General features: G+C 60.5%; 48 protein-coding genes, 1 tRNA gene and 1 riboswitch (1 of these 50 running past the window's edge). Of the genes, 21 read left to right on the plus strand and 28 right to left on the minus strand.

Annotated elements, in window-relative coordinates:
- Positions 1 to 490: 490 nt before the first annotated feature.
- The 10 genes from BCS36_RS00005 to BCS36_RS00050 all read right to left on the minus strand — a co-directional run bounded on the left by BCS36_RS00005 (position 491) and on the right by BCS36_RS00050 (position 12,618).
- Positions 491 to 567 (minus strand) — tRNA-Arg (locus tag BCS36_RS00005).
- A 184-nt stretch (positions 568 to 751) separates the two neighbouring features.
- Positions 752 to 1,018 carry a 30S ribosomal protein S20 gene (gene rpsT / locus BCS36_RS00010; protein ID WP_291300884.1) on the minus strand — a complete coding sequence of 89 codons (267 nt, stop codon included), beginning with the start codon at positions 1,016 to 1,018 and terminating at the stop codon, positions 752 to 754.
- 230 nt (positions 1,019 to 1,248) lie between these two features.
- Positions 1,249 to 3,333 (minus strand): glycine--tRNA ligase subunit beta, encoded by a 2,085-nt coding sequence (gene glyS, locus BCS36_RS00015; RefSeq protein ID WP_291300963.1) that lies wholly within the window; start codon positions 3,331 to 3,333, stop codon positions 1,249 to 1,251.
- Between the two features lie 4 nt (positions 3,334 to 3,337).
- Positions 3,338 to 4,216, minus strand: a complete 879-nt coding sequence (glyQ, locus tag BCS36_RS00020; RefSeq protein WP_291300885.1) for a glycine--tRNA ligase subunit alpha — start codon at positions 4,214 to 4,216, stop codon at positions 3,338 to 3,340.
- Between the two features lie 240 nt (positions 4,217 to 4,456).
- Complete coding sequence (locus BCS36_RS00025; protein ID WP_291300886.1) at positions 4,457 to 5,209, minus strand: DNA repair protein RecO; 753 nt, start codon at positions 5,207 to 5,209, stop codon at positions 4,457 to 4,459.
- Positions 5,206 to 6,174, minus strand: a complete 969-nt coding sequence (locus BCS36_RS00030; RefSeq protein WP_291300887.1) for a helix-turn-helix domain-containing protein — start codon at positions 6,172 to 6,174, stop codon at positions 5,206 to 5,208. The genes BCS36_RS00025 and BCS36_RS00030 overlap by 4 nt, the downstream gene beginning before the upstream one ends.
- A gap of 137 nt (positions 6,175 to 6,311) precedes the next feature.
- Positions 6,312 to 7,250, minus strand: coding sequence for a SurA N-terminal domain-containing protein (locus BCS36_RS00035; RefSeq protein ID WP_291300888.1), 939 nt, complete (start codon positions 7,248 to 7,250; stop codon positions 6,312 to 6,314).
- 92 nt (positions 7,251 to 7,342) lie between these two features.
- Positions 7,343 to 8,605 carry a peptidylprolyl isomerase gene (locus BCS36_RS00040; protein WP_291300889.1) on the minus strand — a complete coding sequence of 421 codons (1,263 nt, stop codon included), beginning with the start codon at positions 8,603 to 8,605 and terminating at the stop codon, positions 7,343 to 7,345.
- A gap of 65 nt (positions 8,606 to 8,670) precedes the next feature.
- A complete protein-coding gene (gene mfd, locus BCS36_RS00045; RefSeq protein ID WP_291300890.1) occupies positions 8,671 to 12,126 on the minus strand; it encodes a transcription-repair coupling factor in 3,456 nt (1,151 codons plus the stop codon).
- A 171-nt stretch (positions 12,127 to 12,297) separates the two neighbouring features.
- Positions 12,298 to 12,618, minus strand: coding sequence for an IscA/HesB family protein (locus BCS36_RS00050; RefSeq protein ID WP_291300891.1), 321 nt, complete (start codon positions 12,616 to 12,618; stop codon positions 12,298 to 12,300).
- A gap of 534 nt (positions 12,619 to 13,152) precedes the next feature.
- Between BCS36_RS00050 and pyrR the strand changes: the two genes are divergently transcribed.
- The 5 genes from pyrR (at position 13,153) to BCS36_RS00075 (ending at position 16,914) form a co-directional block, all read left to right on the plus strand.
- On the plus strand, positions 13,153 to 13,692 hold the full coding sequence (pyrR, locus tag BCS36_RS00055) for a bifunctional pyr operon transcriptional regulator/uracil phosphoribosyltransferase PyrR (protein WP_291300892.1): 540 nt from the start codon (positions 13,153 to 13,155) through the stop codon (positions 13,690 to 13,692).
- 317 nt (positions 13,693 to 14,009) lie between these two features.
- Positions 14,010 to 15,104 (plus strand): YedE family putative selenium transporter, encoded by a 1,095-nt coding sequence (gene yedE, locus BCS36_RS00060; RefSeq protein ID WP_291300893.1) that lies wholly within the window; start codon positions 14,010 to 14,012, stop codon positions 15,102 to 15,104.
- Positions 15,104 to 15,322, plus strand: a complete 219-nt coding sequence (locus BCS36_RS00065; protein WP_291300894.1) for a sulfurtransferase TusA family protein — start codon at positions 15,104 to 15,106, stop codon at positions 15,320 to 15,322. The genes yedE and BCS36_RS00065 overlap by 1 nt, the downstream gene beginning before the upstream one ends.
- Before the next feature lie 72 nt (positions 15,323 to 15,394).
- Positions 15,395 to 16,039, plus strand: a complete 645-nt coding sequence (locus BCS36_RS00070) for a DUF3343 domain-containing protein (RefSeq protein ID WP_291300895.1) — start codon at positions 15,395 to 15,397, stop codon at positions 16,037 to 16,039.
- Positions 16,027 to 16,914 carry an NAD(P)H-hydrate dehydratase gene (locus BCS36_RS00075; RefSeq protein WP_291300896.1) on the plus strand — a complete coding sequence of 296 codons (888 nt, stop codon included), beginning with the start codon at positions 16,027 to 16,029 and terminating at the stop codon, positions 16,912 to 16,914. The genes BCS36_RS00070 and BCS36_RS00075 overlap by 13 nt, the downstream gene beginning before the upstream one ends.
- Before the next feature lie 103 nt (positions 16,915 to 17,017).
- Here the strand turns inward: BCS36_RS00075 and BCS36_RS00080 are convergent, their stop codons facing one another.
- A complete protein-coding gene (locus tag BCS36_RS00080) occupies positions 17,018 to 17,710 on the minus strand; it encodes a metallophosphoesterase family protein (RefSeq protein WP_291300897.1) in 693 nt (230 codons plus the stop codon).
- 72 nt (positions 17,711 to 17,782) lie between these two features.
- Between BCS36_RS00080 and BCS36_RS00085 the strand changes: the two genes are divergently transcribed.
- The 6 genes from BCS36_RS00085 to cobI all read left to right on the plus strand — a co-directional run bounded on the left by BCS36_RS00085 (position 17,783) and on the right by cobI (position 23,868).
- On the plus strand, positions 17,783 to 18,457 hold the full coding sequence (locus tag BCS36_RS00085) for a 5-formyltetrahydrofolate cyclo-ligase (RefSeq protein ID WP_291300898.1): 675 nt from the start codon (positions 17,783 to 17,785) through the stop codon (positions 18,455 to 18,457).
- On the plus strand, positions 18,448 to 19,206 hold the full coding sequence (locus tag BCS36_RS00090) for a polyphenol oxidase family protein (protein ID WP_291300899.1): 759 nt from the start codon (positions 18,448 to 18,450) through the stop codon (positions 19,204 to 19,206). Before BCS36_RS00085 ends, BCS36_RS00090 begins: the two co-directional genes overlap by 10 nt.
- A 146-nt stretch (positions 19,207 to 19,352) precedes the next feature.
- Positions 19,353 to 19,532, plus strand: a riboswitch (cobalamin riboswitch).
- A 226-nt stretch (positions 19,533 to 19,758) separates the two neighbouring features.
- A complete protein-coding gene (locus BCS36_RS00095) occupies positions 19,759 to 20,913 on the plus strand; it encodes an iron ABC transporter permease (protein WP_291300900.1) in 1,155 nt (384 codons plus the stop codon).
- The gene (locus tag BCS36_RS00100) at positions 20,910 to 22,040 is read left to right on the plus strand and encodes an ABC transporter ATP-binding protein (protein WP_291300901.1); all 1,131 of its coding nucleotides are present in this window, start codon (positions 20,910 to 20,912) and stop codon (positions 22,038 to 22,040) included. The genes BCS36_RS00095 and BCS36_RS00100 overlap by 4 nt, the downstream gene beginning before the upstream one ends.
- Positions 22,041 to 22,179: 139 nt before the next feature.
- A complete protein-coding gene (locus BCS36_RS00105; protein ID WP_291300964.1) occupies positions 22,180 to 23,088 on the plus strand; it encodes an ABC transporter substrate-binding protein in 909 nt (302 codons plus the stop codon).
- A 66-nt stretch (positions 23,089 to 23,154) separates the two neighbouring features.
- Complete coding sequence (cobI, locus tag BCS36_RS00110) at positions 23,155 to 23,868, plus strand: precorrin-2 C(20)-methyltransferase (protein ID WP_291300902.1); 714 nt, start codon at positions 23,155 to 23,157, stop codon at positions 23,866 to 23,868.
- Positions 23,869 to 24,284: 416 nt separating this feature from the next.
- Here the strand turns inward: cobI and hypE are convergent, their stop codons facing one another.
- The 9 genes from hypE to nadC all read right to left on the minus strand — a co-directional run bounded on the left by hypE (position 24,285) and on the right by nadC (position 35,383).
- On the minus strand, positions 24,285 to 25,289 hold the full coding sequence (hypE, locus tag BCS36_RS00115) for a hydrogenase expression/formation protein HypE (protein ID WP_291300903.1): 1,005 nt from the start codon (positions 25,287 to 25,289) through the stop codon (positions 24,285 to 24,287).
- Positions 25,289 to 26,380 (minus strand): hydrogenase formation protein HypD, encoded by a 1,092-nt coding sequence (gene hypD, locus BCS36_RS00120; RefSeq protein ID WP_291300904.1) that lies wholly within the window; start codon positions 26,378 to 26,380, stop codon positions 25,289 to 25,291. The genes hypE and hypD overlap by 1 nt, the downstream gene beginning before the upstream one ends.
- Before the next feature lie 375 nt (positions 26,381 to 26,755).
- Positions 26,756 to 27,811: an N-acetyl-gamma-glutamyl-phosphate reductase gene (gene argC / locus BCS36_RS00125; protein WP_291300905.1), complete on the minus strand. Its 1,056-nt coding sequence runs from the start codon at positions 27,809 to 27,811 to the stop codon at positions 26,756 to 26,758.
- A 129-nt stretch (positions 27,812 to 27,940) separates the two neighbouring features.
- Entirely contained in the window at positions 27,941 to 28,264 is a 324-nt protein-coding gene (locus BCS36_RS00130; protein WP_291300965.1) for a DUF1844 domain-containing protein, read from the minus strand.
- 385 nt (positions 28,265 to 28,649) lie between these two features.
- Positions 28,650 to 29,837: an alanine--glyoxylate aminotransferase family protein gene (locus BCS36_RS00135; RefSeq protein WP_291300906.1), complete on the minus strand. Its 1,188-nt coding sequence runs from the start codon at positions 29,835 to 29,837 to the stop codon at positions 28,650 to 28,652.
- A 312-nt stretch (positions 29,838 to 30,149) separates the two neighbouring features.
- Positions 30,150 to 31,691: a hypothetical protein gene (locus BCS36_RS00140; RefSeq protein ID WP_291300907.1), complete on the minus strand. Its 1,542-nt coding sequence runs from the start codon at positions 31,689 to 31,691 to the stop codon at positions 30,150 to 30,152.
- 77 nt (positions 31,692 to 31,768) lie between these two features.
- Positions 31,769 to 33,412, minus strand: a complete 1,644-nt coding sequence (gene nadB / locus BCS36_RS00145) for an L-aspartate oxidase (protein ID WP_291300908.1) — start codon at positions 33,410 to 33,412, stop codon at positions 31,769 to 31,771.
- A 10-nt stretch (positions 33,413 to 33,422) separates the two neighbouring features.
- The gene (nadA, locus tag BCS36_RS00150) at positions 33,423 to 34,475 is read right to left on the minus strand and encodes a quinolinate synthase NadA (protein ID WP_291300909.1); all 1,053 of its coding nucleotides are present in this window, start codon (positions 34,473 to 34,475) and stop codon (positions 33,423 to 33,425) included.
- A gap of 35 nt (positions 34,476 to 34,510) precedes the next feature.
- The gene (gene nadC / locus BCS36_RS00155; protein WP_291300910.1) at positions 34,511 to 35,383 is read right to left on the minus strand and encodes a carboxylating nicotinate-nucleotide diphosphorylase; all 873 of its coding nucleotides are present in this window, start codon (positions 35,381 to 35,383) and stop codon (positions 34,511 to 34,513) included.
- A gap of 562 nt (positions 35,384 to 35,945) precedes the next feature.
- On the opposite strand from nadC, the gene mgtE reads away from it, so the two are divergent.
- From mgtE to BCS36_RS00200, 9 genes are all read left to right on the plus strand, one after another.
- Complete coding sequence (gene mgtE, locus BCS36_RS00160; RefSeq protein WP_291300966.1) at positions 35,946 to 37,277, plus strand: magnesium transporter; 1,332 nt, start codon at positions 35,946 to 35,948, stop codon at positions 37,275 to 37,277.
- A 234-nt stretch (positions 37,278 to 37,511) separates the two neighbouring features.
- Entirely contained in the window at positions 37,512 to 38,198 is a 687-nt protein-coding gene (locus tag BCS36_RS00165; RefSeq protein WP_291300911.1) for a response regulator transcription factor, read from the plus strand.
- A gap of 573 nt (positions 38,199 to 38,771) precedes the next feature.
- A complete protein-coding gene (locus BCS36_RS00170; protein ID WP_291300912.1) occupies positions 38,772 to 39,932 on the plus strand; it encodes a sulfite exporter TauE/SafE family protein in 1,161 nt (386 codons plus the stop codon).
- Between the two features lie 35 nt (positions 39,933 to 39,967).
- Positions 39,968 to 40,399 carry a DUF1634 domain-containing protein gene (locus BCS36_RS00175; protein ID WP_291300913.1) on the plus strand — a complete coding sequence of 144 codons (432 nt, stop codon included), beginning with the start codon at positions 39,968 to 39,970 and terminating at the stop codon, positions 40,397 to 40,399.
- Positions 40,400 to 40,480: 81 nt separating this feature from the next.
- Entirely contained in the window at positions 40,481 to 42,244 is a 1,764-nt protein-coding gene (locus BCS36_RS00180) for a sensor histidine kinase (RefSeq protein WP_291300914.1), read from the plus strand.
- A gap of 2 nt (positions 42,245 to 42,246) precedes the next feature.
- Positions 42,247 to 42,645: a response regulator gene (locus tag BCS36_RS00185; protein ID WP_291300915.1), complete on the plus strand. Its 399-nt coding sequence runs from the start codon at positions 42,247 to 42,249 to the stop codon at positions 42,643 to 42,645.
- Positions 42,642 to 43,328, plus strand: coding sequence for a sensor histidine kinase (locus BCS36_RS00190; protein WP_291300916.1), 687 nt, complete (start codon positions 42,642 to 42,644; stop codon positions 43,326 to 43,328). The genes BCS36_RS00185 and BCS36_RS00190 overlap by 4 nt, the downstream gene beginning before the upstream one ends.
- 39 nt (positions 43,329 to 43,367) lie before the next feature.
- Positions 43,368 to 43,841 carry a response regulator gene (locus tag BCS36_RS00195; RefSeq protein ID WP_291300917.1) on the plus strand — a complete coding sequence of 158 codons (474 nt, stop codon included), beginning with the start codon at positions 43,368 to 43,370 and terminating at the stop codon, positions 43,839 to 43,841.
- A gap of 43 nt (positions 43,842 to 43,884) precedes the next feature.
- A complete protein-coding gene (locus BCS36_RS00200; RefSeq protein WP_291300918.1) occupies positions 43,885 to 45,171 on the plus strand; it encodes a hybrid sensor histidine kinase/response regulator in 1,287 nt (428 codons plus the stop codon).
- Between the two features lie 558 nt (positions 45,172 to 45,729).
- On the opposite strand, the gene BCS36_RS00205 is transcribed toward BCS36_RS00200, so the two are convergent.
- The 3 genes from BCS36_RS00205 to BCS36_RS00215 form a co-directional block, all read right to left on the minus strand.
- The gene (locus BCS36_RS00205) at positions 45,730 to 46,134 is read right to left on the minus strand and encodes a lysozyme inhibitor LprI family protein (RefSeq protein ID WP_291300919.1); all 405 of its coding nucleotides are present in this window, start codon (positions 46,132 to 46,134) and stop codon (positions 45,730 to 45,732) included.
- A 423-nt stretch (positions 46,135 to 46,557) separates the two neighbouring features.
- Positions 46,558 to 47,247, minus strand: coding sequence for a helix-turn-helix transcriptional regulator (locus BCS36_RS00210; protein ID WP_291300920.1), 690 nt, complete (start codon positions 47,245 to 47,247; stop codon positions 46,558 to 46,560).
- A gap of 275 nt (positions 47,248 to 47,522) precedes the next feature.
- Positions 47,523 to 48,533 carry an FUSC family protein gene (locus BCS36_RS00215; RefSeq protein ID WP_291300921.1) on the minus strand — a complete coding sequence of 337 codons (1,011 nt, stop codon included), beginning with the start codon at positions 48,531 to 48,533 and terminating at the stop codon, positions 47,523 to 47,525.
- Positions 48,534 to 49,003: 470 nt separating this feature from the next.
- Between BCS36_RS00215 and BCS36_RS00220 the strand changes: the two genes are divergently transcribed.
- Positions 49,004 to 51,094 (plus strand): methyl-accepting chemotaxis protein, encoded by a 2,091-nt coding sequence (locus BCS36_RS00220; RefSeq protein WP_291300922.1) that lies wholly within the window; start codon positions 49,004 to 49,006, stop codon positions 51,092 to 51,094.
- Between the two features lie 531 nt (positions 51,095 to 51,625).
- Here BCS36_RS00220 and BCS36_RS00225 read toward each other — a convergent pair.
- The 5 genes from BCS36_RS00225 to BCS36_RS00245 form a co-directional block, all read right to left on the minus strand.
- Positions 51,626 to 52,489, minus strand: a complete 864-nt coding sequence (locus tag BCS36_RS00225; protein ID WP_291300923.1) for a glycine betaine ABC transporter substrate-binding protein — start codon at positions 52,487 to 52,489, stop codon at positions 51,626 to 51,628.
- 267 nt (positions 52,490 to 52,756) lie between these two features.
- Positions 52,757 to 53,599, minus strand: a complete 843-nt coding sequence (locus BCS36_RS00230) for a proline/glycine betaine ABC transporter permease (protein WP_291300924.1) — start codon at positions 53,597 to 53,599, stop codon at positions 52,757 to 52,759.
- Positions 53,589 to 54,794 carry a glycine betaine/L-proline ABC transporter ATP-binding protein gene (locus BCS36_RS00235; protein ID WP_291300925.1) on the minus strand — a complete coding sequence of 402 codons (1,206 nt, stop codon included), beginning with the start codon at positions 54,792 to 54,794 and terminating at the stop codon, positions 53,589 to 53,591. The genes BCS36_RS00230 and BCS36_RS00235 overlap by 11 nt, the downstream gene beginning before the upstream one ends.
- Before the next feature lie 740 nt (positions 54,795 to 55,534).
- Entirely contained in the window at positions 55,535 to 56,800 is a 1,266-nt protein-coding gene (locus BCS36_RS00240; RefSeq protein WP_291300926.1) for a molybdopterin molybdotransferase MoeA, read from the minus strand.
- Between the two features lies 1 nt (position 56,801).
- Positions 56,802 to 57,671, minus strand: partial view of a formate dehydrogenase accessory sulfurtransferase FdhD gene (locus BCS36_RS00245; RefSeq protein ID WP_291300927.1) — the 3' portion only. The gene runs 9 nt beyond the window's last position; only the last 870 of its 879 coding nucleotides appear in the window; its start codon lies beyond the right edge, outside the window; its stop codon occupies positions 56,802 to 56,804.

A 57,671-nucleotide genomic window follows, 5' to 3' on the forward strand; every position in this document is an offset into this window, starting at 1 on the left:
CTTCGCAAAGAAGAAAACGACGGGAAAAATTGATACACTGGCACTAACAACCTGAACCGAAGATGACAAAAAATTTGAATTGAATAGCAGCTACGCGCCATGCATGATCTATAGCGAACGCAGTTAAGAAAATTGGACCGCCAGGCGGGTTGAACGCGGGCATTGAGAGCCTCATGGCAGAGCAGACGCTACTACTCTTCCACAAACTCAAAGATCGGGTGTGCGCCCAGGCAACGCATCAATTAAAGCGCTCATTACGACTTAGTAGATATTATCACAATTTTTGCGACAATCATTCCTTAACCTCTGGTGTGAAGTCAGCAACGTTGATAAATGATAAAAAAGGAGGGCAATCGATTCGCCTTTGCTTGAGCCTAGCAAGTTCACGAAGTTTACCCTCGTATCACTGAAAAGTGGGGAGAGAATGGGGAGAGATATTGACAAAACAAAAAAGCCCTTACGGTTAATAACCGTAAGGGCTTGATTTTTATGGTGCGCCCGAAGAGATTCGAACTCCTGACCTACAGGTTCGTAGCCTGTTGCTCTATCCAGCTGAGCTACGAGCGCGCAACGAAGGGGAATCTATATTAAGTCGCAGTGGCCGTCAAGCGTTTTTTCAAAATATTTTTTGAAAATCTACGAACTTAGTTGAAATTTTCAAAAAGCGTGCACGCAATTGCGGGCACCGTTGGCACTTGCGCGCCGTCAAAACACAATAAACTGTTGGCAGAAAAATCTGCCCTCAAAGGCACTAGGCTTCGATGCCGTTAACGGCGCGAGCCAGGCGCGAAATCTTGCGCGCGGCCTTCTTCCAGTGCATGGCGCCCTTGCTGGCAGCCTTGGAAAGCACGGAAGTGGCGGCCACCAGAGCTTCATTGGCCTGAGCCTTGTCGGTGGCCGTGATGGCGGAGCGCACCTGTTTGATGGCGTTCTTCACGCGGGTACGGGCGGCGCGGTTACGACCGGCCCTCTGCAAGCTCTGCCTGTGACGCTTGATGGCTGACTTATGGTTGGCCACGGTATCCTCCACTATGTTGGGCTTGCGCTGGCAAGCCATGAGTCTGAATTCTGATGCGCTATCGCGAAGACGGGTTGTTAGCACAGCCCCGTATGGCTGTCAAGCTCTGTGCCGGATTTCCGGCGGCTTTCTTTCTTTTTGTCAACCATTCCGGTTGTTCTGATCCGGTTGTTCCGATCCCGCCAATGAGCGGGCCGGAACAACCGGAAACGGAACATACCCAAACAGTGCTATATTTGCAAGGCCGCAAAATCGGCCAGGCGTGCAAAGCGCCCCCCAAGGGCCTGCAACATGGCCAGACGGTTGCGCCGCAGGGTCGGGTCATCGCACATGACCATAACGCCGTCAAAAAACGCGTCCACAGCCGGGCGCACTTCGCTGAGGCAGGCCAGAGCCGCCGCGTGATCCTGCGCAGTCCACATCTGGTCAAGCCTTGGCAGCAGTTGATCCAGAGTGGAGGCCAGGGCCTTTTCCGCATCTTCCTGCAAGAGTTCCGCAGCCCACTGAGCCGGGATTTCCTCCGCCTGACCCTGTTTGCGCAGGATGTTGGCCACGCGCTTGAAGGTCTGGGCAGCCTCGGCAAAGCCAGCCTCGCGGCTGAAGGCCGCCAGAGCGCTCAGGCGCGCGCCGCATTCCGTCACCTGTGCGGAACCCGCGCCAAGCACGGCGTCAACCAGCAGGGTGTCCTGCCCCTGACTCATGAAATAGTTGCGCAGCCGGGCGGCGAAAAATTCCATCAGTTTGTCGAGCGCTTCGGCCGGGGGCAATTTCCACTGCCTGTCGCCATACAATTCCTGCGCTTTGGCGAAAACCTGGCGCATGTCGAGCGGCAGGCCGAAATCCAGCACAATGCGTATGATGCCCAACGCGCAACGGCGAAGGCCATTGGGGTCCGCCGCGCCGGTGGGTATCATGCCAAGGCCGAAGCAGCCAGCGAGGGTGTCGGCCTTGTCGGCCAGAGACAAAAGCGCTCCACCCATGCTGCCCGGCAGGGGAGAATCCGGCCCGGCGGGGAGGTACTGTTCGGCAACGGCCTGGGCCACGGTGGCGTTTTCGCCTTTGCGTCCGGCGTAGATGCCGCCCATGATGCCCTGAAGCGTATCAAATTCGCCCACAAGCCCGCTGACGAGGTCAGCCTTGGAGAGCCGCCCGGCGCGCGCGGCGTCAGAAGCAAGGTCAGGAGCGCACCTTTCAGCCAGCCATTGGCACAGCGCTTCAAGACGGCGTGTCTTGTCGCCCATGCTGCCAAGGCCGCCGATGAAGATGACCGTATCAAGCTTTTGCAGCCAGTGGTCAAAGGTTTCGCGCAGGTCGGCACGCCAGAAGAAACGGGCGTCGTCGAGGCGGGCGCGCAGCACTCGTTCCCACCCGCGTTTGACAATATCCATATCTTCTGGGGTGATGTTGAGAACCGTCAGAAAATGCGGCAGCAACTGGCCCTGGGCGTCTTCAATGCCAAAGCTCTTCTGGTGACTTTCCATACTGGTCAGCAGCACCTCGCGCGGAACCTCAAGGTAGGCCGGATCAAAATCCGCCAGCAGGGGCACGGGATGCTCGGCAAGCCCCTGCACCTCGTCAAGGAGGCTGTCTTTCCACAGGACCTTGCCCTTGGCGGCCACGGCCTGCGCATTGCCGCCCTCGATAATGATTTTGCGGCGTTGCGCGGGATCAAGGGTGATGGCGCACGGCCCGGCAAGGGTTTTCAGAAAATCGTCGGCATGGGCCACGGCAAAGGGGCCGGGGCCGTGGATGCGGTGGCCGCAGGTTTCGCGCCCGGAGGTCACGGGGCCAGCCTCAAAGGGAATGACCTCGTCGTCCAGCAGGGCCAGTATCCAGCGCAGGGGGCGGGCGTAGGCAAAGGAGTAATTGCCCCAGCGCATGCGCTTGGCAAAGGGCAGGGCCGTAATGACGGCCGGGCATATGGCCGCCAGCAGGCCGCTGGCGTGAGCGCCGCCGGTGTGCTTGCGCACGGCGACATAGACGCCTTTTTCGGTTTCCTGCTGAAAAACGTCGTCCAGGGTGCAGCCGTTGGTGCGCACAAAGCCTTCAAGGGCCTTGGTGGCCTTGCCGTCGGCGTCATAGGCCACGCGAACGGGCGGGCCAGCCACGATGTCTTCGCGTTCAACCTGCACGGGATTGAGATTTTCAATCATGACCACGGCGCGGCGCGGCGTGCTCATGACGCGCAGATCGCCATATTCCAGACCGGCGTCATCAAGGGCTGCGGCAAATCGTGCGGAGAGTTCCGCTTCTTCGGGGGCCAGAAAACGGGAGGGCAGTTCTTCGCTGCCAATTTCAAGCACAAAGGTGGCCACGGCTTTACCTCGCATCCTTTTTGAGCATGGGATAGCCCAGTTCTTCGCGCTGAGCCGCGTACAGGCGGGCCACGCCCGCCGCCAGGGCGCGCACCCGGCCAATGTAGCCGGTGCGTTCAGTGATGGATATGGCCCCGCGCGCATCCAGCAGGTTGAAGGTATGCGAACACTTCAGGCAGTAATCGTAGGCGGGCCAGGGCAGGCCCAGCTCCAGCATGGCCTTGCACTGGCCTTCAAAATCACTGAAATGGCGCAGCAGCATTTGCGCGTCACTGGCTTCAAAATTGTGGCGCGACTGTTCCACTTCGTTCTGGTGGTAGATGTGGCCGTAGGTCACATTCTTGTTCCAGGCCAGATCATAAACGGATTCCACACCCTGAAGGTACATGGTCAGGCGTTCAAGACCGTAGGTCAGTTCAACGCTCACGGGCGAAAGGTCAATGCCGCCCACCTGCTGGAAGTAGGTGAACTGGCTTACTTCCATGCCGTTGAGCCATACTTCCCAGCCGAGCCCCCAGGCGCCGAGAGTGGGGGATTCCCAGTCGTCTTCCACAAAGCGGATGTCGTGCTGGGCGGGATTGATGCCAAGGGCATTGAGGCTTTGCAGATAGAGGTCCTGCACGTTGTCCGGCGAGGGCTTCATGATGACCTGAAACTGGAAATAGCGCTGCAGACGGTTGGGATTTTCGCCATAGCGCCCGTCCGTGGGACGCCGTGAAGGCTCCACATAGGCCACGCTCCAGGGTTCGGGACCGATAACCCGCAAAAAGGTATGGGGGTTAAAGGTGCCTGCCCCGCATTCCACACCGGAGGGCTGCTCAATGACGCAGCCCTGCCTGGCCCAGTAATCTTGTAGGGTGAGTATCACGTCCTGAAAATACATGTGCTGTCCTTTAGGAAACGCTGATTGAAACGGATTACGGCTCGTTGCCATGATAGGCGCAAGTGTGCGCGCCCCCGAAACCTTAAAAGTCTGCCACAGTGCGCAGAGCAGCGGAATTGAAGGCAGAAAGCCGCCAGTCAATGTTTCCCTGTTATGCAGTGCCCCCATGGTCTGGCAAAAAAATTTGCTTGAACCAGACCCATAAAACCGCAAAACCACAAGCCAGGCGAACCGTCCTTGTCATACGCGGCGAAAAAAGCCCCCTTCCCACGCCAGCCCCAGGTGGTATTGCACAAAACCGTCAATAACCCGCGAGCAGGCCCGCCGGTCCGCAGGAGGCAGTTCCTCCGGGTGCCAGGCGGATGGCAATTCTTGCTGCACATGGCGCAAAAGGTCAAGCCCGTAGGCGCTCAGTTCCACGCCATAGCGCACTGGCCCGGCCTCGGCACGGCAGGAAGGGCAGCGCACGTGTCCTTCGTCCACCACAAACTGTCCGGGCCCGTTAAGCTCGCAGCCGCACTGCCCGCACACGTCAAGGCTTGGCGCAAAGCCAAGAGCGCCCGCCAGACGCAGGCGGAAGAAAAGGGGAAATAGCGCGGGCAGCGACGCGGCCTCCTCAAGAGTGCGCCGCATGTCTTCCACCAGCACAAAGGCCTCGTCCGCCCCTTCGTCTCCCACCCCAAGAGCCTCCACAAAGCGCAGGCAATTAGCGGCAAGGCCCATACGCCGCCAGTCACGCCGCAGCGCCTGGGGGCCGTTCAGCAGCACGGCTTCTTCCAGATTGAGAAAGCCGCCGCGCGGCGAGGTTTTCACCCGGCAGTGCAGACTGTTGAGCACGTCAAGGCAGCCGCAAAAGCGACGCCTGCTTCTGCTTCCGCCAAAGGCGAACAGCGTCAGCAGGCCGTGCTTGCGACAAAGGGTTTTCAGCCAGAGGTCCGACTCACGAAAGTGCCCCATCCGCAGCACAAGCGCGTGATCGGCCCATTCGGTCATGGGAGCGCCGGGGGGAAGGTCAGCGTGCGCACCTGACCGCTTGAGCCCACGGGGGGAAGCTCCTCGCCGTCATAGCGCAGGCGCACTCCGCCCGCGTTGCCGAGCTTCAGCTCCAGGCTCTTGGTGAACGTAAGGGCAAAGGTGTCGCCCTTGCGCAGAGAAAACTGCCGCGTATCGGTATGGTCGGCATTGGAGTGCACCCAGCATTCTTCCGTGGCCGTAATGATGACCTTGTGGGGGCCAGACACAGGCGTCTGCGCCGATGCGGCTGGTGCGGCTGGTGCGGCGGCTGCGCCAGGGGCAGACGTTGCAGCGGGGCCAGACGTTGCGGCGGGAGCAGATGTTGCGGCGGGGGCCGCCGGTGCGGAGGCCTGCGCGCCAGCAGCAGACGCTGCGGAGCGGCCAGCCTGCGGCCCGCTGTCTGCGGCGGCTGCGGCGGGTTGTCCGGCAGTGCCGCTCTGGCGTGCTTCACGCCCTGGCGCAAGATTGCGCGCCTCAACTCCCGCAGGCGGCGTTTCCGCGCTGTCCGGGCTTTGCATGGGGGCGGGCTGCGCCTGGCGGCGCGTCTGGCTGGTCAAAATATCCAGCGCGCCGTGCTGCCAGACCAGATAAGCGCCAATACCCAGCAGCAGCACGACAAAGACGGACAGAAAAGGTTTGAAATTGCGCCGTGGAGCCAGAATGACGTCCGGCAGGGGCGTCTGCTGTATGGAAGCCTCTTCGTTTTCAGCCTCCAGAGCGGACAGGGCCGCGCTGACTTCTTCGGCTGAAAGCCCCACATATGCGGAGTAGGAACGAATGAAACCCTTGGTATACGCCAGATGGGGCAAAGAAGCGGAGTCCCCTGCCTCGAGCGCGCGCAAAAGGCGTGCGCCTATCTTCAGGTGGTTGGCCGCATCTTCAATGCTGAGGCCCCTTTTTTCGCGCTCCGCGCGAAGGACCGCGCCCAGTTCCTCTAAGGTCATGCAAAGCCTCGGTAAAGGTCTTTGCCGCCCCGTGGGCGGCTGTTGCCGGTGGTCTGTCCCCGGCCAGAGGCCGAAGACGCTAGGCCGCCGGAAGGGCGCGGCGCGGCCGGGGCCGCGCGCACGCCTGAACGGTTATGCTACAATCGGATATCGATTACCGCTTTTTTGCGCAATTGTCCCGTATAATCGTCAAAGCGCTCCATGGCCTTGGGCTGACGCAGTATGGCGTCGATCTGCGGCTTGGCCTCTTCAAGCGTGAGTATTTTCATTTCGCTGCTGCCGCCAGGGCGGAAAAGATGCACTTGCGCCTTGTGTCCCTGAAGGTCAAAGATTTCCGTCACATCGCCGGGTTTCATCTTGGTGAGCCGTGACTCCCATTCGGGGTTCAGACGGTCCCATTCCACCGGCCCCATGTCGCCGCCCTTTTCTTTGTTGGGCGCGATGGAATACTTCAACGCGGCTTCCTCAAAAGTCAGCGCCCCTGAGCGGATCTGGGCGGCAATGGAGGCGGCGTTGACCTTGGGCGAATAGACCAGAACCCCCATGTGCAGACCGCTGCGGTCATACATGGTGGATTTGTGGGCGTCGTAGTATGCCTGAATTTCTTCTGGCGTGACCACAACCTTGCGGCCCACTTCCATTCCCATGATCTTCTGCCGCAACAGCGTTTTTTCGATGTTGGCGCGCAATTCGGCCACGCTGCTCTTCTGGCGCGTAAGCTGTTCTTCGAACTGCTGCTTGGTCATGTTGCGGCCCTGCATCACCTTGGCAATCTCATTGTCGATTTCCGAAGGGGAAACGCTTACTTTCAGCCTTTTGGCTTCCTGGGCGATGAGAATATCCATAATCATCAAATCCAGAACCTTGCGGAAAACCGTGTCCACCTGCTTGGCGTTGGCCGGATTTTCGGGGTTAAGCCCGGACCGGAGAAGATCAGGCAACGCGTTTTTTTGCAGATCAAACATGGTAATGACTTGTCCGTTGACAACAGCAGCCACCTTATTGAGCTGGGCGGCCTGCACGCTGCATGCGGTCGTAAGTACGATCGCCAGCAGCAAAACAAGTATTTTCCTCACAGAGATTCTCCCTCGTGCAAAGCGCGGTGCGCCTGTTTATCTTCTGATTTTTAGCCCAAAACAGCACGACATGCAATGACCGCCTGGCGGGCTTAAAGCCCCTGCCGGTCAGGCCTGCCGGACGCCCCCGTTTTTTCCTGTGGCCCGTACGTTCCGCCACCGCCCTCAGGGGCATTCAATCCATCGTCGCCGTCCGCCGGAGCGGAACCGACATCGCCTGAACCGTTGACGCCGCCGCGCATGGTCGGGCCAGAAGCGTCGCCGGTGCCGTCATCACGCATGGATGGTCTGGCGGAGGGCGGCGTAAGCAGGTCGGCCATGAGATCGGGATTGACGCGAACCTGCGCCCTGCCCAGCGCCGTGGTCAGCCAGTTTTCAAAAGCGGCGTCCTTGCGCTGCTGCTGCAATATGTTTTCAATGAGCGGGTAGGCCTCGGCCATGCCCATTGTATGGGCGGCGTTGCGTTCCGTCAGGGCAAGGCCGTACCAGCGCCCGTCTTCCTGAACGAGGGCGGCGCACTGCCCGGGCGCGAGTTTATCAGCTTTTTTCTGCCAGTTGGGCGGCAACTGGGCCGCGCTGACTTCCTGGCACTGCACCATGAGATTTTCGGACGGTTCTTTCTCTGCCGGACGGCCAGAGGTCAGGGCGCTGCAAAATGCGTCAACAAGTTGGGATTCTACGGCGGAAATCAGGCAAACGTCCAGGATTTCGGGCAAAGCGAACTCTGCTTCGTGTTCCTTGTAGTAAGAGCGCACATCGCTCAGAGAAATGCGGATGCCGGGCAGAAGGATGCGCTTTTCAAAGCTCTGCATGGCCAGATGGTCGCGCATGAGCACGCGCCATTCATTTTCGTCCAGTGATTCGTCGGCCAGAAAACGCGCCAGCCCTTCCTCGCCGCCGTAGTCCGCCCTGATGGCCGCCACTGCGGCTTCAAGGGCGGCGTCCGTGACGGGAATATGCAGATCACGCAAATCCTGGCGTACCAGGGCGTAAATGATCAGCGTGCCCAGAGCGTCGCCGTACTGACGTTTCATGTTTTCGAGAGAAGGGCGCTGTAGGGTGCCCAAGGCTGCGGAGCGGCTGTCCAGCAGGGCCTGCACCGTGCGCAGGTAAATGGGCTCTCCATTGACAGTGGCCACCACGCCCTCGGGCAGGCGGGCCTCAAGGCAGGCGCAAAGCAGAAGGCAGCAGGCCAGCAGCGCCAGACGCGCCGCCCAAAATACGCCCTTTGGTCCCGGCGCCGAAGCAGGGGCCGCCCTGTACCCCGGGCGCCGCGAGTCTGCGGGGGCGCAGCCGGAAACCGGGAACGGCAGCATGTCATGCTGGCCGGACGTGGCTGAAAAAATCAGGGGCATGGGCATCCTCTTTTGACGTCGGCTGGAGCGAAACGCAGCCGGAGCGGCCTGGCCTTCTGGCCAGGTCAGGCTGAAACCTGTCCCGCAACTGGTATGCGTATGTCTTCCAGCGCCTGACGCAATCTGTCAAGCCCCTGCGCAAAGGGGACGTCTTTTTCCAGCGTCAGCGCAAGGCCTGCCGGGGGCAGCACGCGCGCGCCCGGCAGGGACGCGGCAAGAGCCACAATGCGTTCTGGCTGCACGGCCGTCTGCCCGTCAGGCCAGGTCAGGCGCACGGATTCGCGGCGCACCTCGGCCTTCTGCACCTGAAGTTCCGTAAGAAACTGCTTGAAGTCCAGCACGGCCAGAAAGTTTGCCAGTTCTTCGGGGAAGGGCCCAAAGCGGTCGCGGATGGACAGGGCCGTTTCTTCACGCGCGGCCCCGCCTGAAGCCGAAGTGAGGGCCTTGTAGCAGCGCAGGCGCTCGCGTCCGTCATCAATGTAGGACGCGGGTATGTGCGCCGGAAGGCCCAGCGTCAGTTCCGTTTCGGCAACGATGCTTTCGGGCATGCCCTTGAGGCGGCCCACGGCTTCTTCAAGCATTTCAAGGTACAGGTCAAGGCCCACGCGGCACATGTGCCCCGACTGGACTTCACCCAGTATATTGCCCGCGCCGCGCAGGCGCAGGTCTTCCATGGCCACCTGAAAGCCCGCGCCCAGGTAGTCCATATCCATAATGATGCGCAGGCGCTCCTCGGCCACGGCAGTCAGGCGTTCGGCATCGGGCACCACAAAAAAGGCGTATGCCTGCCTGTCGCTGCGGCCCACGCGGCCACGCAGCTGGTACAGCTGCCCAAGGCCGAACATCTGGGCCTGATCCACCACCAGGGTGTTGGCGCGGGGAAAGTCCAGGCCGGATTCCACTATGGACGTGCATACCAGCACGTCCAGTTCGCCATGCCAGAATTTGTGCATGGTGTCTTCAAGCTCGGTTTCAGACATCTGGCCGTGGGCCATGCCCACGCGGGCCGCAGGAACAAGCCCGCGCACGTATTCCGCCACGCGCTCCAGCCCCTGCACACGGTTGTAGACCCAGAAGATCTGTCCTTCACGCTCCATTTCACGTTCCATCACCTTGCGCAGCACGTTGTCGTCCCTGCGCAGCACGGCGCTGGCCACGGGCTTGCGATCCTGCGGCGCGGTTTCGATGATGGAAAGTTCGCGGATGCCCGACATGGAAAGCTGCAGGGTGCGCGGAATGGGCGTGGCCGTGAGCGTCAGCACGTCCACGTTCTTTTTGAGGGCCTTGAGCTTTTCTTTATGGCGAACCCCGAACCGCTGTTCTTCGTCAAGGATGAGCAGGGTCAGATTGGGCAGCTTCACGTCGGTGGACAAAATGCGGTGGGTGCCGATGAGAATGTCTATCTGCCCGGCGGCAGCGGCCTTGAGCACCTCTTTTTGCTTGGGGCGCGTCACAAAACGGCTGAGCAGGCCCACATTGACGGGAAAACCCGCCAGGCGCGCCCTGAAGGTCTGGTAATGCTGCTCGGCCAGCACGGTGGTGGGGCAGAGCATGGCCACCTGTCGCCCCTCGGAAGCGGCGCGGAAGGCGGCCCGCAGGGCCACCTCTGTTTTGCCGAAGCCCACGTCGCCGCACACAAGGCGATCCATTGGGCTCGACTTGTCCATATCGTCCAGCACGTCCTGAATGGCCTTGGCCTGATCCGGGGTTTCCTCAAAGCCGAATGTGGCCTCGAACTCGTGATACAGCTCGCCGGGCGGGTCATAGCGGAAGCCCTTGGTGACCTTGCGGTAGGCGTACATCTCCACCAGATCGGCGGCGATTTTTTCAATGGCCTTGCGGGCTTTTTCCTTGCCGGTCACCCAGGCAGCGCCGCCCAGGCGGTCAAGGGCGGGCTCCACGCCTTCGGTACCCTTGAAGCGCTGGATAAGCCCCAGCCTGTCCGCAGGCACATAGAGCTTGTCCTTGCCGGAATACTCCACCAGCAGAAAATCGTTGGCCGCCGCGTTGAGGTCCAGGTGGTGCAGGCCCGCAAAGCGCCCGATGCCGTAATCGCGGTGTACAAGAAGATCGCCGGGCTTGAGGTCGTCAAAAGTATCCAGCCCCTTGAACACGCGGGAAGATACGCGGGGCGTTTTTTCGGCCTTGGGGTACAGGATGTCCTCGCCAAGCACCAGGATGTCGTCCCAGACAAGGTCCGCGCCCGACCTGAAGGGCGAAACAAGCACAAAAAGTCCCTTCTGATCCGGCGCGTAGCGCATGGCGGGTATAATGCCGTCCTGCTCGGCCAGTTTCAGGAATTTTGCCCGGCTTCTGCCTGATGAAAAACTGAGAACCACCTGACGGCGGCTGTTGCGCCACTCCTTGAGGGCCGAGGAAAGGTGCTGCCAAGGGCGATCCTGCGCGCCCGGCAGAGGGAAGAGGTCGGTAAAGGAGTGCAGGGGGCGTTCGGCCAGATCAAGGCCGCGCTCTTCAACGCCCATGACCAGCGGTTCGGCGTAGATACGCTGAAAGCCGTTCCAGGGTGCGGGCTGCGAGCTTTTGCGCAGTGTGAGCGTGGCGGGTTGCGGCAGGGGAGAGTCCGGGGCTTCCAGCCTTTCCTTGAGGCTCAGGCGGCCATCGCGCAAGGCGTCGGCGCTGTCGGCCTCGCCGGGCAGCAGCCACAGGCTGTCTTTGGGCAGCCAGTCTTCTATGAAGCTCGTGGTTTCAAGCACGCTGCCGGGCAAAAGCCCAATGCCGCCGCTGTCCAGCGATTTTTTGAAGGAATAGCACTCGTTTTCGCCAATGCGGCCTTCGGCGAACATGCGGTCGCAACGCTCGCGCGCCGCTGTCAGGGCTTTGGCGTCCAGGGCCAGCGGGCTGGCCGGAAGGAGCGTCAGTTCGTCGCAGCCTTGCAAAGAGCGCTGGCTTTCAGCGTCAAAAACACGCATCTCATCCAGGGTGTCGCCAAAAAATTCCAGACGCACGGGCTTGGCGTAACCTGCGGGAAAAATATCGAGAATATCGCCCCGGCGCGCCATTTCTCCGGGCCGCGTGACCATGGTCACGCGCTCGTAGCCCCATTCCACGGCCTGATCGAGCAGTAGCTCGGGCGCATAGTCGCTGCCCTTGCGCAGATCAAGATTGCGTGAAGAGAAGAAATTCAGGGGCACATGGCGCAGCAAAAGGCTTTCAACACTGCAAACCAGACAGCGCGGCTGTCCGAGGCCAAGACCATACAGGGCGGCCAGGCGCGCTGCCCACGAGGCTCTGTCCTGCCGCTGGTTCAAGGCGGGCAAGGCCAGGCAGGGGCTGCGCCACAAGGGTTCGGACAGGGGCTTTTCGCCAAGGGAAAGTTCCGGCGTAAAGAGCGTCAGCAATGCGCGGGCAAGCGTATACTCTTCACGTTCGCGCGCCACCAGAACCACTGTGCGCCCACGGGTCATGGCCTCAACGGCGAGACGGCAGCGCGTGGCCATGCCGCTGCGCTCGATGTATATCTGATTTTCCTGACTTGCCAGTACTGCGTTAAAACTGTCCATTCACCCGTTCCAATGACCTGGCCGTTCTTCTTGCGCGGCCATGACGCGCGCGAACGATCCGCACAAAGTTTTATATGACGTGTGGTTATGAATCCCGAAAAAGAGTTTCGCCACAAAGTGACAAGGGGGCGGCCCTAAAGCCGCCCCCGGTCAACCGCATCTGTTTGCTTTTTAATTGGTGCCGCAACCGCCGGAGCAGCCGGAGCAACCACCCGCGCTCTGAGGCAGGGGTACGCTGGGTTCCACCATAAAGCCCATATGGGTGAGGTCGATTTTTACGCCTTCAACCTGGGCCAGCAGATCTTTGTTGATGCAGAAGGTGAAGCCGCCCTGTTCCTCGCTCTGGTCCTCATCTGTGGCGGCGTCGAGGGCCAGCGCAAGGCGCGGGCCGCTGCAACCGCCGGGGGCAAGGTATATGCGGATATCGCTTTTGTCCTTGCCTTCAAAGTAGGCTGCCAGTTCTTTTTGAGCGCTTTCGGTAAGTTCGAGCATGGTTCCTCCATGATTTTTTCGGGTATATTATATATTCCGAAAAACAGGCTGAGATGCTTCATCGGCTGACGGGGAACCAGGCCCGTTTTGGTTAGTGGCTTCCGCAGCTTGAGCAGCTGCTGCAACCATCGCCTTCTGAAGCAAAGGGCACGTCGGGGGTGAGCGTGAAACCCATGTAGGTTAAATCCACAGAAACTCCCTTCACTTCATCGAGCAAAGACTTGCTCATGCAGAAGGTGTACCCAGCCTGTTCTTCGGTTACATCCTGGTCATTAGGCTCGTCCAGAGCCAGAGCGAGGCGCGGGCCGCCTCAACCAGCCGAGAGGTAAATCCGAATCGGATCCTTCTTCTTGTCCGCAAAGAAGGTATCAAGCTCCTTGCGGGCGTTGTCGGTCAATTGAATCATGATGTCCTCCATATTTCTGGTGCCCATAGTAACTAAGGCCATGCTTCTGCCTTGTCAATTGTCGGGGGACTTTTCTTCAATCACAAAAAGCTGTAGGGTTTTAGCAGGCAGATGCCACGGGAGGAAACATGAATACAACCCTGCTGCTTGAGCAGCACGAAATGGCGCGTATGCTGGAACGCCTGGCGTCCCAGATTATGGAGCGCCACGCCAAGTGCGACCATGTCATGCTGGTCGGCATTGAAAGGCGCGGCGCTGATATCGCCCGACGCCTGGCCGTCCTGCTTGAAGAACGCCTTGGGCATCCCGTGCTGCTGGGCACGCTGGACATAAATCTCTACCGTGACGACTGGACAAGCCTTGAAGGCAAACCCCACATCGGGCAGTCACGCATACCGGCCAGTGTTGACGGGCGCGTCATCATTCTTGTGGATGACGTGTTGTACACGGGGCGCACCATACGGGCCGCCCTGGAAGCTCTGCTGGACTACGGACGCCCCAGAGCTGTGGAACTGCTGGCTCTCATTGACAGGGGGCACCGCGAACTGCCCATTCACGCGGATTATGTGGGCCGCACGGTCAACACCAGCCGCCAGGAGCGCGTCGATGTGCTGCTGGCCGAACGGGACGGGCAGGACGCCGTGCACCTGACGGCAAGCCCCACATAATATGTGATGGCGGCAGGCGGCCTGGCAGAAATGCCGCCCGCCTGCATGAATCATCTGGCCGCGTGCGGCCCTCACCCCTCCCCACGGATACAGTCCGTGCGGCGCAAATTACGGAGCGCACATGCCCAAGCGCAAGACCTGACGCAACCCCGGCAGCTTCACGGTGTGGAGTGTAAGCGGGCGGCGGCGCGTTTTGCAGTACGGGAGCATGACGCGACAAACCTGAGCAAGAGGTAATCCTCCGTCCGCGTTCTGTCGGTCTTTATGGCCGTCAACGCAACGGGCGCAAGCCCATAAAATGGAGCAGGAGGATACCGATGAAACAGTATTTCAACATCCTTTCCACCACTACTGGCATAGTTGTGGTGGGCCTTGTTTTCGGCATTTTGGCCGTATTGCTGCAACAGGCTGGCAATCCGGGCAATATGGGCATCTGCGTGGTTTGTTTTAACCGCGATATCGCCGGGGCTGTCGGTCTGCACAGGGCTGAAATTGTGCAATATCTGCGGCCAGAAATTATGGGCATGGTACTGGGAGCCTTTGCGGCGGCCATGCTCTTTGGCGAATACAAGCCCCGCGGCGGTTCCGCCCCCATCACCCGGTTTTTTCTCGGAGCCATCGCCGGTATCGGCGCGCTGGTTTTTCTGGGTTGCCCCTGGCGCGTCATCCTGCGCCTTGCCGGCGGCGACGCCCATGCGATCTTCGGACTTGTGGGTCTTATCACGGGCGTCGGCATAGGCACCATTTTTTTTCGCATGGGCTTTTCACTGGGCCGCAGTCAGAATCAGGGCAAGATATCGGGCCTGCTGCTTCCCGCGCTCATGCTCGGCCTTGTGGCCTTGTACCTCGCTGACCCCCAGGTCATAGGCGAACTCAAGAGCGGCGTGCTCTTTTACTCCATCAAGGGGCCGGGCTCACAGCACGCGCCCTTTATCTTCTCCCTGTGCGCGGGGCTGGCCGTGGGCTTTCTGGCCCAGCGCAGCCGTTTCTGCACCATGGGCGCGCTGCGCGACGTCATCCTTTTCAATCAGTGGTATCTGGCCCTGGGCTTTATAGCCATGTTCGCGGCGGCTCTGGTCATGAATCTCAGCCTGGGCTCCTTCCATTGGGGATTTGAAAACCAGCCCGTTGCCCAGCCCGATGACCTCTGGAACTTTATGGGCATGGTTACGGCGGGGCTTGCCTTTGCGCTCGCTGGCGGCTGCCCTGGCCGCCAGCTGTTCATGGCTGGAGAAGGCGACAATGACGCCGCCGTCTTTGCGGTGGGGCTTATCGTCGGCACGGCCATGGCCCACAACTTCGGCATGGCCTCCAGCACTGCTGGCATCGGCCCCCACGGCATGGCCGCCACCCTGGCCGGGCTTGGGATTTGTCTGTTCGTCGGATTTTTCAACTGCAAGCGAGGCGCGTAATGTCTGAACTTATTGATACCCGTGGCCTTTCCTGCCCGCAGCCGGTGCTGCTTTTTCTCAATGCCCTCAAGGGCGGTGCTGCGAGCTCCTTCAGCGTGCTGGTGGACAATGACGCCAGCCTTGAAAACGTCAGCCGCGCGGCCCGCAACCGGGGCTTCAGCGTCACGAATTCTGACGAAGGGCAGGGAGTCACCCGGCTGGAAATAGAAAAGTCCTGACATAACAATCCGCAGTTCTGCATGCGATAAACAGCCGGGCGGGCTTTGCCGCCCGCCCGGCAGGATACAGTAATGGACAACATGCCGAATACGAACAACAAGCCTTCCGGCGGGCTGCTCGGCAAGATGGGAAGCCTCCTGCGCGGATGGCGCGACAAAAACGCGCCGCCCGTTCCGGAAAGAAACACCGGCCCGGCAGGCGCTGGCAAGGCGCTCAGTGACAGGGGGCTGCTGGTCTTTTCCCATACGGGAGAGGTCATCAAGGCAGAGGGCCTGCTCCGTCAGGCGGGGCTTGCCGTTGAGGTCAAGGGGCCGCCGCCGCAATTGCGCACTGGCTGCGATATGGTGGTGGTTTTTGAGCTGGTCAGCCAGGCCGCCGTGCTGGAAGTTCTCAATAAGGCAGGCATCCGCCCGGAAAACGTCGTCACCGCCCACGATGTGCTGCTTGAGCCCGTGTCCCTGTTTCAGGTCAAGCGTCTGGACCACTGGCTCATGGTGCGGGCCGCCAACATGAAGATCACCCTGGACACGCGCGACGGGCGCATTGTAAATATTTCCGGCGGCGGCTGCCCGGATGTGCCGTGGCTAGCGCATTGCCTGTGCGGCATGCGGCTGGACGAAGCGCCGGAGCCCCGGAGCCTCGGGCAGACGCTGTGCTGCTACAGCCTGCAAAAGGCCTATGAAGAACTGCGGAGGCAATATCCGTGTGGTATATAACGGGAACATTGCCGGATAAAGATATGGGGTTTTGCGAGGCGGCAACGCAGGCTCCGGCGTCGGTGCGTGACGGCATGCTGCATCTGCCGGACGGAAGTTTAGTCCCCGTGCAGCGCGGCACAGCGGCCCTGGCGGCCACGGCTCTTCTGGCCTGTGAGGCTCTCGGCTTTGAGCCGCCACGCCTTCTGCTGGCCGGAGACACCGGTTCCGGAGCGGGCAGCCGCACCCTTTACGCCTGGCTCACGGAGCATGCGGCAGCGCTGGCCCCCACAGGAATGACATTCCACTATCTTTTTCCGGATGTGGACTGGCACAACCGCGTGCTCATGGCCATACAGGCCTTGCCGACGCCACCCCTGCTGGTGGCCGACGCGGGCTTCATGTACGTGGCCAAGATGAGCGGCTACGCCGACGCCTACGATCTTTTTACGCCAGACCTGGGCGAACTGGCCTTTCTGGCTGACGAAAAAGCGCCGCACCCTTTTTACACCAGAGGATTTTTGCTGGCCGAGGAAGAGGATATCCCGGGGCTGCTGGCCCGCGCCCAGGCGCACGGCAACTGCCCGGCCAACCTCATCATCAAGGGCCGCGCCGACCATATCGTCTGCGAGGGACGCCTTGCCGCCACCATTGATGAACCCTCGGAACCCGCCATGGAGTGCATCGGCGGTACGGGCGACCTCGTGACGGGCCTTGTGACGGCCTTGCTGGCAGGGGGGATTCCCCTGTGCAGGGCCAGCCGCGCCGCAGCGTGTCTGGCGCGGCTTCTGGCGCGTTACTGTTCTCCTGACCCGGGCATGCAGGTGGCCCAATTGCTGGCCAGGCTGCCCAGGTTTTTACAGGAGCATGCCGAGGTTGTTCTTGCGATGGACTGAGCCTGTCCCCACCTTGTCAGAACTGGCAACACCATAAAAAGATAAAGGCCGCCACGGTGAATGCCCGTGTGCGGCCATAAGCGCCATTTACCCTGAAGTTGCGCTAATCTTCTTCTTCCAGCACCTTGAGTTCTGCGGACAACTGACCGGAATTATAACGCAAAAGAACATAGCCCCCCTGCGCCAGAGCGCCGGGGTTGACCACAATGGTGCGGCCCACGCGGTCTACGGCCCGTGCCTCGTGAATGTGCCCGCACAGGCAGATGTCCGGCTGGGCTTCTTCAAGAAATTCGCGTACCGCAGTGGAGCCCACATGCACGCCGCCGGGTATGACGTCGCACGCCGTATCCTTGGGCGGATTGTGCGACACAAGAACGCTGTGCGGATAGGCGCGGGCCTTCTGCCAGCAGGCTTCAAGCCATGCGGCGAAAGCGGATTCAGGAAATTCGCTGGGAGTGCCAAAGGGCGTGAAGGTGGAGGCGCCAACCCCAAAGATGGCCGTATCCGGCGTGAGTTCGCGCGTTACGGTGTGCAGGTTCCAGCCTTTTTCGCTGAGCCACTGGTCCACTTCAGGGCGGTCCATGTTGCCTATCTGTGCGAGAATCATAGGATTATAGCTACGCAACACGTCCATGACCTGTTCCGCCTGCTTGACGCCGCCTGTCACTGTGAGGTCGCCGGTGACGATGATGCCGTCAGCCTGGCTCAGTTCAGGAATCTTGGCAAAACGCCCGGTTTCATCATGTATATCGCCCACGGCGATCCAGAGGTAATCCTGGGTGGTAGAGCTTGGCATGGTGGCGTTTCCTTTGTTATATTGACGCTGCAATAATGCTGCCATACTTCAGTACATAAGGAAAGGCCCGGCATGAGTGAAAATCCCCCTGTGCAGGCCGTACGGCCACAGTCGCCGGACGCGGTGGCGGCCCGCAAACAGGCTCTGCGCGAGCGCATGACCAGGCTTCGCCGCGAGCAGCCCCCGCACCTTGCCAGCGAAAGGGCAGTGGCGGCGCAGGAGAACCTGCTCCGGGCGGACTGCTGGCGTCAGGCGGAGTCAGTGGCGCTTTACGTGGGCATCAAGGACGAGATTGGCACCAGCCTGTTGCTGGACGCGGCATGGCGTGAGGGGCGCACCCTCTGGCTGCCGCGTGTTCGGCGTGGACAGCCCGGTTTTATGGACTTTGTGGCTTGCGCCAGCCGCGAGCAGCTGCGGCCTGGGCCTTTTGGCCTTCTTGAGCCGGATGCGGCCCTGCCGGGCTTTGGCCCGGAAGACGTGTCTGCTGGCGCGGGCATGGCCAGTTCCCCGTCGGGCGGCGTTGCGTTTGCCCCCTCGTTGATGGTGCTGCCCGGTCTGGCTTTTGATCTTGAAGGCGGCCGCCTCGGTTACGGCGGGGGCTATTACGACAGGTTTTTACAGGCCGGGCTCAAGTGCCCGCGCGTGGGTTTCTGTTTTGATTTTCAGCTTGTCCCTCCCTTGCCCCTGGCCCCCTGGGATCAGCGGGTTCACCATTTATGCACCGAAGAGCGTCTGTTGTGCCTATAAGCTATATCCCATTTGCGTTCCCCGGCCTGGATTCCGTGCGTTGCGCCTTTCAGACCCGCCCCGGCGGCGTGTGCCGTGGAGAGTATGGCGGCGGCAATATTTCCTTCAGTGTGGGGGATGACGCGGCCCTGGTTACGGCCAACCGCGAGAGCCTGCTGGCGGGTCTGCAACCTCGGGGCTTGCGCCGCTGGGCGGAATTGCAGCAGGTGCACGGCGATGTCATGGCCTTTGAGCCGACCCCTGTGGCCTGCGACGCGGTGGCGGTGGAAGAGGGGGACGGCATGGCCACGGCCGAACCCGGCCTGGGCCTGCTCATCAAGACGGCGGACTGCCAGCCCATTTTGCTGGCGCACAAAAGCGGCAAGTACGTGGCGGCCATGCATGCTGGCTGGCGCGGCAATCGCTGCGACTTTCCTCTGACAGGCGTTGTGCGCTTTTGCGAGCGCTATGACCTCAAGCCGCAGGACGTCTTTGCCGTCCGAGGGCCGAGTCTTGGCCCCGGCAAGGCAGAATTCATCAATTTCGACAAGGAATGGGGGCCGCAGTTCGTGCCCTGGTTTGACGAAGAAAACCGCACCATGGATCTTTGGGGATTGACCCGCCACCAACTTGTGCAGGCCGGTATTCCGGGACGCAATATTTTTGGTCTGGATATCTGCACCGCCACCAACAACGACCAGTTTTTCTCTTACCGTTGCGCCAGAGCTTCGGGCCGTCAGGCCAGCATCATCTGGATCCAGAAAAACTGAAGAGCGCTCTGCATCGGCGTGGACTGGCGGGATGTTTGAGCGCCAGGCGGCTTCGCCAGCCCGGCTGAATGCCGCCAGCGGCGCGGCTCGTCTGCCCTGTGGTTCTGGCGGGCTCTCTCGGCATTGACAGGCCTGCCGCCCCCGCCTACAGTAGGCGCGGCAATGGTAGCCGGGGTGCCCGGCTTGAAAAGGGAATCCCGTTAGATGCGGGAGCGGACCCGCCGCCGTAAGGCTCGCCAACCTCGCACCACACAGCGCCACTGGAAACGGGAAGGCCGGTGAGAGGGAGCCAAGCCGGAAGACCTGCCTTGCCCCATGCCCCGCCCTTGGCTAGAGCAGTTAACGAATGAAGTGAGTTAACTACTCTGCAAGGATTTTTCTGAAAATCCTTGCAACGAAATGCGAGCAGGCAGGTTTTTTGCCTGCCATACGTGAGCATTTCATGTGGTAAATAGGGTGCATGGCAGCGGCATGAGCCGCCACGGCAACGGGATTTTGTCGGCAGGATTGAGGAAATACGGGCCTCTTCCTTCATGAAGCAATAGCTGTTTCATGCGGGAAGAGGCCTTTTTTATGCCCACGCGCTTTGCGCGGGGCCTTCAAAGGGCGGGCATGACCGCGACATCACATTCCTCCTCTCCCTCCGGGTTGTCATCCGTGCGCCTGTGGCCTGCGTTCACGGCTTTGGCGGCGCTGTGGCTTGTTTCCCTGCCGCTGGCCTGCCTGCCCGGGCCGGTTCCGCTGGCGGCCGGTCAGGTTTTTCACGCGCTGGCGGCGCAGCTCGGGCTGGCCGCGCCGCCGCAGGATACCTCGCTCATGCTGGTGGTGGGGCAGATACGCCTTGCCCGCGTGTGCCTTGCGACCCTGTGCGGCGGCGCTTTGGCCGTGGCGGGCGTGGCCCTGCAAGGGGTATTGCGCAACCCCCTGGCCGATCCCTTTACTCTGGGGATTTCGGCGGGCGCGGCGTGTGGGGCAAGCATTGCCATTGCCCTTGGCGGCGTTGCGGGCAAAGCTCTGAGCGGGCTTTTGGCGGCAGCGCATATTTCCCTGCCGGGACCGGCGGCCCTGGTGGCCCCGGCGGCCCTGGCGGGAGCGCTGCTGGCCCTGGCCGGAGCCTTGTGGCTCGGCAGGGGAGACGGCGGCTTCAGGCGCGAGAGCGTCATACTTGCCGGCATTGCAGTGGCGGCCTTTCTGGGGGCGCTGGTGGCATTGATCAAGGCGCTCAATGAGGAATCCGTAACCAGCATTGTTTTCTGGATTATGGGATCATTTCAGGGGCGCGGCTGGGACAGCCTGCCCCTGTTGCTGGCTACCTTCGTGCCTGGCCTGCTGGCTGTGGCTTTGGGCTGGCGCGCGCTGGACGTACTGACCCTGGGCGACGAGCAGGCCGCCCAGCTCGGGCTGAATGTGGGGCGAGCGCGGCTTTGGCTGCTGGCCGGTGCAAGCTGTATGACGGCGGGTTGCGTGGCGGTGGCCGGGGTGATCGGCTTTGTGGGACTGGTGGTGCCGCATGTGCTGCGCCTTGTGCTGGGCTGCGGTCACGGCCCCTTGCTGGCCGGAGCGTTTTTTGGCGGCGGCGTGCTGCTGGTCTGGGCCGATGTGCTGGCCCGCAGCGTGCTGGACGGCGGGCAGGAATTGCCCGTGGGCGTGGTTACAGCGCTGCTTGGCGGACCATTTTTTGCCCTGCTGGTGCGGAGGCGGCCATGACGCAGAGAGCGCCCGTGCCCGATACCACGCGCGCAGGCCCTGTGCCTGAGCAGGCCGCAGGCCAGTTCGCGCAGTCCGCAGTCGGTTGTATGGCGGAATCCCCAGGGTCGCCTGTGGAACCGCTTGCCAGAGTTTCCGCCGCACGGTCCACCGCACCACCCGCTGTGAGGCCCCCCGCCAGCGGCCTGTCTGCCACGACGCCCCCGCCCATGCTTGAGGTGCGCAACCTGCATTCCGGCTACAGGGGGCGGCCAGTATTGCAGGACGTGAGTTTTGCGGCGCGTGGCGGTGAATGTCTGGCCTTGCTTGGCCCCAACGGCAGCGGCAAGACCACGCTGTTGCGCAGCCTTTCCGGCGTGCTGCACGCGCAGGAGGGGGAGATTTTTCTTCAGGGCAGGTCGCTCGTGGGCATGAAGCCGCGCCAGCGCGCGCGGCTGGCGGCTGTGGTGCCGCAGGGCGGCGAATACCCGCGAGAGCTTACTGCGCGGCAGATGGCCTTGCTTGGGCGGTATCCGCACCTTTCGTGGCTGGGCTGTTATGGCGGCAGGGATTATGCGGCGGTGGACGAAGCCCTGGAAGCCTGCGGCGCTGCAGCGCTGGCTCCGCGTCGTCTTGCGGAACTGTCGGGCGGCGAACTGCAACGGGTGCTGCTGGCCCGCGCTCTGGCGCAGGAAAGCCCGCTCCTGCTGCTGGACGAACTGGCCGCAGGGCTGGATATGGCCCGCATGGCCGGACTTTTTGATCTGCTGGAACGCCGCCGGGCCGCCGGAGCCTGCGTGCTCATGGCTGTGCACGACTGTAATCTGGCGGCCATCTATGCCACGAGGCTGTTGGGCCTCAAGGCCGGAAGGCTTGTTTTTGACGGCCCGGTGGATGCGGTTTTTACCGAGGAGAAGCTCAGTGCCCTTTATGATATCCCTATCGGCGTTTTGCCGCATCCGCTCTGGGGCCTGCCTCAGGCCCTGCTGGCGCAAGCGCACGGTCCCCGCAGCCATGCCGACCTTGCCGCATGTTCTGGTGACGCAGGCTCTGGCGACGCGCGCTCTGCCAAGGCTGGCATTGACTCTGGTTGTGGCGCTGGCTTTGGCGCTGCCGCCAGTTTTGCCAACCGCGACGCTGGCCGCTGAATCAGCGCAGCAATTCGCTGCCGCCGATCCCGCCAATCCCGCCACCCCGACCGCTGCAGCCGCGCCCGCCGTGTCTGGCGTGTCCCCCGTATCTGGCGTGCCTGCCGCATCCACTGCGTCCACTATGGACGGCAAGGGCATGGCCGCAGCCGCCAGCGCGCCGGGATTGGCAGCGCCAGCGGCAGGGCCAGCGTCGGCCCCTGCATCGGCGTCTGCATCCGCCTTTGTCCCGGTCAGCGTCCGTGACGACACAGGGCATGAGGTGCGGCTGGACGCTCCGGCAAAGCGCATCATAGCCCTGTACGGAGCCTTCAACGAACTTTTGCTGGCGCTGGGCGCTGGCGACAGTCTTGCTGCCCGCACCGTGGCTGACGCAAACATTCCCGCTCTGGCGCATCTGCCCGCCATCGGCACCCATATGCGCCCCAATGCCGAACTTATCGTGCAGCAGTCGCCCGATCTGGTCATCCAGCTTGCCGGGCGCAATGAAGCGCTGTTGCAGACCGAGGCCCTGCGTGCCCTCGGCCTGAATGTGCTTGTTTTTGAAATGAATTCCTTTGAACAGCTGTTTGGCGTGCTGCAAAAGCTCGGACAGCTCACCGGGCGCGAGGCTGAGGCCGCCCGGCTGACAGACGTGTGGCAGGCGCGGCTCGGTGCCCTTGAGGCCCGCTACAAGGATCAGAAGCCGGTACGGGTTTTTTATGAGGTGCGGTACCCCAATCTGCTGGCGGCGGGGCGGGGCGGCATTGTGGACAACATCATATCCCGTGCTGGCGGGCGGAATGTGGTCACGGACGAAAAAAAGCTGGTGCGCTTCAATGAAGAGGCCCTGCTGGCCGCTGACCCGGATGTGTATATCATTCAGAGCGGCCCTATGAACCCCGACCCCCAGCCATTGGACCAGCGCCTGCATTACAAGGACCTGCGCGCTGTGCGCGAGGGCAGGGTGCTGACGGTGGATGAAGACCTTTTTGCCCGTCCCGGGCCACGCTCTGTGGACGCCGCCGAAGAACTTGGGCGGTTTTTGCACCCCGAAGCGGCGCGCTGATTTTCTGATATTTTCCTTGATTTTCCCTTAACCTGATATTCTGACCACAGGACAAGAGAGCTGAGCATGACAGGAGTTTTGTACGGCGTGGGCGTTGGGCCCGGCGCTTCAGACCTGCTGACGCTGCGGGCGGTGAACGCCCTCGGCAAGGTGGACGTGATTCTGGCGGCGGCTTCGCCCAAAAATGACTATTCCGCCGCGCTGGAAACCGCCCGGCCACACTTGCGGTCTGACGCGCGCATGCTGCGTCTGGAATTTCCAATGACGCGGGACCGTGCCGTACTGCGCGAGGCGTGGCGCGTGGCCGCCGAAAAAACGCAGCAAGTGCTGGAAGGCGGCGAAAATGCGGCCTTTCTGACCATTGGCGACCCGCTTGTCTACAGCACCTTTGGCTATCTCATTCAGACGCTCAGGGAACGCGCGCCGCACCTGCCCATTGAGATCATCCCCGGCATTACCTCCATTCAGGCTGCAGCCGCGCGCGCGGGCGTCATTTTGTGCGAAAACAGCGAAACCCTGCGCATCATTCCCGGCATCAACAGCGGCGACGAGCTTGAAAAAGCCCTCGAAGGGGCTGATACCGCCGTTATCCTCAAAGCGTACCGCAACCTCCCGGCCATTGCGAACGCTCTGCGCGCCACAGGGCGGCTGGACTCCTGTATTCTGGCCAGCCACGTTGAGCAGCCCGCCGAAAAGCTGCGCCGGGGGCTGGGCCCGGAAGAAGGCACCCCGCCTTATATGTCGCTGATCATCAGCAGAAAACCCGTGAGCAACGACTAGAACAAGTTCACTTTGAAATGTTTTGCGGGTGGGAAGTGTTTTGTGGGGGGGGGAAGAAGGAATGCTTTGTGGGGGAGGGACCCTTTTGAAAAAGGGCCCCTCCCCCACGCCCCCACCCCCTAAAACTTTTATGGTGCTTTGTTATATTAGAAAGAATATTCTCATATAAAATGGGATGTTAAAGGCGGTGTCCCTCTGGCGTCACAGCGCTTCAAAGGGTATCTGCGTCAGGCAATTTCAAGGCGAAGTTGTTTTGTATAAAAAGAAAGCCAGCAATTCCCACATGATCGGGAACTGCTGGCTTTTGTAGTTGCGTCTGTGGCTGGTTTGCGCACGCGGCATTATGCGTATCGTCTGCAAGCCGCATTCACGCTCGGCATACGTAGTGCGCATAAATGCGCAGTGGACCCTCGCAATCAGCAGATGCGCGGCAATTGCGCCCCTTCAAGCATGCCCAGCAGGCGGCGGCCGCCGATGCGGGTTTGCAGGCTCACCTGCGCCTTGCCCTCCGTGACCGTGCCCACGCGCGCGGCTTCCTTGCCGTAGGGCGAGCGGCGCATGGCCTCCAGGGCGGCTTCAGCCCTGTCTTCGGGCACGATGCAGATGCATTTGCCCTCATTGGCCAGATACAAGGGGTCCAGCCCCAGGAACGAACAGCCGTTCCGCACGGCCTCGTGCACAGGAATGGCCGTTTCATCCAGAAGAATGCCCACCTGCGACTGCTCGGCAATCTCATTCAGCGTGGTGGCAAGGCCCCCGCGTGTGGGATCGCGCAGCACATGTACTTCACCGGCAGCTTCGAGAATATCCGCGATCATATGGTTGAGAGGCGCGGAGTCCGAAGCCACGTCCGTGAGAAATGACAGTCCTTCGCGGCTGCCCATAACAGTAAGCCCGTGATCGCCCATGGCTCCGCTCACCAGCACCGCGTCACCGGCGCGCGCGCTGTGCCCGGACGGGGCGGGATTGGCGAAAACTTCGCCTATGCCGGTAGTATTGATAAATATTTTGTCACAGGCTCCCTTGGGGACAACCTTGGTGTCGCCAGTGACGATGAGCACCCCGGCTTCGCGGGCCGCTGCCGCCATGTCGGCGGTGACGCGCTCAAGCGTTTCCAGCGCAAGGCCTTCTTCAAGGATGAAGGCGCAACTGAGGTAGCGGGGGCGCGCGCCCAGCATGGCCACATCATTGACGGTTCCGTGCACGGCGAGGCTGCCGATGCTGCCGCCGGGGAAAATCAGGGGCGTCACGGTGTAGGAATCCGTGCTCATGGCCAGAGGGCCGCGAATGTCGGTCAGCAGGGCCGCGTCGTCCATGCGCTCCAGCAGGGGGTTGGCAAAGTGGCGAAAAAAGCACTGGGACACAAGACGCTGCGAGGCTCGGCCACCGCTGCCCGCATCGAGAAGAAGACAGTCTTCCATTATCTCTCCGAATATTTGAAGTAGGCGGCGCAGCTGCCCTCGGTCGACACCATGCACGGCCCCACAGGCGTGGCGGGGGTACACTTTTTACCGAACAGGGGACAGTCCGGAGGCGCCATGCGGCCCTTGAGCACGTCCCCGCAGCGACAGCCGGGCAGGGGGGGCACATCGGGCAGTTTGAGATCAAGGCGAACCATGGCGTCCATATCCTGGTATTCCGGCCTCAGGGTAAGGCCGCTCATCGGAATGCTGCCAATGCCGCGCCAGAGGGCGTCCGCAGGGGTGAAAAACTGATCCAGCAGCGCGCGGGCGCGGGGATTGCCCGCATCGCCCACAGCCCGGGGATAGGCATTGACCACAGCCGGGGCATTGTCGCGTATCTGCTCGGCCATCATGCACAGGGCAAGAAGGATGTCGGCGGGCTGAAAGCCGCCCACCACGCCGGGCACGCGGTATTTTTCGGCAAGAAAGGCGTAAGGTTCCAGCCCAAGGATGGTGGAGACGTGCCCCGGCAGCAAAAAGGCTTCCACAGCGCACTGGCTGTCGTCCAGCAGGGCGCGCAGCGCGGGAGGAACCAGTTTGTGCAGGGAAAGCACGCAGAAATTTTCAAGCTTGCGCTGGCGGGCCGTCAGCAGGGTGGCGGCCACGGTGGGCGCCGTGGTTTCAAAGCCTATGCCCAGAAAAACCACGGTGTCGCCGGGGTTTTGCTCCGCGAGGGTCAGGGCGTCCAGGGGAGAATAGACGATCTCCACGCGCGCGCCCTGGGCCTGCGCGTGTTTGAGGCTGCGCCCGCCGGGGCCGGGAACGCGCAAAAGATCCCCAAAAGTGGCTATAATGACCCTGTCGCGCTCCGCCAGATCAAGAAAGGCGGCCACTTCAGCGTCATGCGTGACGCAGACGGGACAGCCCGGCCCGGAAAGATGGGCCACCGTATCAGGGAGCAGAGAGCGCAGGCCGCTCTGAAAAATGGCTACTGTATGGGTGCCGCACACTTCCATAAAGCGCATGGAGCGTCCGTCCAACGCCCGGTTGAGGCGGTCCAGCAGGCCGCGGCAGAGCTGGGGATCCTGAAAGGCTTGTTCCAGTTGCATGATGCTCCCTTTGTGGCTGTGTACGTTAGGGTCTGTGCATTCAGCTCGATCAGATAAACGGTGAAATAATCAACAGTTCAAATTGTCATTCTGCGAAAAATGCGGGCTTCGGCAGAATCCATGCCACGTTGCGGCGCGTCGCCCCTCGTGCAGCGTTAGAGCATTTACCCTTTTTCTAAGGGTAAATGCTCTAAACGAACCGCATGACATTGAAATTCGTGCTTTCCGGCAGGGAGAAGCTGTGACCCAAAGAGGTGCCGTTATTTCTGTCAGCCGCATAAGGCATTATGCGGAGTGGACAGATCGCGAAATCCGTTTGGCGTTCAATCTGTCCCCCAGCCGGAGCGCAAAAAAAACTCTGTACCTGTCCCCGCCTCAGGGCAGGGGAGCCAGCATGTCGAGACCGGTACCCACGGGCAGGCCGCACATGAGGTTGGCGTTGGCCAGGGCCTGCCCTGAAGCGCCACGGCACAGATTGTCGATGGCCGATAAAATGGTGAGCCTGCCCGTACGCGGATCTACCACAAGACCAAGGTCGCAGAACATGCTGCCGCGCACAAAACGGGTTTCGGGCAGTGAGCCCTTGGGCAGCACGCGTATCCAGGGGCTGTGCGCCCAGGTGCTCGTGAAGGCGTCGCGCACCTGATCCAGCGTGGTGGCAGGGTCTTTCAGCCGGGTATAGATGGTGGACAAAATGCCCCGGTTGAGCGGCAGGATGTGGGTATTGAACGAGAGGCGCACGTCATGCCCGGCCAGTAGGGAAACTTCCTGCTCAATTTCCGGGGTATGCCTGTGGGTGGGCAGGCCATAGGCGCGGAAGTTGTCCGACACCTCGCAAAAAAGCGTGCCAACGGCGGCCTTGCGGCCCGCGCCTGTAGCGCCGGATTTGGCGTCCACCACAATGTCGTCAGTGTGCACAAGGCCGTGCTTGATTGCCGCGTACAGGCCCAGAATCACCGATGTGGGGTAGCAACCGGGGTTGGCTATCAGGCTGGCGCGGGATACCTCGGCCGCGTAAAGTTCAGGCAGGCCGTATACGGCCTTGTGCAGGATGTCCTTGTGGGTGTGTTCCTGCCTGTACCAGGCGGTATAGATTTCGGGGTCGCGCAGGCGAAAGTCGGCCGAAAGGTCCACAACCTTGGTTCCGGCCTTGAGTAGAGGCGCGGCCATGCCCATGGCGGTGCCCGCAGGCACGGCAAGAAAGACCACGTCGCATTCTTTGGCGGCCTGTTCGGCGTCAAAAACGCTTATGACAACGTCCGAACCGGGCATGTGCTCCAGAAAAGGATAGTATTCGCCAAGGCGTTTGCCTGACTCGGCCCGCGAGCAGGCCATGCTGAGACGCATGGACGGATGGCTCGCCAAAAGCCGTGCCAGTTCCATGCCCGCATATCCCGTAATGCCCACCAGACCCGCTTTGAATGTCTTCATGCCCTAGTCCTTATAACACGCCGCAAAGGCATCTGAAAAAAGTGCATAGAACGCCCGCCGGCTTGGGCAGGCGCGCCCCGTGGCCATGTCACCGCTGCGGCAAGCGCCGTAAGGGCGCTCACGCGGGTGTTACGCGGGCTTCCGCTCTTTGCCGGACAGGCATTCGCAGTTGGGCCCGCACTTGATGACAAACTTCAAGCGCAGTTCGTAGAGTATGCCCTCAAGCAGCTTTCGCTCCTGGTCGTCAAGGCAGTTCTGCGTTTTGGCGTGCAGCATCTCAAGCACGTCAATGCTGTGCTTGGCCAGCGGCAGGTTGGCCTCCGTGGCTCCGGTGTCAGGGCTGGGAACTTCGCCCAGATGCACCAGCGCGGATGAGGCCAGCGAAAGTATAAAGGTAGAAAACGTCACTTCAGGCATAGGCCCGGATGAGCATCCACAGGATTTCTGGCTCATGGTGACCTCGTGGCGCACTGCGCCCGGCTTGGCAGGCGCGGCAAGTCGCGCCATGGTAATCGGTTGAGGGCAAGTTTCTGGCAGTTTCACTGTGAAACGGCTCTGGCGCCGCGCATGCTCGCCGTGATGGCAATGGCGCTGGTTGCCCGCGCTGATAAGCGCCTCACGACGTGCCGCGTTTTTATGAATGCGCAAACATCTGAGAATGCGCATTCTCAAGGGTAATCTGCTCCAGGGAAGCACTGATTAAAGAGCCACCTGGAAACGCGCAGTTATTTCGTTTGGCGGCGTTGCTTCACTTTTTTTGAAACAGTCGAGGACGGAAGAGTCCACTCCTGTTTCAAAAAAGATCGCGCCTTGCCAAACGAAATAAATCAGCGTTTCCCTAGCTGTTGTACACCAGCGGCAAGGGTTCGCCCGGCTCTCCCGCCAGAGCGGCCCGGTATGCGGCCAGCCCCTGCTCCAGATAGTCGCGCGATCCGCAGTATCCGCCCACGGCGCACAGGCAGTCGTTAAGGGCATAAATGCCCGCGACCACATCGGCCCAGTCCACCCATCCCATATGCCCGACACGGGCCATGCGCCCCTTGAAGTGGTCCTGCCCGCCAGCCATGGACACTCCGTGCTTTTCCTGCGCCATGCGCAGAACCTCGACGCCATCGACGCCTTCAGGCAGCAGCACGCTGGTGATGCCCCAGGCAAAATGTTCCTTGGCAAAAAGTTCCAGACCCATGGCCGTAAGGCTGGCGCGGGTCAGCATAGTAAGCGCCCACTGCTTGGCATACAGGGCCTTGAGGCCGTTTTCCAGCAGCATGTCCAGGCTTTCCTTGAGGCCAAGGACAAGCCCCACGGGCGAGGTAAAGAGAGTCTGCCCCTTGTGGACGTATTCCCGTTCTTTTATCAGATTGAAGTAGAAACAGCCCGGAGTCTGCTTTTCAGCGCAGGCCCAGGCCCGCTCGGACAGGGCAAGCAGGGCCAGGCCGGGCGGCAGCATGAGGCCTTTTTGCGAACCCGTAAGCAGGCAGTCCACTCCCCATGCATCCATGGGGCAGGGCGAGAGGCCCACTGCAGAGATGCCGTCCACCAGCAGCAGTGCCTGGCTTTTGCGCGTAATGCGGGCCACTTCTTCCACCGGGTGCAGAACGCCCGTGGACGTTTCTGAAAGCTGTATAAGCACGCCTGCAATGGACGGGTCGGCTTTCAGGGCGGCCTCCACGGCCTCAGGCGTGACAGCCTCGCCCCAGGGCACAATAATGGACTGTACCTCAAGGCCGTGCGAAACGGCGATTTCGCGCCAGCGCTGGCCGAATTTGCCGCCTTCGATAACCAGAACCTTCTGGCCGGGGGCAAAAAGGCTGTACACAGCGGCCGTCATGGCTCCCGTGCCGGAACAGGACAGGGGCAGCACCGTGCTGGTTGTGCCAAAAAGCGTTTTGAGGCTTACCTGTAGCTGCGCCATGATTTCTTTGAATTCGCCCTTGCGGTGGTGGATCATATCCCTGGCCAGAACAAGGCGCACGCGCTCCGGCAGAGGCGTGGGACCGGGGGTGAGCAGGCGAAACTTGTTGAGCATGTGGCTGTTCCTCGTGGTTTATGCGCCGGATGATGCGTGTTCCTGTTGCGCCGTAGGTGTACGGTTGCCGTTCCGTCCGTCGGAGAGCGACATCATGAAGTATTGCAGGCCAGCAGTTTGCGCCCGCGAGCCTCCGGCGTCAAGCCTTTGCGACGCGGGCGGCAAGGTTGCCCCTGTTGCTCTTCATCGGGCTTGCCAGGTTGTGGCCCGATTTGCCAGCCACCGCCCTAGCCATCGCCCAGCCGGGGCGTTGCCGGATCATTGTCAGGGCGCTGCCATGCTGCAGCCAGCAGGCTTTGCTGCGCAACATCCCTATTGTTGCTGCTGCGCGTTCATGACCTGTACGGCCTCAAATGTCAGGCGCAGCACCTCCATCTGCTCCACAAGGGCGCGATCGCCAGGTGTGGCTGCTATGGTAAGCAGCATGCCGGGATTGTCCAGCATGGCAATGAGGTCAAGCACAAGCACCGTGCGCCCGGGAGTGGTCTTGATGTCAAGGCTGCCGGGTCTGGCGGCGAAGGCTTGCAGATTTTGGCGTATGACAGCGTTCTGCGGGGTGTCCCTGATGCCGGGCAAGGCGGCGAGGGCTCCGATGGTGGCCGCCGCCTGCGGCACGTTCGGAAAAAGGTTCAGCCCCATCCATGCGACAGCGCCGTCATCCTTGTAGCTCAGCGTAAAATCACTGAAGCTCTGGGTGAAAATTTCTTCGGCCATGCGGGAACCGGGTTTATCATTCGTGTTCAGCGAGCATGCGATCTGCCCCAGCCCCGGAGCGCGCACTTCGGCTGTCTTATGACTGACGGCTCCAGTGGTGCGGGATTCAAAGACCATATCCACGTTCAGGGGGGGCAGGGTCATGTCCAGCACCGAGTGAAGGAGCCTGGAAGACGCGGTTAGGCCGGTGATGCTGCTTTTGGTGTGCGTGGGCGTGTTTGAAAACCACTCGAACTGGCTTTCCTTGACCTGCACGGTGCTTGTATCCACGGCAAAGGTCATGTCGGTGGCCTGAAATTTGCGCAGCAGAGGCGGATCATAGTTAAGGATGGTTTCCATGAGCGGTATAAGCTGCTCCTGGGTTTCCTTTGCCTCAGGATTTTCACTAAGGGCCATAAGCTGGCGCATCATGTCTTCTTCAGGCAGGGCTATGCCTTCCTGAACCATACGGCCGATGGCCATGGTCTGCGCGCCGCCTATGCGGACCTCCATATCATCGATGGCAAGGCTTGCTATGGAGCGGCCCTTCCAGCCGGACATGCGCATTTCCTTGAAGCTTACCTTGACGGAGCCGTTGGCGTCGATGATGTCCGCGCTGACAAAATGGGCGCTGGTATTGTCCGCCCCCATGTCGTAGGTGGCGGTGATCATGTCGATAGGCTCGTGCCCTTCAAGGGCCTGGCCAATGACAAAGGGCGTAGCGCGGATAACGTCCATTTCTTCACGCTGCACCAGAACCCTGCTGTTGGGGGTCGTCATGGCGATATTGCGCACCACGACATTTTCGGCAATGTCCATAGGCTCATTGCCTTTGAGGATCATGATCCGCAAGGGCGTGAGGGCCAGCAGCATGCGCAGGGGCAGTCGAAAAGAGATTTCAGAGGCGAGCCATGTTTCCGGCCCATTGGCCTGCTCGCCACGCAACGCCAGGCCCCGGATGAAAATTTCGCGCGTAAAGGGTGAAAATTCCACTTGATCAGCCGAAGCTGCATAGGGCTTGCCCTGAGGACTGCGGGACAGGTTGCTGAGCCCATTGAGAACTTGCTCCTGTATGGAGGAGCGCAGCCCGAATCCTAGAGCCGTCAGGCCGCCAGCGACCAGAATGGCCAGTATGATCAATGTTTTCAGCAGCTTTTTCATGAGGGGGTTTTTCCTTTATGTGGTGGCTGGCGGGCGGTTCAGCCGCGCCAGCCTTGACGCGCGTTACGGGTTTTTGGTCAGTCCACCCGTTGATGGCAGCCCAGACTTGCGCGGTTGCGCATGGCTGCCTGAGTGATGACGTAGGCCGTCTGTGAACCATGAAAAAGGTCCACCAGACGGCGGGATATGCGTGTATGCTTGTAAAAGTCGTGTATATGGCGCACAAGGTCGCGCATGTCTTCAAAGGCCCGGCGCAGGCGGGCCTCGGTACGCGATATGCCCACATAGTTCCACATGGTATTGCGGATGTTGGTCCAGTCCTGCGCCACCAGGGCCGGGTCATCGCGCCGCTCGTCGCCTTCATGCAGCCAGTCGGGGATGGAGGCGGCGAGATTTTTTGAAAGGCCGCGTTCGCTGTTCAGGCGGTGGGAGAGGTCCTTGCCGCAACTGACGCCCCACACAAGGGCTTCAAGCAGGGATGTGCTGGCAAGGCGGTTGGCCCCGTGCAGGCCCGTGCAGGCGCATTCGCCGATGGCGTAAAGACCGCGCATGGACGTGCGCCCGCGTATATCCGTGAGTACGCCGCCGCAGAAATAGTGGGCAGCCGGGACCACGGGGATGGGCTCACGGCGTATGTCGATGCCTGCCTCAAGGCACTTCTGGAACACGGTGGGAAAGCGCGTGGGCAGGTCCTGCTGCACGCCGCTTACGTCCAGAAAGAGGCAGGGCGCGCCGTTGTGCAGCATTTCGTCCATCATGGCCTGCGAGACCACGTCACGGGGGGCGAGATCCGCGCGCGGATCGTAGTCCTTCATGAAGGGCTGCCCCTTGTGATTGAGCAGACGCGCGCCCTCGCCGCGCATGGCTTCGGTGATGAGGGAGCGGCGGTTGCTGCGTTCTTCATACAGGGCGGTGGGGTGAAACTGCATGAATTCCAGATTGGCCAGCGATACGCCAGCGCGAAAGGCCATGGACACGCCCGTGCCAACGCAGCCGGGCGCGTTGGTTGAATGCAGAAAAATCTGCCCCACGCCGCCTGTGGCAAGCACTGTCCAGTCGGCCAGGATGGTTTCGGGTTCGCCGCTTTCCTCGTTGAGCACATAGGCCCCCAGGCAGCGGTTGTCGACCTCGTAGCGCAGTTGCGAATTTTTGGCGTGGTGGTGGCTTGTGAGAAGGTCGATGGCGGCGCGGCGGTGCAGCCGCGTAATGCGTGGGTGCTGCATAACCTGCGCGGTCAGGCCGTCCATCATGGCGCGGCCGGAATAGTCGCGGCAGTGCAGAATGCGGTGGGCGGAGTGCCCGCCTTCACGCGTGAGATTGAAGCTGCCGTCCTCATTGCGGTCAAAGGGAACCTTGGAACGGTCGATGAGCACGCTTTCAACGCATGCGGGGCCCTGACTGCAAAGAAAGCGCACGGCCTTTTCATAGTTGTAATTATGGCCCGCGACCATAATGTCTTTTTCCAGGGCCAGGGCATCGCCCTGAGGCCCGGCATTCTGCTTGTCCGGGCTGCGGGCAGTGTCGGCAGCCGCGTTAGCGGGGGGATCGGCGCGGTAGATGATGCCCCCTTGCGCCAGTTCGGAGTTGCCGTCGGCCAGTTGGGCTCCGGCATTGATAAGAAGCACTTCATAACCGGCGTCGGCCAGGGTAAGGGCGGCGGTGCATCCGGCAATGCCCGAACCGATTATCAATACGGGCACATGACGGCGACTGGGATTCACTGGGCAAACCTCACAGGCCGCATGCTTCAAGCATGCGGGTTAATGAAAGACGGGCGGGGGGGCAAAGTTGCGCCTCAATCTCCAGAGGAGTGGCTTTTTGTGAAACAATTTCAGTCAGTATAGTCCAAAGCTTCTTTTCCGTCACCTTGGCCATATTGCCGCAAATGGCGTGCCCCAGAGGGATAATGCGGCACTGGCCGTTAAAACGGTCGGCCAGGCGGTGAACAAGGTTGTTCTCAGTGCCCACGATAAGGGTGGAGCCTGGCGCTTCCGCAGCCACACGGGCTGCGTCCTTGATGAGAAAGGATGTGGAACCTGCGCCGTCGCAGACCGCGATGACGTCTTCGCGGCATTCGGGATGCGCAATGACGCGGCAGCCGGGGTGCGCGGCGCGCATTTCGCGCACATCATCAGGGTCAAAGCGGGCATGGATGGCGCAGCAGCCGGGCCAGAGCAGCAGTTTTCTGTCCAGCGCCTGGCTTTCCGGGTCTACCAGCCCTTTGGAGCCTATGCGCAGCACATGCCGGTCGTGCGGCGGTATGCCAAGGGCCGTGGCCGTGTTGTTGCCCAGGTGCCTGTCGGGCAAAAAGAGCACGCCGTCTCCCTGTTTCATGGCCCATTGCATCATGACGCCCGCGTTGGCCGAAGTGCACACCGCGCCGCCGTACTCGCCCACAACGGCCTTGAGGGCCAGATCTGTGTTGACGTAGGCCAGGGGAATGATCTTGCGCCCGGCCGCGTAGAGCTGCTCCAGAACCTTGCGGGCCAGGGGGGCGGGCGTCATTTGCGACATGAGGCAGTCCGCGTCCAGGCTTGGCAGATAGACGGACTGCCCCGGCTTGGCCAGAAGCGCGGCGGATTCGCCCATAAAATAAACACCGCAAAAAACAATAAAGTCCGCGTCAATCTGGGGCACGCGCCGGGCCAGCTCCAGTGAGTCTCCCGTAATGTCGCAGTGCTGCACCACGGAGTCATTCTGGTAGTGGTGCCCCATGATGCAGAGTTTGTCGCCCAATTGTCGCTTGATAGCCTGAATTTCGGCACTGATATTTTGCATGGTCATTTTCCTGCGCTGAAAAGATGCGGCCCTGGGCGGCCTCAGGCCGGCAGCAGCGTCATGCTGAAGTCTGCCGCCACTGCGGAGTGGGTCAGCCGCCCCACGGAGATGAAGTCTGGCCTGCGGGGGACTGTAAGAGCGAGCTTGCGGATATTCTCCAGACGGACGCCGCCGCTCACCTCGGTTTCAATGTCCGCCGGCACCAGGGCCAGGGCCTCGCTCAGAAGCGGGCCTTCCATATTGTCCATCATAATGCGTTCAGCGCGCGCCGCTATGGCTTCGCGCACATGTTCAAGGGTGCGGCACTCAACCTCGATGGGCGGGCAGGGTGTGTAGCGGGCGCGCAGGGTAGCCACTGCCGCCGTGATGGAACCTGCGGCGTCAACGTGGTTGTCCTTGAGCATGAGCATCTCCGCAAGGTTTTTGCGGTGATTGCACGCGCCGCCCGCCTGAACGGCGTATTTTTCAGGCCAGCGCATGCCGGGAGTGGTCTTGCGGGTGTCGAGCAGGCGCACGCCCGTGCCCTCAAGCTCGCGCACGTAGCGGGCCGTAAGGTTGGCTATGCCCGAAAGATGGGTTATAAAGTTGAGGATGACGCGCTCGGCTTTGAGCATGGCCACGGCGGGGGCCGTGATGCGGGCCACCTCCGTCATGGCGGGCACAGAGGCTGCCTCGACGGCCAGCGCCTGCCATTTGAAGGGTGAGCCCAGACTGCGGAACACCGGGCCGATGACGGGAAGACCCACCACCAGGGTGTCCTGTTTGGCGCGTATTGCTGCGTTCAGGTACGCGTCGGGAGCAAAAAGGCCCATGGCGGTCAGTTCGGGGCCGTCTTCTTCCAGGGCGAGGTCTATACATTGTTGGAGAAGCCGCTGTCCTTCCGGTGAAAAAAAAGCGGCCCAGGGCGTGTACATTGCGCTTGTCCCCATTTCTTACGCATGCTAAGTGAGAGGGCGCCCGATGTGGCCAGACGCCACGCGCGGCGTGTTGGCCCTCACACGGCGGACTGCGCCGATGTGCGGGTGTTTTGAAGTAGATAGAATGCCCAGTGCGTCGCGTCAAGCCGCGTGATCCTCGAGAGCATTTTCACATATGCGCCATTCACTCTGTGAGGCGCGTTTTCCGGCATCATTGCTCCTTTGGGACGTATTTTTTTTGGATGAAAGGCGCGCCATGGCAGACTACAAAGATAAACAGCACATCAGGGCCCAAGAGGGCATGGGGCAGGATGACGCCCGTGGAGTTCAGGCTGCGGCTTTACAGCCGGACCAGCAGCCGGACGCGCCCGCAACCTCAGTGCCCGCAGATCCCGTGTCTGAAAGGCCCGCGCCCATAAATTCCGCGTCCGGCGGCAGTGACCGCGCAGCAGCCGTGAATACGGATGCCGACCGCGTTGAAGCCCGTGCTGAATCCCGCTCTGAAGGCTGTGCCGACGCCGGGGCCAGTCCCGTTGCGACGGCTCCTGAGCATGACTCAATGCAGGACTGGTCTGCCGAGGACTCCTCTTTCAGTGATGACGCATACGACTCCGACTATTCGGATCAGGAGTTTATGCACCCGGCCGATATGGCCGATCATCTGGAAAATCTGAGCCTTGAAAAGCAGGTAAGCACGCTTTCCAGCATGCCCAAGGAAGAGGCCGCCGAAGCTCTGGCCGAACTTGACGGCAATGTGGCCGTTGACGTGCTGGAAAATCTGGATACGGACGTCGCCGCCCAGATTATTGCCGAAATGTCCCCGGACGACGCCGCCGACGTGCTGGATGAGCTGGATGAGGACCACCGCGACGCCCTGCTGGAAAAACTGACCCGCGAAGACTCCGACGAACTGCGCAGTCTGCTCAATTTTGACCCGGATTCCGCGGGCGGGGCCATGAATACCGAGCTCATCCTGCTGGAATGCAACCAGACCGTGGATGAGGCCATAGCCCATATCCGTTCGGAAATGGCTGAAAAAGAAAGCCCCTATTACGGCTATGTGGTGGATTCGCACGACGTGCTTGTGGGCGTGCTCTCCCTGCGTGACCTTATGCTGGCCCGCCCCGGAACCATCGTGGGCGACGCGGCGGCAGGGCAGAGCGTTATCAGCGTCACGTATGATACGGACAGGCGCGAAGTGGCCAGCCTGCTTTCGCACTACAACTTCATGGCCATGCCCGTTGTGGATAATGACGGACACATCATGGGCGTCATCACCTATGATGATATCATGGACATCATGCATGAAGAGGCCAGCGCCGACATGCTGGGCATGGTGGGCGCTGACCCTGAAGAAAGCGTGGACACTCCCTGGAAGGAGAGCGTGCGAAAGCGCCTGCCCTGGCTGTTCGTGAACATGTTCAACTCGGCCCTCTCGGCTTCGGTTGTGTACATGTTTGAAGGCAGCATTGCTGAAATGGCTGTGCTGGCCGTGCTCATGCCTATGGTGGCCAATCAGGCGGGCAATACGGGGCAGCAGGCCCTGGCCGTCATGATCCGCCAGTTGGCTACGGATCGCTTTGACCAGAAAAAGGCCTGGATGGCCGTTGTGCGCGAAGGCAAAATCGGCATTGTGACCGGTCTTGTGATGGCTTTTACAGCCTTTGTGGGCGCGTGGATGTTTACGGGCGTGGCTGCCATCGGTGCTGTCATGGGCGGCGCGCTCATGTGCGACATGCTCCTCGGCGCTGTTTCCGGCGGCTCGATACCGCTTATTTTTCGCGCTCTTGGGCGTGATCCGGCGCACGCGTCCAGTATTTTTCTTACCACAATTACGGACGGAGCGGGCTTTTTCATTTTTCTCGGTCTGGCGTCGCTTTTTCTCTTATAGCGCATGTACTTTAGAAAAAAATCACAGGCTCTAACGCTGCACGCGAGTGCGGCGCGCCGCGACGTGGCGTGGATGTTGCCGCAAATCGCATTTTTCGGAAGAATGACACCTTGAAATGTGAAGTATTTCAAAGGTAATCTGGTCTAGCTCTGCATACCCTGAACCTCCCGTTGCAGGCCGCCGAACCCCAAGGGGCAGGCTGGCACGAACAGCCGGGAGTGCCCGGACAGGCATATGACACAGACGCAAGGCGAAATCTGCCGCATCCTGCTGGTGGATGATCACAAACTGCTGATGGAAGGCGTGCGCAGCCTGCTGGCGCCCTACGCCCATTTGCGGGTTGTGGGCATGGCGCTCACCGGTGGAGAGGCCGTCGCCCTGGCAGCCTCCATGTCGCCGCACCTGATGGTGCTGGATCTCGGAATGCCCGGCATGAACGGCGTTGAAACCGGGCGCGCCGTGCTGGAGGTACGCCCCGGCACGCGCATTCTTATTTACACAGGGCATGAAGACCAGCGCTGGCTGCCGGAACTTATCGACATCGGCATCATGGGCCACGTGCGCAAGTCTGAACCGCCGGGCGTGCTGCTGCGCGCCATTGAAAGCGTGCGCCAGGGCAACATTTTTTTGAGTTTTTCCGACCCTGGGGGGCGGCTGGCGGCCCTGCTTCGAGCGCGCCGACAGGCCGCCGACGAAACGGGGGGCGAAGGGAGCGGCGATCTGAGCGCTCTTTCACCCCGCGAGAAAGAAATATTCCGTCTTCTGGCAGACGGCTGGAGCGTCAAGGCCATTGCCGGTGATCTGCACATCAGCCCAAAAACTGTTGAAACCCACAAGTACAACCTTCTCACCAAACTTCAGGCCGGGTCTGTGGGGGATCTTGTCAAGATCGCCATACGTCACGGCCTGCTCAAGGTCTGACCTTCTCCATCGCCGCCGCTGAACCGGGCAGGCATGTGCCGATCCGCCACATAACCAGCCTGCCGATGCGCCGGACCGTCATGAGCCAGTTAGGCCATGAACCGTACCGTCGGCGCGCCGGACCGCTGCAGGCGTGTCGCTGAATCGTGCGGCTGAACCATGCCGCTGAATCGGGCGTCTGAACTGGGCGGCAGAACTGGGGGCAGATGCGCCAGCCAGTCCGGGTTGTGCCGCAAAGCTTGCCGCCGCAGTGTTCAGCCTACCTCTCAATTGGGGCAAAATGTGCACCTCAGTGCGGCAGCCCGCCCAATGATTTTGCAGTGAGCAGGGCAGTGTTTTTTCGTGGCACGACCTGGCGGCATCGGGGGGATCCCCATCCTTCTAGCCTCTCGCACAGGGCGTCTGGGGTAACTGCGTCCATACCGGCACCGGGCGGCTTTTTGGCCTGGGGAAAATCCTTAGAACTTTCTTTCACAAATCAGGAATCTCCCGATGGTGCGCGCCCGTCCCTCATCCTAGTCTTGCCCTAACCGAAAAAACAAATGCGTCGGTCAAGGGCGCAAGGGGGAGACAATGGCCTGTGTTTTTCGTGAATGCTTCAAAAGAGGCGCAAGGGACTATGCGGCAAAGCTCGTGCTGTTGCCCGTCATGCTTTTTCTGTTTTTAGCCGCGCCCATGGCGGCTCTGGCCCAGAACGGGGATCAGACCCGGCCCGACGCGCAGAGGTCGGCTCCCACTTCCGGTTCCGTTGGCGCCGTGACTGCCGCTCCCGCTGCAACCGCCACTTTTGTGGATGGATCCGCCCTTTTGGCGGCGTCGTCCACGGTGCAGGATTCCGGCCAGGCTCTGGAGCAGACTTCTGCGCAACCGGTTGACATGACCCCCATCGATAATCATCCTTGGTGGTTCTGGCCCCTTGCCCTGCTGGGGTTCTGCTTTATTCTCGGCATCATCGCCGTCATGGCTGGCGTTGGCGGCGGCGTGCTCTTTGTGCCGCTGGTCAGCGGCTTCTTTCCCTTTCATCTCGACTTCGTGCGCGGAGCGGGCCTGCTGGTTGCCCTGGCGGGCGCACTGGCCGCCGGTCCCGGTCTGCTGCGCCGCAATTTCGCCAACCTGCGCCTTGCCCTGCCCGTAGCGCTGATCGCTTCAGCCTGCGCCATCGTGGGGGCAATGCTGGGTCTGGCTCTGCCCACAAATGTCATCCAGACATGCCTTGGCGCTACCATTCTGGCCATTGCCGTGCTGCTGCTGCTTTCCAAAAACTCCGTGCGGCCCGTGGTGAACAAGCAGGATGCCATTGGTATGGCCCTGGGCATGGATGGCGTTTTTCTTGAGCCCAGCACCGGCGAAGTGGTGGAATGGAAAACCCACCGCACGCTGGCGGGCCTTCTGCTCTTTATTGTCATCGGCATCATGGCGGGCATGTTCGGCCTTGGGGCCGGGTGGGCCAACGTGCCAGTGCTTAACCTGCTTATGGGCGCGCCGCTCAAGGTAAGCGTGGGCACATCCAAGTTCCTTCTTTCCATTACAGACACCTCTGCCGCCTGGGTTTATCTCAACCAGGGCTGCGTCATTCCCCTTATGGCGATTCCCTCCATTGTGGGCCTCATGCTCGGTTCTGTGGTCGGTGTGCGCCTGCTTGCCGTGGCCAAGCCAAAGTTCATCCGCTACATGGTGATTTTTGTGCTTCTTTTCTCCGGCGTCAAAGCCCTCATGAAGGGCTTGGGCTGGTAGTTTCACGCCCGGACTGGACTTTTTGGGAGGATAGTATGAATACTGTGGATGTTAAAAACAACATCAAGGCTTCACCGGCGCAGCTGCGTTACGCCGATACGCTGTTTTACGGTTCGCTTATAGGCTTTGTGACGATGCTGGTCACGTACGCCCTCTATGTGTTCGGCGTGCTTGAACCGCAGATTCCTCTTGATGAAATGCCGCGCCTTTGGACGCACAGCGCCGCCGCCTATCGTGAGGCGGGGAACATTCCCCAGGGGTGGGGCTGGCTTGCGCTCGTGGGCAAAGGGGATATATGCAATTTCCTGGGCATTGCCTTTCTCGCGGCCTTGACGATTTTCTGCTTTGTGCAGCTTGCCTGGAGCCTGGCCCGGCAGAAGCAGTGGCTCATGATGTGCATCGCCATTGCTGAAGTGCTGGTTTTGAGCCTTGCTGCGTCCGGCGTGCTTGTGGCCGGAGCGCACTAGCCTGCCCGCCAAGGTCTGCGCGGCAAAAACGCACGGCTCCAAGCCCCAGTGCGCCTTGCGGCGCAGACCTCGGAGGAAACCATGTTCGCTGTCATAAAAAACACGTTCGCACACCTGCTGGAAGTGCCCGATGCCGTGTCGCCGGCACGGTATCGTTCGCTCCGGCGGCTTATGACCATGCTGATGGTGGCGGTGTCTGTAACGCCGTTGCTGCTGCTCTCGGGCATAAGCCATGTGCAGTATACCAGAACCCTCGAGCGTGAGGTGGAAGGCCCCATCTACGCGCTGGCCCGCAAGTCGCAGGCCGCTCTGGAACTGTATCTTGGCGAGCGTGAGTCCACCGTAAGCTTCATCGCCCATGCCTATACCTTCAAGGATCTGGCGGATGAGCGCACCCTTAACCGGATTTTTCTGTCCCTCAGAAGCGAGTTTCAGGGCTTTGTGGATATGGGGCTGGTCAATTCCGAAGGCATGCAGATTTCCTACGTGGGGCCGTACAAGCTCAAGGGCGTGGACTATTCGGGCAAGCCCTGGCTGCGCGAAACGGAAATCAAAAGCCGCTACATGAGCAATGTTTTTCTGGGCTACCGCGGCTATCCGCATATGGTCATAGCCGTTCACAGGATGGAAGAAAGCGGCGTCTCATGGACACTGCGTGTGGCTGTGGACACGCTGCGCCTGCAACAGGTGCTTTCTGCCGTGGGGCCGGAGCAGGATACCGACGTTTTTTTGCTGGACAGAGAAGGAGTGTTGCAAACAGATTCCCACCTCTACGGCAAAGCCCTGGAATCCTGCCCCCTGAACGCGCCCCCGGCCACGGCCGAAACCGTGGTGCGCACTATTACCGAACCGTCCGGGCGCAAGCTCATGGTTGCCTCATGCGGGCTGGCGGGCACGGATTTCACGCTGCTGGCAGTCAAGCCTATGGCTGACGCCTTTCGCCCGTGGACAGCCCTGCGCACCGAACTGCTGATTGTTCTGTGCGGCGGCGTGGCGCTTATTGTCCTTGTGTCGCATCTGCTCATGAAGCAGCTCGTCAACAGGCTTCAGGCCAGCGATGAGCGCCGGGTGGCCGTTTTTGCCCAGATGGAGCACAACCAGAAGCTTTCGTCCATAGGGCGGCTGGCTGCGGGAGTGGCCCATGAGGTTAACAACCCCCTGGCCGTCATTTATGAAAAGGCCGGGCTGGCGCGTGACCTGATCAGCCTGGGTCAGGTAGGCGGCGAGGGCAAAGACAAGGAAAGGCTCAATACCCTGCTTGAAGGCATTGAAAGCACGGTGGAGAGGGCGCGCGGCATTACTCACAGGCTGCTGGGCTTTGCCCGGCGCATGGAGGCCAATCGTCAGAGCCTGCATATTGACGAAGTTATCGCTGAAACCCTGTCTTTTCTTGAGCGTGAGGCCAAGAACAGGGGCGTCAGCCTGCAAATGGAACTGGATGACAATCTGCCCGAAATTGTTTCTGACCGTGGCCAGTTGCAGCAGATTTTTCTGAATATCGTGGGCAACGCGCTGGATGCCGTGACGGGCAGCCCGCTTCCCGGCGACACGAAGAACGGGCAGGAGCGCTTTGTGAAGGTGCGGTGCGTTCCCTCAGGCGGACAGGCGCTTGAGGTCACCGTGTGCGATAATGGCAAGGGTATGCCTCCAGAGGTGTTGCGGCACATTTTCGAGCCGTTCTATTCCACCAAAAAAGACAAGGGCACCGGGCTCGGCATGTTTATCACCTACGGTATCGTACGTCGTCTTGGCGGCGAAATCCGTGTGGAAAGTGAAGAGGGTCGCGGCAGCACCGTGCGCGTGATCCTGCCTTTGACCCCGCCCGACGGCTCTGTGGAGGTATAGAGATGGCCCTGCGTATACTTCTGGCTGATGATGAAAAGGATTTTGTTGAAACCCTGGCGGAACGGCTTGAACTGCGCGGGCACAGCGTGCGCGTGGTTTTTGACGGCCTTGCGGCCCTCAGCGCCGTTGCTGAAGAAACGCCCGATGTGGTGGTTCTTGATCTGCTCATGCCGGGCCTGTCTGGCGATGAGGTTTTGCACCGCCTCAAGGCCGCACAGCCTGATCTGCCGGTCATTCTGCTTACAGGGCACGAGGTCGTGGACGACACTGGGTTGTCGCCCGCGAGCCAGGCCTATGCCTGCCTGACCAAGCCACTGAGTTTCAATGTTTTTCTTGAAACTTTGGAGGCCGCAGTCCGTGAGTGCCGCGAGGCCGCGTCTCGCGAAGGAGGCCGCTCATGAATACCAGTCAATGTACGGCCCGCCTGCTGGCGTCAGCAGTGCACGACATGCGCAACGTGCTTGCGGTGATTCGTGAATCTGCCGGGCTTGCGCAGGATCTGGCGGCCATGGCTGACGCTCCCGCCGCCAGGAACGTGGGCGGCGGCGCTTTGGCGGGCAAACAGCGGCTTGAGGCCGCCCTGGCCGAAGCGCAACGCTCTGTGGGGCAGGGAGCCGCCCTGGCAGAGGCTATGGACTATCTGGCCCAGTCTGGCGGCGCTGAAAGCGGCGAACATAGCGGCCCGTGCGATCTGGCCCGCGTGAACCGCAGCTTTTGCCTGCTGGCAGCCCGTCAGGCCCGCGCGGCGCAAATTGGGCTTGTAAGCGGCGAAAGCGCCGAGCCCGTATGGGCGGCTGTGCCTCCAATGGACGTGCTGCGCGCCCTGCTTGAAATTTTCGACCTCTGCGCCTCGGTGGGCGGTCAGGTGCAACTGCGCTTCACCGCCGGACGTCGCCAGAAGGAAGAAGGTATTGTGGTGGAAGTGCTGGAAGGAGCCAACCGGGAATTGGCTCTGGCTGCCATGACGGGCAGTCCCATGCTCAGCGGCATGCGCCCAGGCTGGCGGGCCGCGCTCATGCCTTGGCGAGAGCAGGGGCCGCGCTTCTTTCTTTCACTTTCCGCCTGCGACTCAGATGCAGCATAACCGGCTCCGGCTGATGTCCGGGCCTTCAAGGAGAGTTCCATGACCAAGGAAGACATCAAGATTCTGCTGGTGGACGATGAAAAGCAGTTCGTGGACACGCTGGCCGAACGCCTTGCCATGCGCGGTTTCGTGGCAAGAGTGGCTTATGATGGTCCTGAAGCCCTGCAAGCTGTGGAACAACCCACGGACGTCATAGTGCTTGACCTGCGCATGCCCGGCATGGACGGTTTTGAAGTGCTGCGCAATGTGAAAAAGAGCAATCCGCAGGTGCAGGTGATCATCCTGACCGGACATGGCGGCGATGCCGAAGAGCAGACCGCCTACCGTATGGGCGCGTATAATTTCCTGCGCAAGCCTATGGATATTGACGAACTGCTCAGCAGCATCCGCATGGCTTACCGCGACAAGCTGGAAAATGCCATGGTGGCGGTATCTCTGGCAGAAGGCGGCGACTTTGATTCCGCCCGCGACGTCATGAATGAAAAGGACATTATGCAGGATCACGAAAAATAGACAGGTGGCGGCGGTCAGATCAGACCGCCGTGCGGGAGCGGCCATGCGCGTGCTGATTGTTGATGACGAGCCGGCGTTTGCCGGGCCTCTGGCCCAGCGTCTGAGCCTGCGCGGCATGGAAACGCGCACGGCCCATGATGCCGGTGATGCCCTGAATGTCTTGCACGACTGGCCTGCGGAACTGGTGTTTCTTGATGTGGGCCTGCCCGGCATGGACGGTGTGGCGCTGCTCAAGATCATGCGTGAAAAGCATCCCCAGACGGATGTGGTGATGCTCTCCGGCGCTGCGGATATGGGCAAGGCCGTGCAGGCCATGCGCCGGGGGGCTTTCAACTGGCTTTCCAAGCCTGTGGACCTTGAACAGGTGCTGGAAGAGTGCCGCAAGGCGCAGGAACGCGCAGCCGTCCGGCAGGAAGCAGCCCGGCTGGCGGAAGCCGCGCGCTGGCGCAGCCTGGGCCGCGTGGCGGAAGGTGTGGCCCACGAGGTGAACAACCCGTTGAATATCGTGGTGCAGGCCGCCGGGCTCATACGCGACTGCCTGGAAGAGCCCGAGGCGCAGGCCCTGCCGGATATTGACGAGCTGCGCGAGGCCGTCAACACCATCCGTACGCAAAGCCTGCGCGTGCGCGAGATAACCCGCAAGCTGCTCATGGTCGGGCATGGGCTGGACGCGCGCACGGGCCCGTTGGACGTCGCGGCGATCATTGACGAAGTTATAGAGCTGCTGCGCCACAGGTTTGATGCGACCGGCTTGCAGTGTCTGGTTGATCTTTCAGGCGCTTGCCTGCCTGAGGGGCAACGCATGGCAGACGATCTGGCCGTTGAGGACTGTTTGCGACCCTGGGGGTCCGCACCGGAGTTGCGGCAAATATTTTTGCATCTGTTTGAAAACGCTCTGGATGCCATGCCCCACGGCGGCGTTGTGCGCGTAACGGCCAAGGTAAGGCGTGACGGCCAGGGCAGGAGCTGGTATGATTTGCTGGTGGCTGACACCGGCCCTGGCATAGCGCCGGACATAATGCCCCATATTTTTGAACCATTCTTCAGTTCGCGTGCCCTTCAAAGCGGATGCGGCAGTCATGACCAATACCATGACAGCCACAGCGGCAGCGCCATGCGCCCCGGTTCTGCAGCACAATCCCATATGGGCCGCTATGCGGGTCTCGGTCTTGCCGTAGCCCGTTCACTGGCGCACGCGCGCGGCGGTGAGCTCTCCGCCGTAAACAGCCAGGAAGGCGGGGCAGTCTTCTGCCTCAGTCTCCCCTTGGCGCAAATGCCCTCAGCCACCGGTCAGGCTGTGGGCGACCGCTCTCCGGGCGGCGGCCTTTGACGGCCGCCCCCGGGTGGCGTTGACGCGCAAGATGCGTCAATGAAAAATCCCGGCACGAACCGGGATTTTTTATTTGCAGCTTTATCTGCAATGCTGCCGCCTGTCCGGCCATGCCATCAGATCAAACTACCTCTGAAATGCTTTATAGTTAAATTCGTCATTCTGCCGAATCCTGTGGTTTTTGGCTGAAGTTGCGCCATGTTGCGGGGCGCTGATCCTCGAGCAACTTTCAAGCATGTACCCTTTTTCAACGTTGCATGCTTTAAGGGGTCTGGCAGATTTTTGCGGGCGGTACGGCTGATGTTTGCCGTGCGCCCGTACTGCGGACACTGCCGCAGCAGCGTTTACTGCAACAGCCGTTGCTGCAACAGCCTTGGCCGCACGCCTTGGACGCAGCCGCCTTGTCATTGCAAAAGCCGATCAGCTTTTCCCAATGAACCGCCGCATCCTGCCAACAGTTCAGGTGTGAGCTCCTGCTCGCGTACGCAGTCGCGCGTCCTGCCTTTGGCGTCAGGCGGCAAAACGTGGATGGGCGTGTTGGATGCACCCGGCAAGGGGCTACTCGGCGTTCTCGCCGAGGTTGTTCAGCCATTGCGCCATGCGGGCGGTCTGTTCCAGATACCACATCGAAGCAATAAGCGGAGAAAGCGTGCCGCCGTCAGGGTCATACATGGCGGAGGAGCCGTTTTTGCGCAGGCTTTCCCAGGCGACTACAGCTTCATGCAGTGACTTGGCGCGTTCTTCTCCCAAAACAGGGGCCAGGGCGACCTGCTTGAGGGCGATGACCTTCTCCAGTCGCTCCAATTCCGCAGCAATGCAATCCTGCATGTCAGTGGTCACGCCAGCTGCGCGGTCCATGCAGGCCTGGTAGGCGGGGCTGAACAGACTGTCAGCCTGTGCTGGAGAAAAGTCGTCCTGATCTGCATCCGGGGCGGTGCTCTGGCTGCCTGTCGGCGGATTCACGGAGGCAGGCGTATTGCCGACTGCGTTTGTCTGGGCGTTTTTTGCCGAAGGAGCGCCAGAGCCGTTCGTATGGACGGTCGGGGCTTCAGCGTGGCGCTCTGCGCTGAATGCGGGTGGGGCAGTGAACAGTAGAGCCAGCATGGCCAACGCAGGCAAAATTACGCGAAAAGATTTCAGACAGCTTCGCAACATCCTGGACTCCTTGATGAATAAAACAACCAGCAGCTTCAGTGTACGCGCAGGGCCAGAGGGGCGCAAGGGCGGAGGCGCAGACGCAGCGCCACAAAGCTTCCGTGCGCAAGGTCTGTCTGACCGCCTGGGCAATTTCACGCTCAGCCGCTCTGACGGCTGCGCGAGTCGGTGCAGGCCGCGGCACTTTTGTGCAGCGTCAGATCATTTATCCTCGTTCAAAGGGCAAATGTTCTAACGGTATTCGCGCCCGGACCAGAGAACCCGGCCAATAACCCTGAACTGGTCGGCCATGTCGCCGCGCAAGTCCAAACTGACAGGGGGATATGCCGGATTGACGCTGTGCAGTATGATCTTGCCAGGAACCTTGTCAATACGTTTGATATAGATAGCGTCCTCAAAGCCCACTGCGTACAGGCGGCCGGGGCTGATTTCCGTCTGCCCCTTGTCCAGCAGCACCAGATCGTTGTCAAAGATTTCAGGCACCATGCTGTCGCCGGATACGCGCATCAGCACCATACGCCTGGGGTTGCCCTTGCGGCGCAAAAAATCGCCTCTGAAGGCATAGCTGTCATCACTGCGTTCGCTGACCTCAAGGCTGCCCGTACCGGCGGAAAGCCGCGCTTCAGCCAGAGGAATATGGATAAGGTCTGCTTCACTGTCTGGCGAAGCTGCGGGAAGCTCACCCTCCGCCGCTTCGGGAAGGCGCATGGGGCCGCTGCCAAAGAAGAGCCAGTGCGCGTTTACGTTGGTTTCTGCCGCGCATTCCTGTATCCAGGCTGGCGGCACTTCGCCGCGCTTGCGCGCGCCGCTGACGGACTGGGGGGTGATGCCCAGAGCGCGCGCCAGTTCAGCGTCGCTCGTGGCGTTCAGAGCCAGCATGAGCCTTTGCAGGGTCGCTTCGAAGCCGGTTTTTTCGGTCATGGCATACCTCGCGGGCCGCGTCAGCCGTGCCTTCAAGCTGGGCATGCCGCGCGGCGGGCCTTGATCAGCCCGTACACTACGGGCTGTGGGGTTTTGTGAGGGCTGGCAATGTTTCTGACGGGCGGCATGCCCACCAAAAGCGTATATGCCAGGGTCAGGCTATCAATCTTGATGCAGGCAGGCAAGGATTTTATCAACTTTAAGTTGATAAATGTTTTCTATGGGTAATCAAAAAATGATTGATGAAATATGTAATTGTTTTTCACTGCGTTGCGTCAGCTTTGTTTATTCGCGGTCTGTTGTTTTGCGCGAGCCAGCAGTCTGAGGGTCAGGTTGGCCACAAGAACGCCGCCGCAGGCCAGGATAGTGTCGATCAGCCGCCAGCCGAGCAGGGATATGTCGCCCCCCGTAGTCAGCATGGCCATGTCCACAAGCAGGAGCACGCTGAAGGTAATGATAAAGCTGAACTGCATGTAGTGTCCGGCCTGGGCGTAAGGGATGAAAAGGGCGACCAGGGCGATGCAGCCGGCAAGGGGCAGGGGGGCCTGTATGTTGAATACTACCGGAGCCGCCGCAGCAACGCCAAGCACCGTGCCCAGGGCCCGGTCGCGTATGCGCCGCAGTTCGGTCGCGCCGTCACTGTGCATGACAAAGAGCACGGTCAGCCCCACCCATGCAGGATGACTGAAATTCAGATTGCGCGCAGCCAGCGTGCAGAGCAGCACCGTAAGGGGCACCGCCACGCCGTAAAGGTGGTCATTGACGGCCCCGCTCATGAAATCCCTGAATTCTTCAAAGGGGCTTGCTCCGTGCCCCTGCCCGCTGCCAAACGGTATGCCCAGCACGCTGAGCGTCGCGCCCAGGGCAAGCCCCGACATGAAGACGCCCGCCGAAGACAGAGAGTTGGTCAGGCCAAAATGGGTCAGCAGGGCGGCGGCGGCCATATTTTTGACCACAAGGCTGAGGTAGGCCTGATCGGGGCGCGGCAGGGCGGCAATCCAGCTGAATATAACCAGAGGGATAAGAGCAAGGTTGTTATTGCCCTGTGTAAAAACGCCCACAGCGGCTGCCAGGCACACAAGCAGCCCACCCGCGCCGATGCACAGCACGCGCGGCAAGGGCGTGTACCGTGGTGCAATAAACAGGGCAAACAGTGCTCCCAGCGCGCCCAGCAGGGCGATGTCCGGTTTGTTCCATGCCTGGCTGACGCCTATGGGTATGCACATGGCCAGCAGGTAAAGAACGCCTCGAACCATGAAATCACGTGTTTGCGGGGAAATGGGCATGCAAGCTCCAAAGGATCAGCGAAACCAGTTGTATTGTGTTTTGCCACCTAGTTACTACATGGTATATAGGCAGGCATACTAAGGTCAAATGTGCCGTGCGCGCCTCGGATAATCCTGCCTCGTTCAATTATATCAGGGCGGTTGCCTTTAGTCGCTGGCAAGAGGTACGCTGTCGGCACATGTCAGCTTCGTGGCCGCCCGTGTGCGGAAGTCTTACGGTACTGTCTTGTCTTTTTGGCAAGCTGCTGACAAGCTGAGAGTATGATACCCGTATCATACTGAGGATGGGCCGGAGCAGGCCGTTTTTTTGCAGAAAAGCTCAGGGCGTTTTCTGGCGCTCTTAAGAAACGGGCCAGACTGGCGATTAATTGTATATGCTGACAGATCCCTGAAACATGATGGGGCAACCAGATCCCGAATGCCATTTGAAAGTGTCTGAAGGGTGAGAACAGGCAGAGGAGGTTATGTACATGACTATCAAAGTAAGGGTTATTCTGGGATTGCTGCTGACAATCGCTATCATGGCGGGCAGCACCATACCCTATGTAACCAGCAAAATGAATGATAACGCGGAACAGGCATATCTGGACGCCTCAGGGGAACAGCTGCAGATTATGGGCAGCTATATCGAGGAATTCATTGGCGAAGCCGAGCGCAACCTTGCTGTTCTGGCGGCCAATGAGATGCTGATCAATGCCGAAGGGCTTTTTCCCAGCTACGTGAACAAAACGAGCGAGACCCTCTATAAGCGCTCCGACCTTGGCCCGGAGGCCGCCAGGGCCATCCGGCCCATAGTGCGTCTGGCTGAGGTGAACCCCTCCTACGCGGAAATTTACGTGGGATATCCTGACGGCAGTTACGGAACCTCGATGAAGGAGGGGCCGGTCCCCGGGGGATACAATTCTTCCAAGCGACCCTGGTATGTAGGCCGTATGAACTCGGACAAGGACGTGGGCCTCGCCGACAGCTATCTGTCCATTACAGGCGAGCTGGTGCTGGCCGTGACGCACAGCATGCGTGGCCCCAATGGCGAAATCAAGGGCATACTTGGAGCCGATGTCTCACTCAAGGGCCTTTCTGACAAGTTTGCCACGCTGAATTTCGGCAGTACCGGTTATTTTATGCTCATTGAAAATACCGGGCGCATCCTTTGCGATCCCAGAGACAAGGAGCTTACCGGCAAGATTATAGGCAAGGAAGTCAAGGATCCGGGCCTTGAACAGATGTTCAAGGCCAAGGATGGCCTTGTGCTCACCCGTATAAAGGATGTGCCGGTTCGCGCCAACGTGTTTACCACCCGCTTTGGCTGGAAGATTGCCGTCATTCAGGATGAGAGCGAAATTTTCGCCAGCGCCAATGAGGCCATCCGTTCCGTGTCCGTCATCTATGGAATCGTGACGGTCATCATGCTGGTTGTGGCCTGGGGCATCGTGCGGTCCATTAACCGTCCTCTGCGCCTGATTGTTATAGAGGCGGACAAGATTGCCCAGGGCGACCTTAACGTGCACCTTGAACCGCGTGATTTTTACGGTGAACTGGCCGAATTGCGGCATTCGCTGCTGAATATGGTCACCAATCTGCAAAATATGATTGAAACCGCGCAGCAAAAGAGCAAAGAGGCTGAAGAACAGGCTCTGGTGGCCAAGGCCGCCACAGAACAGGCCGAAGCAGCGCGGCAGCAGGCTGAGAGCGCCAGGCGCGACGGCATGCTTGCAGCCGCCAGTCAGCTGGAAGAGGTGGTGTCCATCATCTCCTCCGCGTCCAATGAGCTTTCGGCCCGCATAGATCAGTCAAGCCATATATCAACGGAATCCGCCACTCGCCTCGGCGAGGCCGCCACGGCCATGAACCAGATGAACGCCACCGTGCGCGAAGTGGCGGGCAACGCTTCTTCCGCATCGACCATGTCGGACGAAACGCGGGGCAATGCCGAAAACGGCGCGCAGATTGTGCTGCAGGCTCTGAAGAGCATTGATCAGGTTCACAGCGTCTCAATGGAGCTCAAGGACGACATGTCCCAGCTGAATGAGCACGCCCAGGCCATCAACCGCATCATGGGCGTCATTTCGGATATCGCTGACCAGACCAACCTGCTGGCGCTCAATGCCGCCATTGAGGCCGCACGCGCCGGCGACGCGGGACGGGGCTTTGCCGTGGTTGCCGACGAAGTGCGCAAGCTGGCTGAAAAGACCATGGCGTCCACCCAGGATGTGGGCAATGCCATCAAGGCGATTCAGGAAAGTACTGCCAAGAGTGTCGGCGGTATGGACAAGGCGCTTGCAGAAGTTGAAACCGCCACCGGCTTTGCCCGCCAGTCTGGTGAAGCTTTGCGCCAGATTGTGCAAAATGTGGAAACCACGGCGGATCAGGTGCGGGCCATTGCCACGGCCAGTGAAGAGCAGTCTGCCGCCAGCGAAGAGATCAACGAATCCATCCTGCAGGTCAATGACATGTCCGGGCAGACAGCCCAGGCCATGAGCGAAGCAAACCATGCGGTGAACGAACTTGCGCAGCAGGCGCGTCGCCTGAGCGCGCTTATCGAGAATATGAAAAAGGCCTGATGGCGCTCGCATAAATAGAGCATGTAACTTTGAAAAAAGTTACATGCTCTGACTCTGTACGAGAGTGCAGCGGGCCACAATGCAGCGTGGATTCAGCCGAAGATCGCATTTCTCGGCTGAATGACAGATTGGAATGCGCCGCATTTCAAAGTGACTCCGGTCAAAAGGCGGATACCCGTTCGACGGGTATCCGCCTTTGTGCAAGGCTTGCGACGACTCGTGGCGTGAAAGGTCCGTCTGGCGGGCCTCATGTGCGGGGCAGAATCCAGGGCAAAAATACCCTGAAAACGTCTGGCGTTCATGATATGCCCCCTGGTCGGCACTGTTCCGGCCCGGGGGCATTTTTGTTTTGGCTGCATGGCGCCCTGCTTATGGCAGGGCCGGGAACTTTCCACCGCTCCCCAGCCCATGCCAGCCCATGCCAGCCAGGGCAGGCCAGGGCCAGGCAGGGCGGCCAGCGCAGGTCATGCAGGCCTGTGCCCGTCAGTACACTGGTCAGCGCTTACTGGTGCGCCGCATGAGCGGGTGAACTTATTTTTGCAGCCACGCGTCAACCTGTTCAGGATGGTCTTTCATGAACTGGCGGGCGTTTTTCAGCGGATCCGCCCCTTGTTCCTGATTTTTGGCCATGAGCTGCTGCAACTGGTCCGCCCCGGTGAAGGAGAATTTGGACAGGAAGGCGTGCGCGTCTGGATGATCCTTTTTCAAGCCTTTGCGCCCAACATTGTAAATGGCTTCCTCAGTGCCAAGGCTGCCCTTGGGGTCGTCCAGATAGTGCAGGGGCCAGCGTCCGAACATCCAGTGGGGCGACCAGCCTGTGACGACAATCCATTGCTTCTTGCGAATGGCCTCCGCCAGGATGGAGGTCATGATGGCATCGCTCCCGTCGACCAGTTCCATATTATCTATGCCGTAATCCTTCATAAGCTTTTCCGTCAGAAGCATGATGGCTGATCCGGGGTCAATGCCGATTATCCGTTTCTGAAATTTATCAGCGTTGGCTTTCAGTTCCTCAACAGACTTCAGGGGCACATAGTCGGGCACGGCAAGACCCAACCGCGCGCCACCAGTAAGCTTGCCCAGAATTTCCAGCTTGTCCTTGTATTTTTCGTACATATCCTTGTGGGTATTGGGCAGCCATGCGGTAACCGTGGCGTCGGCGTCGCCCGTGGCCAGGCTGGTCCAGAGGATGGGAAGCGTGACGGGCAGCAACTCAACCTTATAGCCCAACCTGTCTTCAAGCACCGCCTTGGCCAGATGGCTTGAAGCTTTGGCGCAGGCCCATTCCACGTAGACGATCTTGAGGGTTTTGTCCTCTTTCGTATCCTTGGCTGTGGCGTTGACGGCCAGCAGCATGACGGCGGCCAGGGCAATGCCCAGTATGCGAAGTTTCATGGGTACTCCTTTTTTAAAAGGTTGTTCGGGAACGTTTACACTTTGCGAACGTCCATTTGCGAACGTCCATTCACAAAGTGCTAAATACGCCCGCCGCATCGCTTGGCAGCGCAATGAACGCGCTTTGAAAGTAAAATGTTCTTGCTGGCTGAGGCAGGCGTAGGGGTACAATGTCCGCCACTGCGCGTGCAGGTGATTGCTGGGCGCAAGCGTGGACGCGGGTCTTCAACTCTTTGAGAATGTTACTTCTCAAAGGGTTGAAGCACGTTAATGGGTCTTGCCGGAGCTTTTTTGCGCCAAGGCACGGAACATACGGTCAAGGGTGATGGCCACAATGACGATGCCAAGGCCCGCCTCGAAGCCCATGCCGATGTTGAGCCGCTGAATGGCCTTCCATACCTCGCCGCCAAGGCCGCGCGCGCCGATCATGGCCGCAATGACAGCCATGGACAGGGCCAGCATTATGGTCTGGTTTACGCCAGCCACAATGGTGGGCATGGCCAGCGGCAGCTCAAGTTTATAGAGGCGCTGCGCGCGCGTGGCCCCAAAAGCTTCGGCGCACTCCACCAGATCGCGCGGAACCTGCTGGATGCCCAGGCAGGTAAGGCGGATTGCCGGCGGCACGGAAAAAATAACCGTGGCGACCACAGCGCTGACCTTGCCTATGCCAAAGAAGGGTATGGCCGGGATAAGGTAGACGAAGGCGGGCATGGTCTGCATGACGTCCAGCACCGGCATGATGATTTTGCGCGCCGTGGGGTGCATGGCCGCCAGAATGCCGCAAGGCACGCCAACCAGTACGGAAAGCAGCGTGGCCGAGAGCACGAGGGCCAGGGTGCTGATCGTGGGCGTCCATAACCCCAGATTCCACAAGAGAAAGAATCCCAGAACCACAAATACGGGCAGCCCGGGACGGCGCGTCACACGCCAGGCCAGAGCGGCCAGCAGCAGGATAAAGAGCCACGGCGGCGGCAGAAGAAGCGCCTCTTCAAAGCGATCCAGCAGGTTGAGCATGATGGCTGAACCGGCGCGGGTAATGCCGGAAAAATGTTCGACGAGAACATCTATGCCACTGTCAACATAGCTTGCCAGGGGCAATCTAGGCAGCATGGGCGCCTCCCCGGTTGTGTTCCACCAGAGCGCCGAGCAGCAGCCCACGTACAATGACGCCCTGCAAGCGCTGGCGTTCGTCCACCACTGCCAGGGGGTAGGGCAGGTCGGCCATCAGTGGCACAAGTTCAGTTACGGGGGTGTCTGGTCTGACGGTTATGATGTCCGAACTGGTTATTTCCGTCAGGTCCGAACGCCCCTCACTGACCATGCGCTTCGCGTCGGCGGCGTTGATAATGCCCACAAAGCGGCGGTGCCTGTCCAACACGAAAAGCGAGGCGATGGAGTGCACGCGCATCTTGCGCAAGGCGGCGCGCGGGCCGTCCAGCCCCAGCACGGCGGCATCCTCGGAACGTTTCATGACGCTGGCCGCAGTGAGCACCTGCGAGGCGTCCGCCGAGGCGACAAAACGGGCCACATGTTCGTTGGCCGGGGCGTGCAGTATTTCTTCCGGCGTGCCGGTCTGCACTATGGCTCCGTCCTGCAGCAGGATGATGCGGTCGCCGAGTTTGAAGGCCTCGTTGAGATCATGCGTGATGAAGACAATGGTTTTGTGTATGTCTTCCTGAAGCGCCAGCAGTTCATCCTGCATTTCTTGTCTGATAAGGGGGTCGAGAGCGCTGAAGGCTTCATCCATGAGGAGAACTTCCGGTTCCAGGGCAAGAGCCCGGGCAAGGCCCACACGCTGTTTCATGCCGCCGGAGAGCTGGCCGGGATAGGCGTTTTGCCATTGTGCCAGCCCCACGCGCTCAAGTACTTCCTTACTTTTTTTCATGCGGGTGAATTCCGGCACGCCCATGACCTCAAGGCCGAAGGCAGTGTTTTGCAACACCGTTCTGTGGGGGAAAAGCGCGAAATTCTGAAAAACCATGCCAAAGCAGCGCTGACGCACGTGCCGCAGTTTTTTGCTGCTCATGCTGGTGATGTCTTCGCCGTCCACAAGAATGCGTCCGGCGGTGGGCATGATAAGACCGTTGAGGCAACGCAGCAGCGTGGATTTTCCGCTGCCGGAAAGCCCCATAATAACCAGTAACTGGCTGTCTGTGATGTCGATGGATATGTCGAACAGGGCAACAGTGGTGCGGGTCTGGCGCAGGATGTCAGCGCGCGAAACGCCTTTGGCCGCCAGCCGTAAAGCCTGTTTCGGGTGTGGGCCGAAGACTTTTGAAACATTTTGGATAGAGATTTTTGCCATATACCCTCCTTCTGCCGTGGCTCGATATGCCGCGGGTGTAGCCCGTAAGCGGGCGAGTATATGGAAGGACGATCAGGTTGTGACCGTCAAAACGAACTTGCTGGAGTCATCAGCGTTGAGGGCACCAGCAGATGAACGCCTCCTCGGTATGTACCGAACTTCCATAAAGTGTGTAAATAATTGCTGTTAAAACAAACAGCGCCATCATACGAAGTTTGTTTGGCGTCTTTTTTTCCTCCATGTCGGACAGAGGCTGGCCGGGGTCGGGTGAAATGCCCCCTGGCCGGAATTGCAGAGTATGTGTGGTAAGGACAGGCATAATGCAGTGCAAGCTGTTTGGAGAAATATTGTGATTTGTCAAACACACATTACGATAAAAATATGTTTTACAACCGGTATTTCTGGATACTCCACATGTATCAAACTGGTATGAAAAAAATTAACAGAAAATTACGAGATATTATTATTTTCATAATCTTGAGATGAGAAAAATAATAATATTCCGTATGAACTTTTCATGATGATAAAGTAAAAAAGCATGCAAATCAAGGGCTGCTTTTGTTTTGCTGTTTTGTCAGCTTATTTGTTCGCTTGTTTGTTCGGCAAAGATTCTAGGGGTGAGGGCGTGTGGCGGGGGCTCCTTTTGCAAAAGGGGTCCCGCTACAGAGCATTTCAAAGCGGCACTGTTCCGGCGTGGCAAGCTGCCGTGTGAATTCTGGTGAAGGCGCGCCGCAGCAGGGCTATGCCAGAATGACGTCCACTGCCATGCCGCGCCGCAGCGGCGGACATCCTGCGGGAATATCCACAAAGCAGTTGTAGTCGTCGCGCAGGGCGGGCTGGCCTATGCCCCCGTTTTCAGGGCGCATGAAAACCTCGGTGCCTTCAAGCCTCGCCATTATGAGGCGGCGCGCATCCTTGCGGCAGGAACCGAAGTCATTGAGCATGACGCCGCGCAGGCGCTTCAGGCCGAACTGCGCGCGGCCGGACATTTTGCGTATGACGGGCCCCGCCAGCAGGCCAAAGGCCGCAGCGGCCGCCACGGGATTGCCGGAAAGGCCGAGCAGCACACTGTCGCCTATGGCCGCGCCAAGGGTCATGGCTCCGGGCTTCATGTGCAGGCCGCGAAATAGCAGGCGTCCGCCGCGGCGGGCTGCCAGATCCTCCGCCAGGCGTGAGATCAGGTCACGTGGGCCAAAGGACACGCCGCCAGTGGTGATAATCAGGCGGCTGTGCTCAAGCATGGCCTCCACATGCTGTCGCAGGCTGTCGTAGCAGTCGGCGCTGGTTTCCATTCGCAGAATGCGCGCCCCCATATTTTGCAGGCGTACGCCCAGCAGCGTGCCGCTGATGTTGTATATGCCGCCTTCAGAAAGCGGGCGGCCTGGCGGGCACAGTTCGTCGCCGGTTGTAAGCATGCTTGCCGTCGGCTTGTCAAAGACGTGCACATGGGTGTGGCCTTGCCCGGCCAGCAGGCCGAGTGTGCCGCTGTGCAGCACGTCCCCGCGCCGCGTCAGGGGCTGGCCCACAGCCACGTCATGTCCGCAGGGGCGGCAATTGCGGCCCGGCGTCAGGCGGTGGCGCACAGTGACGCGGCTTCCGTCAGTTGTTGTGTCTTCCTGCCACATGACGCAGTCCGCCCCCGGCGGCATCATGGCTCCTGTGGTTATGCGCGCGGCCTGTCCGCGCGGCAGGGGCGCGCCCGACCCTCCGCCCGCATACAGGTACTGGCTCACAGGCAGGGTGACGGGGGAATCCGGGCGCGCGTGGGCGATGTCGTCGCTGTGCAGGGCGTAGCCGTCCACCTGGGCGCGGTCAAAAGGCGGCTGCGGCAGACTGGCGAATATGTCGGCGGCGTTTACCCGTCCGTCGGCCTCAAGCAGGGGCAGGCGAAGGGTCTGCTCTGTGGGGCGGACGCAGGCCAGCAGCGCCGCCAGGGCTTTTTCCAGCGGCAGGATGGTCTGCTGTCCAGAACTATGGGGGCAAGGGGGAGAAGGAAAAAAAGACATGTCAGACTACCCTGTACGGACAGGTATAGATATTGATATTGTCTTTACGTACGAAGCCCAGAAGGCTTATCCGCATGGCTTCGGCCAGCTCCACCGAGGCCAGCGAAGGCGCGCCCGGGGCCATAAGCAGACGCACTCCGCTGACAGCTGCCTTTTCCAGCATGTCCACTGCCAGACGCCCGCTGAAGATCATGAGCTTTCCCTGAGGGGGCACGCCCTGGAGCTGCATGGCCCCTATGAGCTTGTCCAACGCGTTGTGCCGGGCGATATCTTCATAAAACAGCAAAATGCCTTCAGGCGTCGCCAGGGCGCAGCTGTGGGCGGCCCCTGTTTGCCGAAACAGTGCGCAGCGTTCTTCAAAGGCCGCCTGAAGACTGTGCACCTGAGTGGCGTCAAGCCGCACGTCTGCCTGTTTTATTTCAGCCTCTGGCGCAGGCGGCGGGGCAAGGCTGACGCGGATGCTTCCGGCGGCGCGGAGCTTGAGAGCGGGCGGGGCATCGGCGCGGTCGCCTGCAGGCATATGTGGAGGCTCGGCAACTGATGCCGTGGAGGCGCACGCCAGAGAATCCTGCCCATGGGCGTTTTCGGCAGCAAGGCGCGGGCTCTGGGGCGAGGCGGCGTCGTGTCCTGCAGGATGCCGGATGGTCAGGGATGTTATCTGGCGCGCATCACGCAGCAACCCCAGGGTGAAAAGCCGTCCGACGGCCAGTTCCTCAAGGTTGGTGGGCATGCAGTGCATACGGGCCACGGTCTGGCCGTCACAGATGAGGTCATAGGCTTCTTCACGCAGAAGCACGTCCTCCACCTCATGCCTGCCCGTATGGTTGATACGGGTAATGACGCGCAAAACACAGGCTGGTGAAGGCGGGAA

The organism is Desulfovibrio sp. MES5 (assembly GCF_002237645.1).
Lineage (GTDB): Bacteria > Desulfobacterota > Desulfovibrionia > Desulfovibrionales > Desulfovibrionaceae > Desulfovibrio.

Bases quoted from the DNA above. Each gene is read 5' to 3' on its own strand.
- glyQ (WP_291300885.1), bottom strand. From the start codon at position 4,216: ATGTATTTTCAGGACGTGATACTCACCCTACAAGATTACTGGGCCAGG.
- BCS36_RS00025 (WP_291300886.1), bottom strand. From the start codon at position 5,209: ATGACCGAATGGGCCGATCACGCGCTTGTGCTGCGGATGGGGCACTTT.
- BCS36_RS00030 (WP_291300887.1), bottom strand. From the start codon at position 6,174: ATGACCTTAGAGGAACTGGGCGCGGTCCTTCGCGCGGAGCGCGAAAAA.
- BCS36_RS00040 (WP_291300889.1), bottom strand. From the start codon at position 8,605: ATGCCCCTGATTTTTTCAGCCACGTCCGGCCAGCATGACATGCTGCCG.
- mfd (WP_291300890.1), bottom strand. From the start codon at position 12,126: ATGGACAGTTTTAACGCAGTACTGGCAAGTCAGGAAAATCAGATATAC.
- BCS36_RS00050 (WP_291300891.1), bottom strand. From the start codon at position 12,618: ATGCTCGAACTTACCGAAAGCGCTCAAAAAGAACTGGCAGCCTACTTT.
- pyrR (WP_291300892.1), top strand. From the start codon at position 13,153: ATGAATACAACCCTGCTGCTTGAGCAGCACGAAATGGCGCGTATGCTG.
- yedE (WP_291300893.1), top strand. From the start codon at position 14,010: ATGAAACAGTATTTCAACATCCTTTCCACCACTACTGGCATAGTTGTG.
- BCS36_RS00065 (WP_291300894.1), top strand. From the start codon at position 15,104: ATGTCTGAACTTATTGATACCCGTGGCCTTTCCTGCCCGCAGCCGGTG.
- BCS36_RS00070 (WP_291300895.1), top strand. From the start codon at position 15,395: ATGGACAACATGCCGAATACGAACAACAAGCCTTCCGGCGGGCTGCTC.
- BCS36_RS00080 (WP_291300897.1), bottom strand. From the start codon at position 17,710: ATGCCAAGCTCTACCACCCAGGATTACCTCTGGATCGCCGTGGGCGAT.
- BCS36_RS00085 (WP_291300898.1), top strand. From the start codon at position 17,783: ATGAGTGAAAATCCCCCTGTGCAGGCCGTACGGCCACAGTCGCCGGAC.
- BCS36_RS00095 (WP_291300900.1), top strand. From the start codon at position 19,759: ATGCGGGAAGAGGCCTTTTTTATGCCCACGCGCTTTGCGCGGGGCCTT.
- BCS36_RS00100 (WP_291300901.1), top strand. From the start codon at position 20,910: ATGACGCAGAGAGCGCCCGTGCCCGATACCACGCGCGCAGGCCCTGTG.
- BCS36_RS00105 (WP_291300964.1), top strand. From the start codon at position 22,180: ATGGCCGCAGCCGCCAGCGCGCCGGGATTGGCAGCGCCAGCGGCAGGG.
- cobI (WP_291300902.1), top strand. From the start codon at position 23,155: ATGACAGGAGTTTTGTACGGCGTGGGCGTTGGGCCCGGCGCTTCAGAC.
- hypE (WP_291300903.1), bottom strand. From the start codon at position 25,289: ATGGAAGACTGTCTTCTTCTCGATGCGGGCAGCGGTGGCCGAGCCTCG.
- hypD (WP_291300904.1), bottom strand. From the start codon at position 26,380: ATGCAACTGGAACAAGCCTTTCAGGATCCCCAGCTCTGCCGCGGCCTG.
- argC (WP_291300905.1), bottom strand. From the start codon at position 27,811: ATGAAGACATTCAAAGCGGGTCTGGTGGGCATTACGGGATATGCGGGC.
- BCS36_RS00130 (WP_291300965.1), bottom strand. From the start codon at position 28,264: ATGAGCCAGAAATCCTGTGGATGCTCATCCGGGCCTATGCCTGAAGTG.
- BCS36_RS00135 (WP_291300906.1), bottom strand. From the start codon at position 29,837: ATGCTCAACAAGTTTCGCCTGCTCACCCCCGGTCCCACGCCTCTGCCG.
- BCS36_RS00140 (WP_291300907.1), bottom strand. From the start codon at position 31,691: ATGAAAAAGCTGCTGAAAACATTGATCATACTGGCCATTCTGGTCGCT.
- nadA (WP_291300909.1), bottom strand. From the start codon at position 34,475: ATGACCATGCAAAATATCAGTGCCGAAATTCAGGCTATCAAGCGACAA.
- nadC (WP_291300910.1), bottom strand. From the start codon at position 35,383: ATGTACACGCCCTGGGCCGCTTTTTTTTCACCGGAAGGACAGCGGCTT.
- mgtE (WP_291300966.1), top strand. From the start codon at position 35,946: ATGCAGGACTGGTCTGCCGAGGACTCCTCTTTCAGTGATGACGCATAC.
- BCS36_RS00165 (WP_291300911.1), top strand. From the start codon at position 37,512: ATGACACAGACGCAAGGCGAAATCTGCCGCATCCTGCTGGTGGATGAT.
- BCS36_RS00170 (WP_291300912.1), top strand. From the start codon at position 38,772: ATGGCCTGTGTTTTTCGTGAATGCTTCAAAAGAGGCGCAAGGGACTAT.
- BCS36_RS00175 (WP_291300913.1), top strand. From the start codon at position 39,968: ATGAATACTGTGGATGTTAAAAACAACATCAAGGCTTCACCGGCGCAG.
- BCS36_RS00180 (WP_291300914.1), top strand. From the start codon at position 40,481: ATGTTCGCTGTCATAAAAAACACGTTCGCACACCTGCTGGAAGTGCCC.
- BCS36_RS00185 (WP_291300915.1), top strand. From the start codon at position 42,247: ATGGCCCTGCGTATACTTCTGGCTGATGATGAAAAGGATTTTGTTGAA.
- BCS36_RS00190 (WP_291300916.1), top strand. From the start codon at position 42,642: ATGAATACCAGTCAATGTACGGCCCGCCTGCTGGCGTCAGCAGTGCAC.
- BCS36_RS00195 (WP_291300917.1), top strand. From the start codon at position 43,368: ATGACCAAGGAAGACATCAAGATTCTGCTGGTGGACGATGAAAAGCAG.
- BCS36_RS00200 (WP_291300918.1), top strand. From the start codon at position 43,885: ATGCGCGTGCTGATTGTTGATGACGAGCCGGCGTTTGCCGGGCCTCTG.
- BCS36_RS00210 (WP_291300920.1), bottom strand. From the start codon at position 47,247: ATGACCGAAAAAACCGGCTTCGAAGCGACCCTGCAAAGGCTCATGCTG.
- BCS36_RS00215 (WP_291300921.1), bottom strand. From the start codon at position 48,533: ATGCCCATTTCCCCGCAAACACGTGATTTCATGGTTCGAGGCGTTCTT.
- BCS36_RS00220 (WP_291300922.1), top strand. From the start codon at position 49,004: ATGACTATCAAAGTAAGGGTTATTCTGGGATTGCTGCTGACAATCGCT.
- BCS36_RS00225 (WP_291300923.1), bottom strand. From the start codon at position 52,489: ATGAAACTTCGCATACTGGGCATTGCCCTGGCCGCCGTCATGCTGCTG.
- BCS36_RS00230 (WP_291300924.1), bottom strand. From the start codon at position 53,599: ATGCTGCCTAGATTGCCCCTGGCAAGCTATGTTGACAGTGGCATAGAT.
- BCS36_RS00235 (WP_291300925.1), bottom strand. From the start codon at position 54,794: ATGGCAAAAATCTCTATCCAAAATGTTTCAAAAGTCTTCGGCCCACAC.
- BCS36_RS00240 (WP_291300926.1), bottom strand. From the start codon at position 56,800: ATGTCTTTTTTTCCTTCTCCCCCTTGCCCCCATAGTTCTGGACAGCAG.